The organism is Klebsiella sp. GFKo11, assembly GCF_056490265.1.
On the sequence record NZ_CM151369.1, the window covers coordinates 1152231 to 1209044 of the forward strand.

A 56814-nucleotide genomic window follows, 5' to 3' on the forward strand; every position below is an offset into this window, starting at 1 on the left:
GTGATTCTGGTGATGATCATCTTTGCCAAACGCACGAAGCGCACTTTCTTCCAGGTCTCTGATTTTATTGCGCCGCTGATTCCATTTGGCCTGGGTGCCGGGCGTCTGGGCAACTTTATCAACGGTGAACTGTGGGGACGCGTCGATCCGAGCTTTCACTATTCGATGATTTTCCCCGGCTCCCGTGCAGAAGATCTGGCGCTGCTGCCGTCGCATCCTGAGTGGCAATCGCTGTTCGACACTTACGGCGCGCTGCCGCGTCACGCTTCGCAGCTCTATGAAATGGCGTTGGAAGGCGTGGTGTTGTTCCTGATCCTGAACCTATTTATCCGCAAACCGCGCCCAACCGGTTCGGTCTCTGGCCTGTTCCTGATTGGCTACGGCCTGTTCCGCATCATCGTGGAATTCTTCCGCCAGCCCGACGCGCAGTTCACTGGCGGCTGGGTACAGTACATCAGCATGGGGCAGATTCTTTCCATCCCAATGGTGCTTGCGGGTATCATAATGATGGTCTGGGCGTACCGTTGTCGTCCGCAGCAACAAAACTCTTGAGGAACCATGAAACAGTATCTTGATTTGATGCAGAAAGTGCTCGCTGAGGGCACGCAAAAAAATGACCGCACCGGAACTGGCACCGTCTCTATCTTCGGCCATCAGATGCGTTTTAACCTGCAGGAAGGATTCCCGTTGGTGACGACCAAGCGCTGTCATTTACGCTCCATCATCCATGAACTGCTGTGGTTCCTGCAAGGTGACACTAACGTTGCGTATTTGCGCGAAAACAACGTCACCATCTGGGACGAGTGGGCGGATGAGAATGGCGATCTGGGACCAGTCTACGGCAAACAATGGCGTTCATGGCCTGCGCCGGATGGACGTCATATCGACCAGATCAGCACCGTGATGGAACAGCTGAAAAACGACCCGGATTCGCGCCGCATCATCGTCTCGGCATGGAACGTCGGCGAGTTGAACAAAATGGCGCTGGCACCGTGCCACGCGTTTTTCCAGTTCTATGTGGCGGACGGCAAGCTCTCTTGCCAACTGTATCAGCGCTCTTGCGACGTGTTCCTTGGCCTGCCGTTCAATATCGCCAGCTACGCGCTGCTGGTGCATATGGTCGCACAGCAATGCGACCTCGAAGTAGGCGATTTTGTCTGGACTGGCGGCGACACTCACCTGTACAGCAACCATATGGAGCAGACGCATCTGCAGCTGAGCCGCGAACCGCGCGCGCTGCCGAAGCTGGTCATCAAACGCAAACCGGCGTCGATTTTCGACTACCGTTTTGAAGACTTCGAAATTGAAGGCTATGACCCGCATCCGGGGATTAAAGCGCCTGTGGCGATTTGATCTGGAAGTGACGACGAAAAACCGCTGATACTTGAAGTGAACCCCGAAAGTTGGATATCCAGCAAGTAGGGGTTTGTTGTTTATGGGACACAAAAACTATTCAGTCAGATTCAAGCAATCTGTTGCCCTTTATTTCCTCTCTGGAAAGGATGATACCGGAGGGACATCAAAGCTATTTGGCGCTGGCAACGGCACCGCTCCCCAAAGCTGACTACCCTTTTTTCTCTGCGTCAGTCGGCTGGAAAGACCACACCACGCTGTGAGAGGCCGCTGAGGTGTACCATTCGTTAATGGTGGCGTTTGCCTCGTTGGTCTGTGCGGTCGCGGCAAATTTCTCTTTTGGCTGATGTGTTTTTTTCCGAATACGGATACGGGAAGGTGTCGCGGTATTTATTTGCGCGTTAAAGGTACGAATGTGTGAGTCGAATAAAACAGACTCCAACTGATGCAGACGATCCAGACCGCGTAAAATACCAATAAGCGTACTGAGAGTTACGGACTCGCCTAATTCAACGCGTTTGATGGTTGCAGTGCCGACCTGTGCGCGCTCGGCCAGCTCAATCTGTGACAGCCCAAGCTGTATACGCGTTTCTTTAATTCTGCGGCACAATTCAGAAATAATTTCACTGTCGGGCATCGTACTGAAACGCATTTCAATTCCTCTACTGCGTAATAAATCCTGACAGATTATTTAGCATATTAAATTATAAATAAAGCAGATAATTTCTCTTTTGCGATAGTCACAACATTGTTTTTTCGTTAGCGCCTTTAAATAGTTGGATGTTGTTATATTCTTCAGTTATTTAAGGTACTTCTGCGGCGACGGTTACTGTCCATTGCCCTCGTGGCGATGTTGATGCTGTTTACCGGACTGGCAGAGGCTCAAATTAGGATATTTCCTCAGAAACCTGGCTCGATAACGGCTCATCGGGACGCCGTTGTGGTGTCGCCCGGTGTGGAAACCTGCCACGATTGCTCAGTCTGGCAGCCATCAGCAATCTGACATATTTAAATTGGAGATAATGTTTTTTGATTCTCATGAATTGTATGACAAATATCGTTTGTTATCTCTGGAATTAAAATATATAAATATATGGCTAATTGAAGTGGGTGTCGAAATAATAACGTATTAAAAATGATACTTTAAAAAATATTAAATTTTTGGTGCTATTTTTGATGCGTTAAAAGTCCTCTCTATAAATCAGGTTATGTGATCGCGGTTAGTGAATCAGCTTAGTTGTATTTAATAAAATAGCCAAATAAACACAGCACATTTATTACCTGAATCAGAGTCAAATAAATCTGACACTACTCTATATTACTGAGGCCATACTATGGAAACCGTTCAAAATACCCTCGTTGCTCGCGAGAGCAGCGGCTGGAGAAAAAGTGATACCGTCTGGATGCTGGGTCTGTACGGTACTGCGATTGGCGCAGGGGTACTTTTCCTGCCGATTAACGCCGGGGTAGGGGGCTTAGTGCCGCTGATCATCATGGCCATTATCGCATTCCCTATGACGTTTTTTGCCCACCGTGGTTTAACCCGTTTTGTTCTCTCGGGAAAAAATCCGGGTGAAGATATTACCGAAGTGGTTGAAGAGCATTTCGGCACTGGTGCGGGTAAGCTTATTACGCTGCTCTACTTCTTCGCTATTTATCCTATTCTGCTGGTCTATAGCGTCGCAATTACCAACACGGTTGATAGCTTTATTACTCACCAGCTTGGCCTGGCGTCTCCGCCGCGCGCTATTTTGTCGCTGATTTTGATTATCGGCATGATGGGCATTGTCCGCTTTGGCGAAAAAATGATTGTTAAGGCCATGAGCGTGCTGGTGTTTCCGTTCGTGTTTGCGTTGATGCTGCTGGCGCTGTATTTGATCCCGCAATGGAATGGTGCGGTACTGGATACCCTGTCGCTGAGCAGCGCTTCCGCAACGGGTAATGGTCTGTGGATGACCCTGTGGCTGGCTATCCCGGTAATGGTTTTCTCCTTCAACCATTCGCCGATCATCTCCTCTTTTGCGGTGGCAAAACGTGAAGAATACGGTCAGGACGCTGAGCGTAAGTGTTCCCGTATCCTGGGCTTTGCCCACATCATGATGGTGCTGACCGTTATGTTCTTCGTGTTCAGCTGTGTGCTGAGCCTCTCTCCGGAAAACCTGGCGGAAGCGAAAGCACAGAACATCTCCATCCTCTCTTACCTGGCGAACCATTTTAATGCGCCGGTGATTGCCTGGATGGCACCTGTCATCGCGATGATTGCGATTACCAAATCCTTCCTCGGCCACTACCTCGGTGCGCGTGAAGGTTTCAATGGCATGGTGATTAAGTCCCTGCGCGGTAAAGGGAAAACAATAGAAATCAACAAACTGAACAAGATCACTGCGCTGTTCATGTTGGTGACCACCTGGATTGTAGCGACACTGAACCCGAGTATCCTGGGCATGATTGAAACGCTGGGCGGCCCGGTTATCGCGATGATTCTGTTCCTGATGCCGATGTATGCCATCAATAAAGTGCCGGCCATGCGCAAATACAGCGGTCACATCAGCAACGTGTTTGTGGTTGTGATGGGGTTGATTGCCATCTCCGCCATCTTCTTCTCACTGTTCAGCTAAGTTTTCAGCGCCGCCTGTCGCAGGCGGCACATCCGTTTTGCTTTGTAACCGCATGGGTGCCACATGATTAGCGTTTTCGATATTTTCAAAATCAGCATCGGGCCGTCCAGCTCACATACTGTTGGGCCGATGAAAGCAGGAAAACATTTTGTTGATACCCTGCAGGAAAAAGGCCTGCTGCATAAAGTGACTCGTCTGGTGGTGGATGTGTATGGCTCTCTGTCATTAACGGGTAAAGGCCACCATACCGATATTGCAATTATTCTTGGGCTGTCCGGGTATTTACCGGATACCGTTGATATCGACGCCATTCCCGGCATTATTTGCGATGTAAACACCATGTATCGTCTGTTTATTGAAGAAGGCCAGAGAGAAATTCAGTTCCCGGTGGCAGAATGCATGCGTTTTCACAATGAGTTTCTGCCGCTGCATGAAAATGGCATGAGTATTACCGCGTTTTGCGACGGAAAAATCGTCCATTTTCAGACTTACTATTCCATTGGTGGCGGTTTTATCGTCACGGAGGAAAACTTTGGCAAGAATCAGGACGCGGAGGTCGATATTCCGTTCCCGTTCTATTCTGCCCGCAACCTGCTGGCACACTGCCAGGACAACTGCCTGTCAATTTCTGCGGTGATGATGAAAAACGAGATCGCCCGCCACGGCAGGGATAGCGTTGAGCAAAATATGGCGAAAATCTGGGAGACCATGAGAAACGCTATTAACCGGGGTATGAACACGGAAGGCATTTTGCCTGGACCACTAAAAGTGCCACGTCGTGCTTCTGCGCTGCACCGCGTGCTGGCACCGCAGAGCCAGTCGATTACACCACTGAGTGCGATGGATTGGGTCAATATGTTCGCGATGGCGGTAGGGGAAGAGAACGCGGCGGGCGGGCGAGTCGTTACCGCACCGACCAACGGTGCCTGCGGCATTATCCCGGCGGTACTGGCCTATTACGATCGCTTTATCAAGGCGGTGACGCCGGAAATCTATATGCGCTACTATCTGACCGCGGGTGCGATTGGCATTCTGTACAAGATGAATGCGTCTATTTCCGGGGCAGAGGTTGGTTGCCAGGGGGAAGTGGGGGTGGCCTGCTCGATGGCGTCTGCCGGACTGGCAGAGCTGCTGGGCGGCAGTCCGGATAAGGTATGCATTGCCGCGGAAATCGGCATGGAACATAACCTCGGTCTGACCTGCGATCCGGTGGCCGGACAGGTTCAGGTACCGTGCATTGAGCGTAACGCGATTGCGGCAGTGAAGGCCATTAACTCGGCCAGCATGGCTATGTATCGTACCAGCGATCCAAAAGTCTCACTGGATAAAGTCATCGAAACGATGTTTGAGACAGGCAAAGATATGAATGCCAAATATCGTGAAACAGCACGAGGCGGTCTGGCGATTAAAGTCGCGGTGTGCGAATCCTGAGACCTGGAAAACCGCCTGCAGAATGGAGTTCACTTCATTCTGCAGGCGGTTTTTTTATGCGCCAACCCAGCTAAACGACGGCTATAAACCGTGATCAGAACCCGCTTTTTGCGAGCTGGTTTCCCGCAACTTTGCAACCCATTGCAACGCTTTAAATACTCTCCGACGCGCGACGCAAACCCTCACTTTGCCGTTCGTATCAGTCATCAATGATACGCATACTCGGCCCATGAACAGAGAACATGGCTATACCCTGATTGAAACCCTGATAACGATGATGCTGGTTGTCATTCTTAGCGCCAGTGGGCTATACGGATGGCAGAGCTGGCGACAGCAGCAGCGCCTGTGGCAAACCGCTTGCCAGGTCCGGGACTATCTTGTGCTGTTGCGCGACGACGCCAACTGGCACAACCGCGACCGGATATTAAACGTCGGGCAAAGCGTGGAGGGTTGGTGCCTGAGTGCCACCGGCGCGGCGGCCAACTGTAGCGTAAAGAGCGCTTTCACGTTGCAACCGCTGTGGCCGGACGTTTCGCTCAGTGCGATCACACCAGGTTTTGGGTTTTACGGCCTGCGCAATACCGCCTGGGCCGGGCATATAAGGCTGCAAAGCGCAGCGGGCGGCTGGAATATCATTGTTTCCAACTGGGGGAGAATCCGCCTGTGTCGCGGCGAGGAGACGACATCATGTCAGTAATTCATCGTGGCTTTTCTCTCCCCGAAACGCTGATAGCGATGGCAATTAGCTCCGTTTTATTACTCGGAAGCGCCCGCTTTTTGCCCTCTTTGCAGCGAGCGGTTCTGAACCAGACCCAGCAGCAGTCTCTGGAAAATGAACTCTGGCAGCGTCTCTATACCGTGGCGAAGCATCTGCAACGCGCAGGTTATTGCCGTGGTCTCTGTAGCGGGGAAGCGCTACACATTACAGGCAGCGGCGATTGTGTGCTCCTGCGCTGGGATGGCAACAGTGACGGGATCTGGAATGCCTCTCCGTCGTCGGAATCTGATACAACAGGCTTTCGGCTACGCGACGGCGCGCTGGAAACCTTACGGGGGGCGAGTGACTGTAGCGGCAAAGGATGGGAGAGAATGACCAACCCGGCGGCGATTAAAGTCACCACGTTTCAGATTACCCGGCAGGGCAGGACGGATTATCCCCCTGAGCTATCAATAACGCTGGCGGCGCAATCCGTTGCTGACTCGCGAATTCACGCGCAGGCGGAATACAGCGTAACGGGATATAACCTGTGAATCGCCAGCGCGGTCTCTCTTCGCTGCTGATGGTGCTCCTGCTGTTAGCGCTTGGTAGTCTGCTGCTTCAGGGGTTAAACCAGCAGCAGCGTTCTTTGTTGGCGCAAACGGCCAGCGAAACGCAGGCGCTTCGCGATACTGCTGGTGCGCATTCCGCACTACAGTGGGGAAAGGGGCTCTCCTGGCCGTTGCAGGATGCAGTGAACTGCCAGCAGAATGGCGAATTTGGTTGGCGCGCTTGCATGCGCATTTTCAGCGACGCATCGGTATTGCTGATAGGCGGTAGCGGCACCATGCTGTTGTGGCAGTCTGGCGTGGTAGAGCAAAACCAGCTGCGCTTTTCACCCCACGGCTGGAGCGATTTTTGCCCATTGAAGGAGGCCAACTTATGCCAGATGCCCTAAGGCGACAAAAGGGATTTAGCCTGCCGGAAACTCTACTGGCTTTAGTGCTCCTGATCATGACCGTTACCGCGCTGGCGGGATATCAACGTGGGCTGGCTAATGGTTTTATGCAGCTCAATCAGTATCGTCAGCTGTGGCGTGACGCATGGCGATTCGGGCAGCTTAGCCCTGACGAGATTCCGGCAAACCGACAGGTATCCCGTGTGCAGACATCGGTGCAAAGATGTGTCAGCATCACGGTAACGATCACGATGCCCACCGCAAGGCGGGCGCAGATGACCCGGCTGCATTGCCCGGTCAGTCAGTAGCCAGGAGCGAATATGTTAAGGGTGTACCACTCAAACCGTCTGGATGTGCTTGAAGCGTTGATGGAGTTTATCGTCGAGCGCCAGCGGCTGGATGACCCCTTCATTCCTGAAATGGTGCTGGTGCAGAGTACCGGGATGGCGCAATGGCTACAGATGACGCTGGCGAAGCGATTCGGGATCGCGGCCAATATTGAATTCCCTCTGCCAGCCAGTTTTATCTGGGACATGTTCGTACGGGTGCTGAAAGATATCCCCGGGGAAAGCGCGTTCAGCAAACAGAGCATGAGCTGGAAGCTGATGACCTTGCTGCCTCAGCGTCTTGACGATGAAGCCTTCACGCTGCTGCGCCACTATCTGAGCGACGACAGTGACAAGCGCAAACTGTTTCAACTGGCGACAAGGGTAGCGGATCTCTATGACCAGTATCTGGTTTATCGCCCTGAATGGCTAATACGCTGGGAGGCTGACGGGCGCGTGGACGGCCTTGGCGAGGCACAGGATTGGCAAGCGCCGTTATGGAAAGCGCTGGTGGAGTACACTGCGGAACTGGGTCAGCCGCTGTGGCATCGCGCCAACTTGTATCAACGCTTTATCAGCGCGCTTGAATCCGCTGAAGAGCCTCCTGCCGGGCTGCCGTCGCGGGTATTTATTTGTGGGATTTCGGCGCTGCCGCCGGTGTACCTGCAGGCGCTACAGGCGCTGGGTAAGCATGTTGATGTTTACGTCCTCTTCACTAACCCTTGCCGCTACTACTGGGGTGACATCAAAGATCCAGCATTTTTGGCCAGACTGATGTCCCGCCAGCGTCGCCATCATCGTGAAACGACCCGAGAGCTGCCGCTGTTCCGTGATACTGAACAGGCACCCGGATTATTTAATGATTCCGGGGAGCAGGATGTCGGCAACCCAATGCTGGCCTCCTGGGGCAAGCTGGGGCGTGACTATATTTACTTACTGGCGGGTCTGGAACGCTATGAAGAGCTGGATGCTTTTGTTGATATCGTACCTGACAACCTGCTGCATAATCTTCAGGCTGACATCCTCGATCTGCGCAATGCCGCGGTGGCCGGGCGTAGCGCCGAGGAGTTCGCCAACAGCCGCAGCAAGCGCCCTTTAGCGCTGGACGATCGCAGCCTGATGATTCATGTCTGCCATAGCCCGCAGCGCGAGGTCGAGGTGCTGCACGACAGGCTGCTGGCGATGCTCGAAGAGAACCCCGAACTGACGCCGCGCGATATTATCGTCATGGTCGCGGATATCGATAGCTACAGTCCCTATATCCAGGCCGTCTTCGGCAGTGCCAGCGGCGAACGCTGGCTACCATGGGCGATTTCCGACCGTCGCGCCCGTGAATCGCATCCTGCGCTACAGGCATTTATTACCCTCCTTTCGCTGCCCGATAGCCGTTTTGCCAGCGAAGACGTGCTGGCGCTGCTGGACGTTCCGGTGCTGGCGGCGCGGTTTAATATTGACGAAGAGGGGCTACGCTACCTACGCCAGTGGGTTAACGAATCCGGTGTGCGCTGGGGGATGGATGACGACAACGTTCGTGAGCTGGATCTCCCGGCAACCGGCCAGCACACCTGGCGCTTTGGCCTGACGCGGATGCTGTTGGGCTACGCAATGGACAGCAGCGAGGGGGAGTGGCGCTCGGTTCTGCCATACGATGAGTCGAGCGGGCTTATCGCCGAACTGGTGGGTAACCTGGCATCCTTGCTAATGCAGCTTAATTTCTGGCGGCGCGGGCTGGCTCAGGAGCGCCCTCTGGCGGAGTGGCTGCCGGTATGCCGTGACCTGCTGAACGACTTTTTCCTGCCAGATAGCGAAACAGAGGCGGCTCTGGCGCTTATTGAACAACAGTGGCAGGCGGTGATTGATGGCGGCGTTGAGGCCCTGTACGGCGAAGCGGTGCCGCTATCTTTGCTTCGTGATGAACTCTCCCAGCGCCTCGATCAGCAGCGCATCAGCCAGCGCTTCCTTGCCGGGCCGGTGAACATCTGTACCCTGATGCCCATGCGCTCGATTCCTTTTAAAGTAGTCTGCCTGCTGGGAATGAACGACGGCGTTTATCCGCGTACTCTGGCACCGCTGGGCTTTGACTTAATGAGCCAGAAACCGCAGCGTGGCGACCGTAGCCGTCGTGATGATGACCGTTATCTGTTCCTCGAAGCGCTGATGTCGGCTGAGCAGAAGCTGTATATCAGCTATATTGGTCGCTCTATTCAGGATAATAGCGAGCGCTATCCTTCCGTTCTGGTCCAGGAGCTGGCGGACTATATCGGTCAAAGCCACTGTCTGGCGGGCGATGAGTCGCTGGATTGCGACGCCAGCGAGCGTCGTGTCAAAGAGCACATCACTCATCTGCATACGCGCATGCCTTTTGATGCTGCCAACTTTCAAGACAACGAAGATCAAAGCTATGCCCGGGAATGGCTGGCAGCCGCCAGCCAGCAGGGGGAGGCGCACGGCGATTTTATCCAGCCGCTACCCGCCCCGGAAATTGACCACCTCCCTTTCGAACAGTTGCTGCGTTTCTGGCAGCATCCAGTTCGTGCCTTCTTCCAGCAGCGGCTGCGGGTTAATTTCCGCTCGGAAGAGAGCGAAATCCCCGACGATGAACCTTTCACCCTTGAAGGGCTGAGCCGCTATCAGCTGAACCAGCAACTGCTGAATACGCTGATTGAGCAGCAGGACGCCTCGGTGATGTATCGCCGTTTCCGTGCCGCCGGAGAGTTACCCTATGGCGCTTTCGGCGAACTGGCTTGGGAGACTCAGCGTCAGGAGATGCAAAACCTGGCGGAGCGGGTCATTGCCAGCCGCAAACCGGGGCAGAGTCTGGAAATCGATCTGCAATGTAACGGAGTCAACATTACTGGGTGGTTGCAGCAGGTACAATCCGACGGTTTGCTGCGCTGGCGGCCATCGCTGCTGAGCGTGGCGCAGGGAATGCAACTTTGGCTGGAGCATCTTGTCTATTGTGCAAGTGGCGGTATCGGCGAAAGTCGACTGTTTGTGCGCAAAGACGGGGAGTGGCATTTCCCTCCGCTGGCGCAAGAGCAGGCTCAAGGATACCTGAATGAACTGGTTGACGGTTATCTGCAAGGGATGTCTAAACCGCTACTGCTGCTGCCAGAAAGCGGAGGTGCATGGCTAAAAGTCTGTTACGACGCCGAAAAGGATGTCATGTTAATGGATGAAGAGACGCAGCAGAAAGCGCGCAGTAAATTTCTTCAGGCCTATGAAGGGAACATGGTGGTCAGCGGTGAGGGTACCGATGTTTGGTATCAGCGCCTGTGGCGCACTCTGGAGCCGGAATACTATGAAGAGATTATCGCGCAAACGCAGCGCTATTTGCTGCCGGTATTTCGTTTCCATCAGTCCGAATAAAATTTTAATAGTATAAAAATTGCGCAATACATGGCTGTTCATTTATGATGCGCAACGAATCACGGACTGATGTTTTATTAAGGCTGCATACCGTGCAGCGCCAGGTTTGTTAATGATGAGGTCCGTGAATGCCCCGCAGTTTATGGTTCAAGGTTATTGTAGTTCTGGCCGCCCTTTGGGCACCGTTAAGTCAGGCAGACACCGGATGGCAACCGATTCAGGAAACCATTCGTAAAAGCGAAAAAGATACCCGTCAATATCAGGCGATTCGCCTGGATAATGGCATGGTGGTTCTGCTGGTTTCCGATCCGCAGGCGGTGAAATCGCTGTCGGCGCTGGTCGTCCCTGTGGGTTCACTACAGGATCCCGTGGAGCATCAGGGACTGGCTCACTTCCTGGAGCATATGACGCTGATGGGCTCGCAGAAATATCCGCAGCCTGACAGCCTTGCCGAGTTCCTCAAAATGCACGGCGGCAGCCATAACGCCAGTACCGCGCCGTATCGCACCGCGTTCTATCTTGAAGTGGAAAACGATGCGCTGGACGGCGCTGTTGATCGTCTGGCTGACGCCATTTCCGCGCCGCTGCTGGATAAAAAATATGCCGACCGCGAGCGTAATGCAGTTAACGCCGAGCTAACGATGGCGCGAACCCGTGACGGGATGCGGATGGCGCAGGTTAGCGCTGAAACCATCAACCCGGCGCACCCGGGCTCGCATTTTTCCGGCGGTAACCTCGAAACGCTGAGCGACAAGCCCGGCAAGCCGGTACTCGATGCGCTGCATACCTTCCGCGATAGCTGGTATTCCGCCAACCTGATGAAAGCGGTGATCTACAGCAACAAACCTCTGCCGGAGCTGGCGAGCATCGCCGCGGCTACCTATGGTCGCGTGCCGAACCATAATATCAGCAAGCCGGAAATTACCGTGCCGGTGGTGACCGATGCGCAAAAGGGCATCATCATTCACTATGTCCCGGCGATGCCGCGTAAAGTGCTGCGCGTTGAGTTCCGCATCGATAACAATAGCGACCAGTTCCGCAGTAAAACCGACGAGCTGGTGACCTATATGATCGGCAACCGTAGCCCGGGCACGCTTTCTGACTGGCTGCAAAAGCAAGGACTGGTTGAAGGTATCCGTGCCGATTCCGACCCGGTGGTTAACGGCAACAGCGGGGTGCTGGCTATTTCCGCAACCCTGACGGATAAAGGCCTGGCGCATCGTGATGAAGTCACAGCGGCCATTTTCAGCTACCTCAATCTGCTGCGTAGCCAGGGAATTGATAAACGCTATTTTGATGAACTGTCCCATGTGCTGGCGCTCGATTTCCGCTACCCATCAATTAATCGCGATATGGATTACGTCGAATGGCTGGCTGACACCATGATCCGCGTGCCGGTTGAGCATACTCTGGACGTCGTCAACATTGCCGACCGTTACGACCCGCAGGCGATTAAAGACCGTCTGGCGATGATGACGCCGCAAAACGCCCGCATCTGGTATATCAGTCCGAAGGAACCGCATAACAAGACGGCCTACTTCGTTAACGCGCCTTATCAGGTGGATAAAATCAGCGCGCAGACCTTTGCCGACTGGCAGCAGAAATCCAGCGCCATTGACCTTAAGCTACCGGTGCTGAACCCCTATATTCCTGATGATTTCACCTTAATCAAAAGCGACAAGGCTTATCCGCATCCACAGCTGATCGTTGATGAGCCGACGCTACGTGTGATTTACGCGCCGAGCCAGTACTTCGCCAGTGAACCGAAGGCGGATATTTCGCTGGTCCTGCGTAACCCGCAGGGCATGGACAGCGCCCGTCGTCAGGTGATGTTTGCCCTTAATGATTATCTGGCGGGTATCGCGCTTGACCAGCTTAGCAACCAGGCGGCGGTCGGCGGCATCAGCTTCTCCACCGGTGCTAATAATGGGCTGATGGTTAACGCCAACGGCTACACGCAGCATCTTCCGGAACTCTTTAACGCGCTGCTGGATGGTTACTTCAGCTATACGCCGACCGAAGAACAACTGGAGCAGGCTAAATCCTGGTACGCCCAGATGATGGACTCGGCGGATAAAGGCAAAGCCTACGATCAGGCGATCATGCCGGTTCAGATGGTTTCACAGGTGCCGTATTTCCAGCGCGAAGATCGCCGGGCGCTGCTGCCCTCGATTACGCTTAAAGAGGTGCTGGAGTACCGTGATAATCTCAAAGCCAAAGGGCGTCCGGAGCTGTTGGTAATTGGTAATCTCACTGCCGATCAATCAACCGCTATGGCGCGGCAGATTCAAAAACAGCTGGGGGCAGACGGCAACGAATGGTGTCGTAATAAAGACGTGCTGATAAACAGCAAACAGCTGGCTATTTTTGAAAAAGCGGGCAACAGCACGGACTCCGCGCTGGCCGCCGTCTTCGCGCCGCCGAACGTCGATGAATACACCAGTTCTGCTGCGAGTTCTCTTCTCGGGCAAATCGTGCAGCCGTGGTTTTACAACCAACTGCGCACGGAAGAACAATTGGGCTATGCGGTTTTTGCCTTCTCAATGAACGTTGGCCGCCAGTGGGGAATGGGCTTCCTGCTGCAAAGTAACGACAAGCAGCCTGAATTCCTGTGGCAGCGTTTCCAGGCCTTCTTCCCGACGGCGGAAGCCAAATTGCGGGCGATGAAGCCGGAAGAGTTTGCGCAGATCCAGCAGGCGGTTATCAGCCAGATGCAGCAGGCACCGCAGACCCTGGGCGATGAGGCATCAAAGCTGAGCAAAGATTTCGATCGCGGTAATATGCGTTTTGATTCACGTGATAAAGTAGTGGCTCAGATTAAACTGCTGACGCCGCAAAAACTTGCTGACTTCTTCCATCAGACGGTAGTGGATCCGCAAGGCATGGCGATACTTTCCCAGGTTTCCGGGAGCCAGAACGGCAAGACGGAATACGCACATCCGCAGGATGGCAAAGTCTGGGAAAACGTCAGCGCATTGCAGAAATCCTTACCCCTGATGCGAGAGAATGAATGACCGAAACCGCCGAGTCTCTTGACCCCCTGCGCTTGCCCCTGACGGGCGAGCGCCTGATAGAAGCCTCTGCGGGCACCGGAAAAACCTTTACCATTGCCGCGCTCTATTTGCGGCTGCTGCTGGGGCTGGGCGGTGAATCCGCCTTTCCCCGGCAGGTCAGCGTTGAAGAACTGCTGGTGGTGACCTTTACCGAAGCGGCGACCGAAGAGCTGCGCGGGCGTATTCGTAGCAACATCCACGAGTTGCGCATCGCCTGCCTGCGTGACAGTACCGATAACCCTCTCTACGCCGGACTGCTGGCGGAAATACCTGACAAAAACCTCGCCGCGCAAACGCTGCTGCTGGCGGAACGCCAAATGGACGAAGCGGCGGTATTTACCATTCACGGCTTCTGTCAGCGGATGTTGAGCCTCAACGCTTTTGAATCCGGCATGCTGTTTGAACAGCAGCTTATTGAAGATGAATCCCGCCTGCGCTATCAGGCCTGCGCCGACTTCTGGCGTCGCCACTGCTATCCGCTGCCGCGCGATATCGCCGCAGTTATTCACGACGCGTGGAAAGGCCCCCGTGACCTGCTGAAATCAATCGATCGCTGGCTGCAGGGCGAAGCGCCGCAGCTAAAATCTCCACCACCTGCCGAAGAAACGCTGGCCGAACGCCATCAGCAAATTATCGGGCGTATTAATGCGCTTAAGCAGCAGTGGCTGGAACAGGCAGGCGAAATTGAGGCGGTGCTGGAAAATTCAGGCCTCGACCGGCGCAAGTTCAACCGCGGAAATCAGGGAAAGTGGCTGGAGAAAGTGAATGCCTGGGCACAGGAAGAGACCCTGGGCTATCAGCTTCCGGACGCGCTGGAAAAGTTCTCTCAGGCTTTCTTGCTTGAACGCACCAAAGCGGGCGGTGAATCGCCGGTACATCCGCTGTTTAGCGCGGTAGAGAAGCTGTTGGCTTCACCGTTAACGTTGACCGATCTGGTTATCGCCAGGGCTTTGGTCGAAATCCGTGAAGCAGTGGCCCGGGAGAAACGTCGCCGCGGCGAGCTAGGCTTTGACGATATGCTCAGTCGCCTTGATGATGCTCTTCGTAGTGATAGCGGCGAAGCGTTGGCCTGCGCGATTCGTCAGCGTTTTCCGGTAGCGATGATCGATGAATTCCAGGATACCGACCCGCAGCAGTATCGTATTTTTCGTCGTATCTGGCGACAGCAGACAGACACCGCGCTGCTGTTGATTGGCGACCCGAAGCAGGCGATTTATGCCTTCCGCGGCGCGGACATTTTTACCTACATGAGAGCGCGTGGCGATGTGAGCGCCCACTATACGCTGGATACTAACTGGCGCTCCGCGCCGGGAATGGTTGAAAGCGTCAATCGCCTGTTTAGCCTCAGCGATAACCCCTTTATGTTTCGCGAAATCCCGTTCCTGCCGGTCAAATCGGCGGATAAAAACCAGGGGCTGCGCTTTACTGTTGATGATGCCGTGATCCCCGCAATGAACGTCTGGCTGATGCCGGGCGAGGCCGTTGGCTCGGGGGATTATCAAACATTTATGGCGCAGATTTGCGCCGGGCAAATTCGCGACTGGCTCAGCGCGGGTCAGCAGGGCAAAGCGCTGCTATGGCGTGGTGAAAAATCCTCTCCGGTTCAGGCCTCGGATATCACGGTGCTGGTGCGTAACCGCCAGGAGGCCTCGCTGATCCGCGACGCCCTCCAGCTGTTGTCGATACCTTCCGTCTACCTTTCCAACCGCGATAGCGTGTTTGAAACGCCGGAAGCGCAGGAGCTGCTATGGTTGCTGCAGGCGGTGCTGGCGCCCGAACGCGAGAATACCCTGCGCAGCGCGCTGGCGACCTCAATGTTCGGCCTGAACGCTCGGGATATCGAAAACCTCAATCAGGATGAACGGGCGTGGGATGAACTGGTTGAGGAGTTTAGCGGCTACCGGCAAATCTGGCGTCAGCGTGGGGTCATGCCGATGCTACGCGCGCTGATGACCGCGCGACGTATCGCCGAAAATCTGCTCGCTACAAACGGTGGCGAACGACGCCTGACCGATATTCTGCATATCAGCGAGCTACTTCAGGAAGCGGCCAACCAGCTTGAAAGTGAACATGCGCTGGTACGCTGGCTGGCGCAGTATATCGCCGAGCCGGATAGCAATGCCTCCAGCCAGCAGATGCGCCTGGAAAGCGACAAGCACCTGGTGCAGATTGTCACCATTCACAAATCAAAAGGTCTGGAATATCCGCTGGTCTGGTTGCCGTTTATCGCGCGTTTTCGTAAACAAGATCAGGCGTTTTATCACGACAGAAGTTCCTTTGCGGCGGTCCTCGACCTCGGGCAGGATGACGGCAGTATGGAGCTGGCGGAGGCCGAGCGTCTGGCTGAAGATTTGCGCCTGCTGTACGTGGCGCTGACCCGTGCGGTCTGGCACTGTAGCCTTGGCGTTGCGCCGCTCAGTACCCGCCGTAGCGATAAACCTGGTACCAGCGATTTTCACCACAGTGCGTTGGGCCGCCTGCTCCAGGGCGGGGAGGCGATGGATGCCGCAGGGCTAACGGCTCGTTTACAGACTTTCTGCTGCGATGATATTGCTCTGCAACGTCCTGTGCTTACGGATCCGACACCCTGGCAGGCTCCGCAGACGGAACTGCCGCCGCTTTGCGCGCGTATGCTTGAGCGCACGGTGGTCGACGACTGGCGAGTCACCAGCTATTCCGGTTTACAGCAGCACGGTCACAGCGCGGCGCAGGATCTTCTGCCGCGCCTGGATGTCGATGCCGCAGGCGTTGGCGAAGTAATGGAAGAGCCGCAGCTCACGCCGCACCAGTTCCCGCGCGGCGCATCTCCGGGGACGTTTCTGCATAGCCTGTTTGAAGATATTGATTTCACCCAGCCGGTGCCCGCCGACTGGATGGCAGAGAAACTACAGCTGAGCGGGTTCGAGGAGAAATGGACGCCAGTGCTGACCGAATGGCTCGACGGCGTGCTGCGCACCCGCTTGCCGGGGGCGGAGATCGCCCTGAATCAGCTTAGCGAAACCGATAAACAGGTAGAGATGGCCTTTTATCTACCCATCGAACAGCCTCTGGATCCGCTGCGTCTGGACGCGCTAATCCGTCAGTACGATCCGCTCTCCGTTGATACCCCAACCCTCGATTTCCGTCAGGTACGCGGCATGTTGAAAGGCTTTATCGACCTGGTATTTCGCCATAATGACCGCTATTACCTGCTGGATTACAAATCGAACTGGCTGGGGCAAGATCGCGAGGCCTATACCCAGGACGCCATGATGCAGGCAATGCGCACGCATCGTTATGATTTGCAATATCAGCTCTACAGCCTGGCGCTGCACCGTTATTTACGCCATCGTATTGCGGACTACGACTATGAACACCATTTTGGCGGCGTGATTTATCTCTTTTTACGCGGTATGGACGGACAGGACGGCGGTCAGGGGATCTTTACCACCCGCCCGGCGCTGCCGTTGATTGACGGCCTTGATGCGCTGTTTGCCGGGGAAACGCAGGAGGTGGCGCTATGACTATGGACAAACTGTTGCTGGAGGCCGCTGAGCAGCGCCTGCTGCGCCCGCTGGATGTCCAGTTTGCGCTGATGGTGGCGCAAGAAGCGCATCCGGCGGTGAAACTGGCCGCCGCGATCCTGAGCCGCGATGCGGGTGAAGGGCACGTCTGCTTGCCGATCTCTCGTCTCGAAGATGATGAGCTGTTGAGCGGAAAAGCGGCGGGCCTGCGCGAGCAAATCCTTGAGCTGACAGGCACCCCGGACGACTGGTCAACGCTGCTGCTTGGCTCTGAGGCGGTCAGCCGCGGCGAGCGGCCGACGCCCATCATTCTCTGCGGCGAACGGCTTTATCTCAACCGTATGTGGCGCAATGAACTGACCGTCGCGCGCTTTTTCAACGAAGCCAATCAGGTACTGGATGTTGATGAAGCCCGGTTGGCTTCAACGCTGGATGCGTTGTTTCCGCCAGGGGATGATATTGACTGGCAAAAAGTGGCCGCAGCGGTTGCTCTGACCCGACGGATTTCGGTGATCTCCGGCGGCCCCGGTACCGGAAAAACCACCACCGTCGCCAAACTGTTGGCGGCGCTGATTCAGACGTACGCCAGCCCGCGCTGTCGCATACGCCTGGCGGCGCCAACCGGCAAAGCCGCGGCGCGCCTGACCGAATCCCTTGGCGCTGCGCTGCGCCGTCTGCCGTTAACGGACGAGCAAAAGGCACTGGTGCCGACCGAAGCCAGCACCCTCCATCGCCTGCTCGGCGCTCAGCCGGGGAGCCAGCGGCTGCGCTATCACGCCGGAAACCCGTTGCATCTTGACGTGCTGGTGGTCGATGAAGCCTCAATGATCGACCTGCCGATGATGTCGCGTCTGATTGACGCTCTGCCTGAACATGGACGGGTCATTTTCCTTGGCGACCGCGATCAGCTGGCCTCGGTAGAAGCCGGGGCGGTACTCGGTGATATTTGTGCCTGGGTTAATGCGGGATATACCCCCGAACGCGCGGCCCAGTTGGGGCGATTAACGGGTCAGCCGGTGCCTGCGGGCGAGAGCGAAGCGGCGGGGGCGCTGCGTGACAGCCTGTGCCTGCTGCAAAAAAGCTACCGTTTTGGTCGCCATTCCGGCATTGGAAATCTGGCTTATGCGGTGAACAGCGGCGAACGTAGCGCAGTACGCGCGACGCTGCGCCAACCATTCGACGACATCACTCTGCATCCGCTGAGTACCACCGAAGAGTACGAGGCGATGCTCATCCAGGCGCAGGCGGGCTACGGTCGTTTCCTGCAGTTGCTGCGCGAACGAGCCGAACCCGAAGAGATGATTGCCGCATTCGGTGAGTTCCAGTTGCTGTGCGCGCTGCGCGATGGTCCCTACGGCGTTAGCGGCGTGAATGAACAGCTGGAGCAGATGCTAAACCGCAAGCGGGCAATTACCCTGCCGCGCCATTCACGCTGGTATGAAGGGCGTCCGGTGATGATCTCCCGCAACGATAGCGCGCTGGGGCTGTTTAATGGCGATATCGGCATTGCGCTGGAAAGAGGTGACGGCCTGCGCGTCTGGTTCCCGATGCCCGATGGCAGCATCAAGTCGGTACAACCGAGCCGCTTGCCGGAGCACGATACCGCCTGGGCGATGACGGTGCACAAATCGCAGGGCTCGGAGTTCGATCATGCGGCGCTGATCCTGCCTTCCCGCAGCGTGCCGCTGTTGACGCGTGAACTAGTTTACACCGCCATTACTCGCGCCAAACAGCAGCTATCAATTTATGCCGATGAACAAGTGCTGACTCAGGCGGTTGTCGCACGTACCGAACGTCGCAGCGGGCTGACGGAGATCTTTGCGGGGCAGGGGCATCTCTGAATCTGCCGGGCGCTAATAAGGGGCGACTAAAGGCATTATCCACAGCAGCGATATGGAGTTCATGGCGAAGAAATACTTCGCCGAACCCTTTGCAAGCGGTGGGGTCGAGACGTTGGCCACCACGAGGACAATGGCGGAAATCACCAGGTTAATAACGGAGAGGATCATAAAGATAAAGAAAATAAACAGCCCGGCACCGTAAGCGCTTCCTGACGAGCCTCCGCTCCCCATCATCATCAGCAGAATGAGCAGCCAGGGGTAGAGCGAAATAACGGTGACGATTATTTTTATATTTTTCACAAATCCGTTTTCTGAGTTATTCACCATTAATCTATATTCCTTAATTTGAATTCATAGACAGGATAAACCATAGCTATGTCGTTACCCCTGTGAAACAAGAAGTGAAAGTAACAATACCCAGACGGCAGAAATGGAGTTGATAGCAAAGAAACGCCCTGCGGAGTTTTTTGCTGCTGAGGGGGTAACTATATGAGTAAAGACAATAAAAATGATTGAAATAATCAGATTAATGACAGACAGCGCGAAGGCATAAATAGCTATCCCGGCACCTGCTCTCAGTAACCAGCTTGCTTTACTTGCGCCATTCAGGCTTGCAATTAATAGCAGCAGCCAGGGATATAAAGAGAGCACGATAACAATAATGCTGATATTGCGGGTAAACCAGTTGCCAGAATTATCCATAAATAGCCTGCTTTCCTTTGTAGTCAGGCTAAATTATACATTTAGATTAACGCTGTGTAATTATTTATCAGATATGCCGGAAGCAAGGCTTGGCGCATCGTATTGCCGCCGGGAATATTCCCGGCGGTGGAGCTATAAATCTGGTGCGGAGGCTGTTTTACACCGTGAACCGGGGAAGGACATTAACTCAAGTCCGCCATCAGCACTTTTGAACGGCGCTGATAGTTGTACATCTCTTTCTTGCTCTCCGGCAGCAGGTCGACGTCTACTGGGGTAAAGCCGCGCTCCTGGAACCAGTGAATGCTTCGGGTCGTCAGCACGAACAGCTTACTCAGGCCCATTTGCCTCGCCTGAGCGGCAATGCGCTCGAGCAGAACTTCTCCGCGCGATGAGCTACGGTAATCCGGATGCACCGCCACGCAGGCCATTTCACCGATTTTCTCTTCCGGGAACGGATAGAGCGCGGCGCAGGCAATCGTGGTGTTATCACGCTGAATAATGGTGAATTTATCGATTTCCATCTCCAGCTGTTCGCGCGAACGCCGCACCAGGATGCCCTGTTGCTCCAGTGGGCTAATCAGTTCAAGGATCCCGCCGATATCATTGATGGTGGCGCGACGGATCTGTTCGGCGCTCTCCATCACAATCTGGGTACCGATACCGTCGCGTGAGAACAGTTCCTGCAACAGCGTGCCGTCTTCCTGATAGCTGATCAGGTGACAGCGACGCACGCCGCTACGGCAGGCTTTTACTGCCCCGCGCAGGAAGCGCACCGTGCCGGAATTATAATCTTCGTCTGCTTCCAGCTCCTCAACCCGCGCCTGAGCTTCGTTGGGGAACAGTTCGGGAACGATATCACCATTCTGGTCGTAGACCCCTTGCGACGAGCAGAAGCCGATCATTTTTTCGGCTTTCAGCTTAATCGCCAGCTGAGTGGCAATCTCTTCGGAAGTGAGGTTAAAGCTTTCGCCAGTGACCGACACCGCAACCGGGCCCATCAACACAATCGCGCCGTTATCCAACTGGCGGTGAATGGCTTCTTCATCAATGCGCCGAATGCGTCCGCTGTGGCAATAATCCACGCCGTCATCTACCCCTAACGGCTGCGCGATCAGGAAGTTGCCGCTGACCACGTTGATATGGGCACCCTGCAACGGCGTGTTGTTCAGGCTCATCGACAGGCGAGCGGTAATTTCCAGCTGCAGCATGCCCGCCGCTTGCTTAACCAGCTCAAGCGTTTTGGCGTCAGTCACTCGGGTCTGTTTGTGATAAACCGGCTCGTGACGATGTTCTGCCAGGTTGGCGTCAATCTGCGGGCGTGCACCATAAACCACCACCAGGCGAATACCCAGGCTGTGAAGAAGGCCAATGTCGTTGACTATACTAGAAAAATTATCATGCTCGATGGCTTCTCCGCCCAGCATGATGACAAACGTTTTACCCCGATGGGCATTAATATAGGGGACAGAATGGCGGAATCCCTCTACCAGTTCGGTGCGACGTTCCTTCACCATGACACAACCTCAATGCATGATTATTCGTAATTAGTGTATTTTTATTCTGTTTTGCCGGTAAACGCAAGCGCCAATTTGTTGCTGAGCTGAGAAAGCAGTGTGAGCTAAATCAGGGTGTCAAAGATTGTTTACCCTTTTATAGATGACAGGTTATACGCCTTTCGTTAAAGTTTCTGGTCAATCTGTTTGTTTTAAATACCAATGATTTCTTACTGCTTGGGAGTGGCATGTCGGGATACAAGTCAGAATTAAGCCGCCGCCGTTTTTTACAAGGGGCGGGCGCCATGTGGTTAATGAGTGTGAGTCCGGTTGGGTTGGCTGCCGCGGCGCAGGTTGTTGCCGTGCGAGTCTGGCCATCATCGACCTACACCCGCGTCACCGTGGAGTCCAATCATATTCTGAAGTATCGGCAGTTTGCGCTCAGTAATCCTGAACGACTGGTCGTGGATCTGGAAGGCGTTAACCTCAACTCGGTGTTAAAAGGAATGGGCGGGCAGATTCGCGGCGACGATCCTTATATTCAGTCCGCTCGCGTGGGTCAGTACGATCCGCAAACCGTGCGTATGGTCTTTGAGCTGAAACAGAACGTGAAACCTCAGCTCTTTGCGCTGGCCCCGGTTGCAGGTTTTAAAGAGCGTCTGGTGATGGATCTCTACCCCTCCAATGCCACCGATGTGCAGGATCCGCTGCTGGCGCTGCTTGAGGATTACAATAAAGGCGATCTTCAGCGTCAGGTTCCCCCTGCGGAAAGCGGGCCGAAACCGGGTAAAGCCGGGCGCGATCGGCCGATCGTGATTATGCTCGACCCCGGCCACGGTGGTGAAGATTCTGGCGCGGTGGGGAAATATCGCACTCGCGAAAAAGACGTGGTGCTACAAATTGCCCGACGGCTGCGCGCGCTGATCGAGAAAGAGGGCAATATGAAGGTCTATATGACCCGCAACGAGGATGTCTTTATCCCGCTGAAGGTGCGCGTTGCCAAGGCGCAGAAGCAGCGTGCCGACCTGTTTGTCTCTATTCACGCCGATGCATTTACCAGCCGGCAGCCCAGCGGCTCTTCGGTCTTTGCGCTGTCGACCAAGGGGGCCACCAGTACCGCGGCGAAGTTTCTGGCCCAGACCCAGAACGCCTCGGATCTGATTGGCGGCGTAAGCAAAAGCGGCGATCGCTACGTCGATCACACCATGTTCGACATGGTGCAGTCGCTGACCATCGCCGATAGCCTGAAGTTTGGCAAGGCGGTGTTGGAAAAGATGGGCAATATTAATAACCTGCACAAGAATCGCGTTGAGCAGGCGGGCTTCGCGGTGCTGAAAGCGCCGGATATTCCATCGATTCTGGTGGAAACCGCGTTTATCAGTAACGTCGAAGAAGAGCGTAAATTGAAAACGGCGAAATTCCAGCAGCAGGTTGCAGAGTCGATTCTGGCAGGGATTAAAGCCTACTTCGCTGACGGCGCGACGCTGGCAAGGCGAGGGTAACGCAACGGGAATGTAAATGGCTCTATTGAAGAGCGCGCACGGCGGAAATATCCGCGAGGCCGCCGCGCTATTGGGAATCTCTGCGGAACAACTGCTGGATTTTAGCGCCAATATTAATCCACTGGGGATGCCGGAAAGTGTAAAGCGCGCCATCATCGATAATATGGCCTGCGCTGAACGCTATCCGGACGTTGAGTATCAGCAACTGCACCTCGCGCTGGCGGAACATCACCAGGTTCCCGCTTCGTGGATCCTCGCTGGAAATGGCGAAACGGAAGCGATCTTCACCCTCGTTCAGGGTTTGAAGCCGCGTCAGGCGATGATCGTCACGCCGGGTTTTGCCGAGTATCGCCGGGCGCTGCAATCGGTCGACTGCGCGGTGCGGGAGTTTCTTCTGCATGAAGAGGATGGTTGGCAGCTGACTGGCGCTATCCTTGATGCCCTGACGCCGGATCTGGACTGCTTATTCCTCTGTACACCAAATAATCCGACCGGACTGCTACCCGAACGTCGTCTGCTCGAATTAATTGCGCAGCGTTGTCAATCGTTGGGAATCGCGCTGATTCTTGATGAAGCGTTTATCGATTTTATTCCCGATGAGCGGGGATTTATTCCGCTTTTGCGCGATAATCCACACGTATGGGTATTGCGTTCGCTCACCAAGTTTTATGCCATCCCCGGCCTGCGCCTGGGGTATCTGGTCAATGGTGATGAACGGGCGGTGGCGCGAATGCGCGAGCGACAGATGCCGTGGTCAATTAACGCCTTTGCTGCGCTGGCGGGTGAAATCATTCTTCAGGATAGCGACTATCAGCAGAAAACCTGGCTGTGGCTGGAGGAAGAGGGGCAGCGTTTTTACCATCAACTGCGCCACATTCCCGGCCTGACGGTTTATCCTGGCCGGGCTAACTATTTGTTTTTGCGTTGCGACGTGCCGGACCTTGACCTGCAATATGCCATGCTGCAACAGCATATCCTGATCCGCAGTTGTACCAATTATCCGGGACTGGACGGGCGCTACTTCCGCGTCGCGATCCGCAGCCAGCAGGAAAACACCCAGTTGCTAACGGCTTTCAGGCAGGTATTTACCGGGTAGATGTTCCTGGCGTCTGCGGGCTACGAGTTTACAGTCGTCTGCGGGCCGGTAGCCCGGACAAGGCGCGTCGAGCGCCGCCTCCGGGAAATATGATTGCCGGCGCTAGCGCAATTCGACGCCGCCCTGCACCATGCGCAGCAGGTGCTGCTCGGGCCAGTATTCGCTGAGCCGTGTTTCCACCAGCCGCCGCTGCAAATACTCAATATCGTGACGTTCACGGTCGAGCATCAGGCCAACAACGCTACCGCTGTGCGCCACGTTCAGGCCGTATAAATCACACTCCTCTACCAGCTCCAGCAGCGTATCAAACCCCGGTTTAGGCAGCAGGTGCTGGCTGGCGATGGCGCTGAGCGTTGCCGCTTCTCCCATGCAACGGGGGTCATCCGTCTGACAGGCCTGCTGGATTTTCTCCCAAGCCAGTTGCAGGGCGGCAGAATGAGCGTGCAGCTTTTCAAGTCTGGGAAGGCGGTGATAATCAGTGGTCAGCAGCGTGGCGGGGCTTTCAAGTACCAGCAGATCAAGCTGAGGCTGAGAATGGCAGGCTATTTGCGTTTCGGCGGTGTTGTGATCGAACAACGTGAGTTGGCGAAACAGGGTGCTGTCGGTCGGTTCCAGAGAAACGCACAGTTGGGCGAGGGTGGTTTCATCCAGCGGGTGGCCGAGATGATGCGCGGTAGCTACCGCCGTTGCGGCGATATCCGCAGTGCTGCTGGCCATGCCTTTGGCGACCGGAATGGTGGAGCAAATGTCGATACGAATCTCTTTGCTGAGGTCAGCTGGATAGCGCCAGTAGTTCAGTAGCCTGTCGACCATTGCCCGTGAAAGCGGACGCTCATCCGTGCGAGGTGAACCGTAGTCCACCTCGACGGTGCTGTACCAGTCAACGGGGCAGGAGACCAGCTTCTCGCTGCCGAGGATCCAGCCCTGGATGAGTTCGCCACAGGAGGCGGGGCATTGCGCAACAGCCACGTTTTTCTACCCTTTGCTCAGATTGCCAGGGCGCATAGTGTCATGCCGATCCCGCTATTTCCATGATTCACCGCAACTTGCCGGGCGGCGAACTCAGGCTGAAACGGTTAACGTCTGCGCTTCGGGAAGCGCGAGACGCATAACGTCGCGGGCAATCATCAACTCTTCATTAGTATTAATGACTGCCACTTTGACGACCGCGTTTTCGCTCTGAATAAAGGTGGCGTTATGCTGGTTTTTCTCTTCATCGACCGACAGCCCGAGAAAATTCAGGTTGTGGCAGATAGCACTTCTGGCGCGGGCCGAGTTTTCGCCGATGCCGCCGGTAAAGATCAGTGCGTCCAGGCCGCCCATCTGCATGATATAGCTGCCGATGGTGGCGCGAATGCGCTCGGCAAACAGCGTCAGCGCCAGGGCTGCTCGCTGATTGCCGCCATCCGCTGCCTGTTCGACATCGCGATAATCGTGCGAGACGCCGGAGACGCCAAGCAGGCCCGATTCATTGTTTAACAACAGGTTGAGCTGCTCCGGCGTTTTGCCCTCATGCAGCGCCAGCCACGGTAAAATCGACGGGTCGATATCGCCGCTGCGGGTGCCCATCATCACGCCGGACTGCGGCGTAAAGCCCATCGAAGTGTTCACGGAACGCCCGCCTTTGATGGCGCAAACGCTGCTACCGTTACCAAGATGGCAGCACACTACGCGCAGCGCACTCAGCGGCACGCCCAGCTTTTCTGCCAGCGTCGCGCTGACGTACTTATGGCTGGTGCCGTGGAATCCATAGCGACGAATGCCCAACTCGCTGTAGTAGCGCCAGGGCAGCGGATAAATAAACGCGCGCTCGTCCAGCGTCTGGTGAAAAGCGGTATCAAATACCGCGACCGACGGCGTATCAGGCAGCAGTTGGCGGAACACTTTGATCCCCAACGCATTAACCGGGTTATGCAGCGGGGCCAGTTCAGCCAGACGCTCAATTTCCGCTAAGGTTTCATCGGTGACCGGTGTCGAATCTTTAAAACGTTCCCCGCCGTGCGCCACGCGGTGACCGACGCCGTCGATATCCTGCAGGCTCTGAATAATCTGGTAGCCAAGAAGCTTTTCCAGCAGCAGGGTGACAGCCTCGCGATGATCGGCGATCGGCGCCGACTCCTGCCATTTTTGCGCAGGGGTTTTTATCGTTACCTGAGCGTTGGCCATGCCGATACGTTCAATCAGTCCCTGACAGAGCGTCTCGCCCTGCGGCATTTCCAGCAGCTGGAATTTTAATGATGAGCTGCCGGCGTTAATGGCCATTATTTTGTAAGACATAAAGGTTCCTTCGAATTCAGAAAATCCAGCACGGCGTCGAGACCCGAGTTATTCAACGCGCTGGTAATAAAAATCTGCTCTGCGCCAGCCTGCGTAAGCCACTCCGCAACCAGCGAAATACGCTGCGGGTCGGCCAGATCGGCCTTGGTGACCAGGCCAATCGTCGGTCGGTTCATCGGTGCGGTAAAACCCGGAGAAAAGGGCGACCACTGGGCGTCGGCATTCAGCACCAGCGCGATGACGTCGGCCTCGCAGGCGCTGGTCAGTAGGGCGCTATATAGGCAGCGGTTCTCCAGATATTCGCCCGGCGTGTCGATGGCCATCGGCGACCATTCAATGGCCTGAGTTTTCTTATAATGGAGCGCTTCGCCGCGCAGGCTTTGGGTCAGCGAAGTTTTTCCGCACTGGCTGGGGCCGATAAACATCAAACGCTTCATTGGCTTACGTCCGGGTGATCGAACAGGTGGTGAACTGCATCATTTCGCCCAGCGTGCGCGTCACCTGCTTGAGGGCATATTCGACGGCGGAAACATCGCCGGTCAACACCACAGCGCCGGTAAAGCGATCGAGAAAACCAATCTCCACCGCGCCGGATTTGGTGGCGATATCGCAGGCGATAATCGACGCTTCGCTTGGCGTGATGGTAAGGATGCCAATGGCGGAAACCGCATCCGGCAGGCCCAGTTTCTTGAAGAGATCTTTGCCTGGATTGGCAATCAGGTGCGCGAGGGTGACCTGTTTCCCCGGCACGTATTCCTGAATCATGCGATCCGTTGTCGGTTGTCTTTCCATTATCCCTCCACCATCTGTCGCCACATGGCTTCATGCGGGCGCGGGATCACCGAACGGTAAACCAGCAGCCCTTTTTCGCCCGCGCTTTCGCTGGCAACCGTCACGGCGTTATTGACGTCAGAAACGTCGCCCGCCACCACCATGTAGCACTTACCGCCGATGCCGAAGGCCATATGCACTCTTACCAGGGTGACGTTTGAGGCTTTCACCGCCCGGTCCGCGGCGCTGATGCAGGCCGCTACGCTCCAGGTTTCGACGATGCCGACCGCCTGGCGTTTTTCGACGCTGTTCAGGCCGCTGATAGCCGGGAGAATGCTGGGATGGATGTTCGCCAGCACCATGCTGTCGACGAGCATCTCGCCCGCCAGCGACGTGCCGGTTTCAATGGCCTGCTGGAGCGCGCCGATATCGCCGCCCAGCATCAGTAAAAACTTACCTGGGCAGATGGTCTTGCTGACCAGTAGATCGACGTTGGCGCTTTTCAGCATGGCATCACCAAGTTCCATGCCTTTGGCGATGCTGGTGAGTTCTAAAATTCCTATAGCCTGAGACATGGTTAACCTCTTACAACCGTGATGGCCTGTTCGCTGATGGCCGATACAACGCCGTCGATGCTGGCGTGAATCGGCGCGCCTAATGCACCTGCCGGAACGTCGGCAATGCACTGTCCGCGCGTGACGCGTTCCCCTTGCGCGACATTCGGCACTGCGCTGGCACCAATATGCTGGCGCAGCTGCAAGGTCACTTTTTCCACTGACGGCTCGTCAGCGCAGAGTGGTGCTTCCTGATACCAGAGGCTGAGCCCGAGTTTGGCGATCAGCCTCTTCACCGGCACCAGGCGATATTTCGCCATCTCATCGGCCGGATACAGCGGCCCTTCATAGCGCTGGTTTTGCGCCCGCAGCTCGCGTTTCAGCATCCGGTTGATGCGCATCGGCGAGATCCCCACCGGGCAGGCCACGCTTTCACAAACGTTGCATTCCGAGCAGGTGAGGGCGCTCAGCAGCAGCTGCGGCGTGGCGGCCTGGTGAAAGTTCACTGCCCGAACCAGCAGGTGCGGGGAGAGTTCGTGGCCAATCAGATGCCGCGGGCAGAGATCGGTGCACAGACGGCACTGCTCGCAGACGGTACGCGCGACGGAAAGCACCGTGCGCTCGTCCTGCATTCGCCGCTGGATAAGCGGATGGCTTTTCGGTAGCACCAGCAGACCACCGGTGGTTTTGGTCACCGGGTTATCCAGCGAGGTAATCAGGCCGCCCATCATCGGGCCGCCGTTAATAAAACCGGGGTCGTCAACCGTTGCGCCGCCCGCCAGCGCCAGAACTTCGCGCAGCGACATGCCGATGGGGACGGTAACGGTCAACGGTCTGGCGACTGCGCCGTTCACGGTCAACGTGCGACGAGTGACCGGAAACTGCTGCTCGACCGCCCGGGCAACGTTAAGGACGGTTTGCACATTATTGACGACTACGCCGACGCTGGCTGGTAGCGCCGCCGGAGCGACCCGGCGGCCGGTTGCCATCCAGATGGTCAGCACCTCATCACCCGCCGGATAAACATCCGGCAGGATATGCAGACGGATACCGGCAGGCAGCAGCGGGGTTAATGCTTCAATAGCCCGGTGATACTTCTCTTTAAGGGCAATGACCCCTTCGCGAGCGCCGGTTGCCGTCATCGCATATTGCACGCCGCGTACCAGACGCGCGGCCTGCTGCCACATCAGCTGCTGGTCAACTTTGAGCATCGGTTCACACTCGGCGGCGTTCACCAGGAAAATTTCCACCTGCGCCTGCAGCTTTACGTGAGCGGGAAAGCCTGCACCACCTGCGCCGACGACGCCCGCTGCGCGAACGCGCTCGCGAATTTCATCAGCGCTATGAGACATTTCAACGGCGTTGACGGCGGTACTCATAGCAGTTCCTCCAGCAGTTCCCGAATGGCTTCGGCATTAGCCGGACGCGGGTTGGTGCGTAGGGTGACGTCAGCCAGCGCAGCCTGCACCATCGCTGGAATGCGCGTGGAAAAGTTGGATTTTCCTTCTTTAAGCGCAGCGGCCAGTGAGGGAAGGGCGCAGCGTTGCTTAAGCAGTTCAATTTGCTGAATCAGCGCATTGATTGCCGCGATATCATTAGCTTCTGCCGGGCAAAAACCACAGGTCTTCGCCATCCGCGCGTAGCGTTTGGCGGCGCGCGGGTCACCCGCGTTAAAGCGGATCACTGTCGTGAGCAGCAGCGCATTGGCCAGCCCGTGCGGCAGATGAAACTGTCCGCCGAGCTGGTGAGCTATCGCGTGATTAAGCCCCAAACCCGCCTGACTGAACGCCATCCCCGCCAGCGTTGAAGCATTGTGCATTTTCCCGCGCGTCGCTACGCAGTCACCTTTTTCCACCGCCGTGGGCAGATACTGGAACACCAGTTTGGCGGCTTTTTCCGCCAGCGCGTCGGTAAAGTCGCTGGCGTGCGGTGACACCCAGGCCTCCAGGGCGTGGGTCAGCACGTCCATACCGGTGTTGGCGGTAATCTGCGGCGGAACGCTGACCACCAGCTCCGGGTCGAGGATCGCCATATCCGGATACAGCGCATTGTTGAACAGCGGGTACTTGATACCTTTATCAGGATCGCTGATCACGCAGGCGCTGGTGACTTCCGAACCGGTGCCGCTGGTGGTCGGGATCGCCACGCAGGTTTCGATGTTGATCCCGCTCTGCTGGCTAAACCAGACGATGGCCTTCGCCGCGTCCATTGCCGAGCCGCCGCCAAAACCGATCACCACCTGCGGTTGCAGAGCCTGCATTTGCGCAATGCCCTGCACCACGGTGTGGATGGTGGGGTCCGGCGTTATCTCGCTAAAGACGCTGATGCGGTTATCTGCGGGCAGCGCGTTGCGCAGGGTATCCAGCAGCGGCGAGCGCGCCAGAAACCCATCGCAGATTATCCAGATGTGCTTGTTGGTAAAGCGCTTAAGCACCGCCAGACTGCCCTGGCCGCTGTACAACCGCGTTTGTAGTGAGAAAGTATTCATCGCGACCTCGGTTAGCGGATGGAGAAGCCGTTGGTCAGCACGCAGCGCCGTGAGCGAGCAAAGGTTCGCGCCGACGTGGTCCCTTCACCGGTTGGCGTGGCGATAGTGAAGGTGGTAAACCCTTCACCGCCGACGCCAATCCCGGCATAGGATGGGCCATTTTTAACGAATATTGAGGTTTGCAGGGTGCGCGCTGCGAGGTTCAGGCGCGACACGTTCTGCGAGTGCATGATCGCGGTGTGATGCAGCCCCTCTTCAACCTTCAGCGCCAGCGTCAGCGCGCTATCGAAATCGCTGACTTTCACCACCGGCAGCATCGGCATCAGCTGTTCGCTGGTCACCCACGAATCGTCGGCGTTGACGATGGCAATCAGCAGACGAGGCGCTTTGGCAGGAACGGCGATCCCGGCGGCTTCCAGCATGGCTGATGGGCTCTTGCCGACCAGTTTTTTATTGGCATGGCCTTCTGGCAGACAGGCGGCGCGGAGTTTGTCGGTATCGGCAGGACTTAGCAGCAGCGCACCGAAGGTTTGCATTTGCTGTACCAGTCGGTCGGCGACGCTCTCCACTACGATCAGGCTCTTCTCGGCAATACAGGGCAGGTTGTAATCGAACGAAGCGCCGTTGATGATATCTTCCGCTGCCTTCACCAGATCGGCCGTTTCATCGACGATACAAGGCGGGTTGCCCGCACCTGCGCCAATCACCTTCTTACCGCTCTTCATACCCATCGCCACAATGCCCGGTCCGCCGGTAATCGCCAGTACCGCAATGCGCGGGTGGGCCATCATCTGCTGGGTGGCTTCGAAAGTTGGCTCTGCGACGGTAACCACCAGGTTGCGGATGCCGCAGCAGCGGAAAGCAATCTCTTCAATCAGGCTGATAAGCTTGAGAGAGACCTTTTTCGCTCCCGGATGCGGGCTAAAGTAGACGCTGTTGCCCGCCGCCAGCATGCTGATGCTGTTGTTGATGATGGTTTCCGTCGGGTTGGTACTTGGGGCGACCGAACCGATGACGCCAAACGGTGAGTATTCAAATAACACCATGCCGCCATCGCCGGTTAGCGCGGTGGTGGTGAGGTCTTCTACGCCCGGCGTGTTGTCCAGAGCGGCCTTGTTTTTCAGAAATTTATCTTCTTTATTGCCCATGCCCGTTTCATTGGCGCTCTCTTCCGCCAGCGAGGCGAGAAGCGGTGTCAGCTCCTGACGCATTGCGCTGATGATGGCGCTGCGCGTTTTCAGCGGGCACTGCTGGTAACGTAAGAACGCCTGGTGCGCGGCATCGATTGCCTCGCTGACGGACTGGAAGATCCCTTTGCCCTGAGGCTGGCTCGGCGTTTGCTCCGGGGTCAGTTGCTCGCTGAGAATGGTGCGAATGAGGGTTTCGAGTTCAGAAGTATTCATTGATGAGTTCCCACGTTAATGGCCGCAATAGCAGCCAGTGCTATATCCATGTCCTGCTCAACGCTGCCGCCGCTGATGCCCAGACCCCCAATCAACAGACCGTCACGCCACAGAGCGTAACCGCCGCCAAAGGTAACGACTTTTCCCTGTAAATGACTTTCCAGGCCATAAAGCGCGGCGCCCGGCTGAACGACATCGCTCAGTTCATGGGTTGCCGTTTTCATAGCGACTGCGGTCCAGGCTTTTTTCGGTGCCAGTTCGCTGCTGACCAGCAGGGCGTCCGGCATCCGCCAGGTGACGGTTTCCGTACCATGCGCGTCAACAATGCTGACCACCACCGGCACCTGTAGCTGCTGGGCGCGCTCTACGGCGGAGCGAGTCAACTGGTGGAGGTCGTGAAACGAGAGAGCCATAGGCGTCGTCTCCTTGAGGCGTGGGGGCTGGCTGGCGGCCAGATAGCGTTTGCTGATTTCACGGATGATATCGTTCTGGTGCGCATCGCTATCTTCGGCGCGAGCCAGGGCGTACAGGCAGTCTGATAAGCGGTTGATGTAACGCATCAGCACCTGGCGCACGTTGATTTCTGCGGCCAGCTCAACCAGGCGGCGTTCGGCCCGGCGAGCCAGCGTACGGGCAAAATGTAGGCGGCTCGCGGCTTCGCAGCGACCGGGTAAAATAAAACTGTGCAGCGGCTCGACGCGGGCCATCGCCCGATCGATAGCGGCTTCCAGAGCCGAAATCTCTTCGCTGCTGATGTAGCGCTGTTTGGGTGACGGCTGCTCGCTGTCGCTGGCCAATTCGGCGCTAAACCAGAAAATTTGCTGCTGGATGGCCTCGAGTAAGATGCGATGGCTTTCATCCGCAGCGGCGCAGGCGCACAGGCTCAGCGCGGCGTTCAGCTCATCCAGCGTGCCGTAGGCTTCGACGCGCGGGTGGGTTTTGCTCACCCGCTGGCCGGTAAATAACGATGTGGTGCCGGCGTCACCTGTTCGGGTATAAATCGCCATAATCGCCCCTTAACGCGAAAGCGTATCTACAATGCCGACAACGGCGAGGTCAATGGCCTCATTGGGCCCGGAAAAGACATGTCTGGCGCTGGAGCCGCCGCTAAGCAGCACCAGTTCGCCGACGCCTGCGCCGACGGAGTCAACGGCAACTTCATCGCCTGACGTTGGTGATGCGGGAAGTTCGCCATCGGCGCTGACCCGACGTACCAGCAGCAGCTTTTTCCCTACCAGGGAGGGCGATTTTTGCGTGGAGACAACCGCGCCCGTGACTCGTGCCAGATGCATGATTTACTCCTGCTTAATTAATTGAATATTCCGCGCGCTTGCCGCTTCATGCGCCAGTGCGGTCACGATGCATTTGCGATGGAGAACCAAGCGTCCTTTGCCCTGGCTTGCGACATCGCGATAGCTCAGCAGCGAACCGGCGTGCAGAGTCAGCGCCAGCCCGTGCTCGTCGGTGAACATCACCGGTAGACGAGCCAGTTTTTTTACCGGGATAACCGGCAGTAGCTGGCTATGCACGCAGAGCTGTACGCGGATGCCGAAAGCCAGGGCGTCGTGAATTTTCCCGGCGACGGGGTCGTCGGTTTCCGCTTCAGCAAGCTGGCCCAGCAGCGGCAGGTCGATGAGCAGAATGCGCAACGACGCGTGCTGACAGAACAGGCTTCGGCTGTCCGCTTCACGCAACTGCGCAACGCTCAGCGTCGCCGTGCTGTGGGCGCGACGCTGCAGCCGGGAGACAATCTCCTCAACAATGCGCTGCAGAATTTCGCCGTTCATCGTGGGGCCACCAGCCGGGCAAAGGCCTGCGGGTTATCGGCACCAGCAGCGTTGGCTTCATCGGTATCGATATGCATTTCGAGGCGCATGTCCGGTGAAACGCGAATCGCCACGTTGTTGAAAATCAGCCCGCGCTCGTCGCCTTCGATTGCCACGGAGACCTTATCACCGTGGGAGACCCGCAGGATCAGGGCATCCAGCGGCGACATATGAATATGCCGCTGGGCGACAATAACCCCAGAAGATAATTCCAGTTCGGCAAAGGGGCTGACCAGACGGATGCCCGGCGTCCCTTTCAGGTTGCCGGACATTCTCAGCGGTGCTGCCACTCCCAGCGTCCTTGCGTCGGTGCGCGATATTTCCACCTGGCTTGTTGAGCGCAGTGGACCAAGCAGGCGTACGTTTTTGAGCTGCCCTTTTGGCCCCACCAGGGTGACAGTTTGTTCCGCAGCATATTGCCCCGGCTGCAGCAGCGCTTTTTTCTCGCTGATGGGATGGCCGGGAAAAAGCTGCGCGTAATCCTGCGCAGACAGATGGATATGACGATTCGAGACGCCCAGCGGAATCGGGCGCTCGCGCATCTCATCAAGAACTTTGCTGACCGTTGATTCCAGAAGCTGTTTATCCATTACGCTTCACCTCGCTTGCCTGAATGAAGGCAAAGAGAACGAGGATCGCCTTTCTGGCGCTGGCATTTCGGGTCCAGGCACAGGTTGCAGCTGACCAGTCCGGCTTCCTGTGGTACTTCATCTGCTGGCTCTTCAGAAACGACATCGGCCATGATTGGCTCTTCAGGTTCAGGTGCCATGACGGAGGGCGGGGGAGTTTCTGCGGGCATTATCCCTTCTCCGGGCCTGGCGATGACCTTGTGGGCCACCAGGCCATTTCGCTGTTCGGCAAAATGTGCGCCGGTGGTGATCGCCGCCTGCACGGAGGCGACATCACCGGTCACTTTAATAACCGTCCAGCCTGAACCATTGGTCTTTTCGAGGGCGACCAGCGTGATAGAAGCGGATTTCGCCATGATATCGGCGCAGCTGATAGCCAGTGCCAGACCACAAACTTCAAGTAATCCAAGAGATTGCTTCACGCGGTGCTCCTTATTCGCCATCGATCAAGCTTTCGGTAAAATGGCCTCAACGTCGCTGTGCGGACGCGGGATAACGTGGCAGGATTTCACTTCACCCACTACGCTTGCCGCCGCGCTGCCTGCGTCTACGGCCGCTTTAACCGCGCCAACATCGCCGCGAACCATCACGGTAATCAGACCAGAGCCAATTTTTTCGTAGCCCACCAGCTGCACGTTGGCGGATTTCACCATCGCATCGGCGGCTTCAATGGCGCCGACCAGCCCTTTTGTTTCAACCAGTCCCAGTGCGTTATTCATACTGCCGTTCTCCTGTGTTTAAGCATGGAGATCCCGAAAAGGGATCCCTTTGACGAGCCGTGCCGCGTTGTTACCTGTATTGCGTTGGGCTTGACTGTCCTGATGATGCATCAGCGTAAAAAGCGGCGCGGATGCGGGTAAATTTTTGTAGTGCACGACCAGCGTGCGCCGATCGCAGGCAATGCCGACCAGCAGCGGCGAACTGCGCGCCGCCTGCCAGGCGCTGTCTACGACTTCTCCAACTGGGTGATGTTGAATCAGGAAAGGGATGCCTTCCTCTTCGATACCCAGCAACACTTCGCCCCAGAGGCTGGCGCAGTCGTCGATAGCGGTAATGACAATTGCCGGAGTGGTGTGGTTACTGTCCATGAGCAAACTCCTTATACCAGGAGAGAATCAGGCCAGTTGCCACCGCGTTTCTTGGGCCTTCGCTGCCGCGAATATTTCCTCGCCCGGCAACAAGGCGGTAGTGCGCCAGCGCATCGGTGACCAGCTGCGGAACTTCGAAATCCAGCGACGAGCCGCCGACCAGCACCACGAACGGAATATCGCGAATGTTGCCGGTCGGGCTGACCTGACGCAGCGCGCGCAGGGCGTTGGTGACGAAGACGCGTTCTTTAGCGCTGCGGCGAATGGCGCGCACCTTCTCCAGCGCTAAATCGCCGGGAAGCGGCACCAGTCCATCGGGTTTCACCACGCAGACGCGGGCGAATACGGCGGGAGGCAGCGGCGTCGGAAAGAACTGGACGCTGCCGTCCTCGTGGCGTAAATGGAACAGGCTTTCGACCTTGGCCAGCGGGTATTTCTTGATCTCTTCCGCCAGATAGCGGTCTTCCAGCCCCAGCTCGCGGGCAATGATCATCGTGACCATATCGCCTGCGCCGGCGAGGTGGGTGGCGATAATTTCGCCTTTGGGGTTGATAATCGACGCATCTGTAGAACCTGCGCCGAGATCGAGGATCGCCAGCGGTCGAGTAGTGCCCGGTGTGGTCAATGCGCCTAAAATGGCGGCTTCAGCCTCAGCGCCGCCGATTTGCACGTCGATATTGAGCTTTTGCTCGATTTCACGGGCAATCATCGCCATTTGCAGACGGTCTGATTTCACCATCGAAGCGATGCCGACGGCCTGCTCCAGCGAGAACTCCCCGGCAAGACCACCGGTGACGCTGACGGGTACAGAAGTATCAACGGCCAGCAGATCCTGAATAAAAATCTCGCTGCTGGGCTTGTTGGTCAGTTCGGCCATGGTCTGGCGCACGTGTTCCAGCATGCCGCCGATGTTGGTCCCGGCCTCGCCGGTCACGTTATCGAGTTTGTTGCAACCATCGACCGCTTTCATGATGGCTTCGGCACCGGCGGCAACATCGACGCGCACGGTACGTCCTTGAGCCAGCAGTTCCAGATTACCGGCCGGTATGGCGCGCGCTTTGACGTCGCCAGAGGGCGTTTTGACCACCACCGCAGAGCGGTTGCCGATCAGCGCACGCGCCATCGGCACGATATTTTTCGTCTCATCGGCGGTGAGGTTAAATACGGTGGCGATGCCGTAAGGGTTGGAGAGGGTTTCGATAACCTTCCCCGGAACGGCGACTTCAATCGCCGCCAGCATCCCCAGCGGAATGCGGTCGATGTACAGAACTTCATCAACAATCGGCAGCGGTTTTTCCAGCCGATTGCTGACCAGTACGCCATCATCGCGCTGCAAAATGACGCCGGTAATCTGGTATCCGGCGCGCATAGAGGCGTTGATGACGTTGGCGATGTCGGCAAAATCGAATGCCGATGACACCACCAGAATATAGGACGAGTCCGCCGGGCGGGTTAACAGCTCCTCCGGCGTAATCGTGATACCCACACCAAGGCCTACTCCGCCCGGCGTTTTCGGGTTATGGCCGATCATTGTCGATTCGGTGATGATGGTTTCGGTAATCGTCTCCATCGCCACATCGCCAATGACCGGCGTGGCTTCGTTAATGCGAATGAGCGAAATATCGCTGACATTGATCCCCGCGCGTTTAGCAACGAGGGAAAGTGCTTCCTGAATCCCGAACACGTTACGTAACGTGCCTTTGATTCCGGTGGTTTCCGCCAGCGCACTGTGCGTAATCGTCAGTGCGTCTGCCCCATCAAGCGTCGCCAGCGCGATTTCCGTTGATGAGTTGCCGATGTCAATGCCAGCTATATATCGCATACGCAATCCTTAATCGTCGCCTTTGAGTTTTTTACGCTCGACGTACAGCACTGCCGCTTCACGAACAAAAGCTGCGCAAATTTTTGCCTGATAGCGGCTTTCGAGATCGTCAGCCATTGCTATCAGCTCTTCTTTGGTGGAACGATACGGACGAAGAGCGTTGTAGATTTCAAGAATGCGATCGTCCGGTACTGCGGTCAGTTCGGCGGCGCGTTCAAAGTTCATCGCCAGCCTGTCGCGACCCGCATCTTTGGCGATAGACGCCTGTAAACGCAGGGTTTCCGGGGTAATACGCATATCCTGAGCGGTGACTTTATTGCTCAGCACGTTTTCCAGCGTGAAGTCATCCAGCGTTTTGTTGGTGGCGGTTTTCACCCACTCCGGATGTTTGTTCGCCAGCGGATAATCGCTAACTTTTGCGCTACGGGTCGCGTCACTAGCGGCAGGAGCCGCCGCTGGCGCATCGCCCTGCAGGCTGTTCATGCGGCTCAATACGTCCCGAACCATCGATTCAATTGCGTCGGTATTCATGGAGTTATCCTTTATCAAAGCGCCACGCGCAGTTCCTGCGGGTTTTTGCCCGTCACGACGTATTTGGTCTCTTTAATGTGCAAAATGGCCGACTTCGCTTGGTATTTCGGGCGTGCCATCTGGTCATTAAGCGTAGGAACCGGCTGCGGTGATTCGCGCTTCGCATAGCGGGCGGCGTTTTTACCAATCTGCCGATAGGTTTCCAGCGTCAGCAGCGGTGCCTGCGGGAACAGCTCCAGGTTGGAGAGCGGCGGCAGTCCCTGTTGATGGATAACCGTGGTGCCTTTCGACTGGATGCCGATGGAGATACCCGAGCCGCTCAGACGATTGCCTTCAACGGCGACAAACGCCACGTCGGAGGATTTAAAGCAGCGAATCACGCGCGCTTTGACGCCTTCTTCTTCGATACCGGCAATGACTTCGCGCAAAATGCTCTTATGCGGTAAGCCGACGATATTGACGGTCTGCGCCAGGCCAAATGCCGGGCCGACGGCGATAATCACTTCGTCCTGCTGAGTGCCCTGGCGAGCTTCGCCCACTTCGGTCAGAAAGCCGTCGCCCGCAGGCGCAGCGGTCTGTGGTGCAGTGGATGCCGCAGGCGCATTAAACGAGACGGGTTTATCGCTGCCCTTCATATCGCGGAGCACGTCTTCAATTATCTGGCGCAGCAATTTTTCATTAATTTCCATTTCTCACCCCTTAATCAATCTCGTTGGGATCAAGAGCGCCAGGGATGTTTTTAATCTCTTCCCAGCGTTCTCCCTGCAGGCGATAACCCGTTGCCGGACCGGCATAGTCATTGACGTCATTAACCGCAGAGAGCACCTGTCCGTCGCCGACGATAATGGCGGAGGTGTGCAAATAGTCCCCGGTCAGCTTGGCTTTCTGGATGTTGAGCATGTCTTGCGCAACATCGGTAAACCCGCCCTGAGCCAGCGCTTTCACCACTTCCAGGCCGTTACGGTTTTTGCTGATGATTTCCTGTGCGAACTTGATATCTTCAACGATGTTACGTTCCGGCATATCTTTCGAACCGTGGGCGTAGGTCGCGGCTTCGACTTCTTCGTCGGTAATTGGCGGCAGACCCATTCCGGCAAACACGGCCTGCAGGGCGCGAGCAGCTTTGTTACGAATAGCGATAACGTCTTCTTCGCGAACCGGACGCAGACCGCCGTCCACTTTCAGGTCGCGCTGGATAACGTTGTAGTCGTCAAAGTCTTCCGCATCTTCGTTGGAGCCGGCGAACATGTTGTCGTAGTTCGGCACCGCGGAATAACCGGAGGAGATAAAGTCGGTACCCGGCAGGAACTGCATCAGCAGGCGTGCGGTACGACGCATATCGGAGTGGGTGAAGGTCTGGTCATTACTGGAGGCGCATTCCAGATCCAGCGATGAGCAAATCAGGTTTTCCGCCAGCACCGCACGAATGCCTGATGGCACGGCAGACGGCACGCCGATACAGCTTACGGAGCCATTTTGCAGACCCTGAACGCCAGCGGCTTTGGTGATATAGATGCAGCGCGCTTCCAGATAAAGCATCGATTTACCTTCGGCGTAGCCCATCTGTACTTCAGAGCCAGAACCGGAGGTGAAGCGCATTTTCAGGCCGCGAGAGGCGTAGGACGAGGCCAGGAAGCCCTTCGACCACGGAGTATCGTCACCGTCGGTAAACACCGGTTCAGTACCGTATACGGAAATAGTTTCCGCATAGCAGGTGTGGCCTAACATACCGAGCTTCAGCTCGGTGGCTTCTTCCAGGGAGCACTGAGTCAGCACGCCCGGACGACCTACCTGCGAACCTACCAGCAGCGCGATGGCGTTGAACGGGGCATAACGCGCTACCGCAACCGTCGTCTCTTGCTCGTCAAACCCGCGCCATGCGCCTTCGGCGGCGTCGGCGGCAATTTGCACCGGATTATCTTTGACGTTGGTGACGTGCGCCTGTTGAGAAGGGGTGCGGCGTGCGCGCATTTTCTGCATCGACATCATCATCTCGACGACGTTCATATGCGAAACCACTTCGACAATTTTCGCCGGGGTCATGGCGGTGGTCAGGGGGACGATGTCGCTGCGTTTTACATTAGGATCGCACAGCATGTTCGCCAGCTTGACCGAATCCATCGCCATGACTTCTTCTGCACGATTCAGGTTAATACCGTAGCGGGCAATAAAGTGGTCGATCAGGTCGAATTCGCTAACCGGTTTCCCGTCCAGCTCGGTCACCGCGCCGTTTACGATTTTAATCGACGGTTTCGGGTCGTTCGGGCTTTCCATCGCGATAAAGCCTTCTTCGATCCACTCTTTAACGAAGCCGTCCTGATTCACAGGGCGTTTCGCGAGTGCTTCAAATCTTTTCGATCTCATGAATCAGCCTCGTGGGGTTTAGATGTAGGACGGGCGATCGTTTTTCGGTTCAGAACCGAGGGTCGCAAGGACGGTTTTGCCAATTTCACGGGCGGAGGTGACCGCCTGACGGACTGCGCCGGAGTCGCCAGAAATCACCAAAATAGCTTCGTTACTGAAGCTAGTGCCGTGCGCCGGAGAGCTGTAAGCGACCACTTCAACGTTGGCTGATTTCAGAGCGGTATCGGCCATTAACACACCGACGGAAGCCGGAGCGCCGACGATGATGCCGCAGGCACGACCAATTGGCGCACCGAACGCTTTTTCAAGGGCGTAGCTGGCGCGGGCGGTGTATTGCAGCTCGATATGCCCGGCTTCGTTGCCGTAAACATCGCCGAAGGTGCGATCGAGCTCTTTCAGCGCGACTTCGATACCGCGCTTGACGTCAGAAACGTCGTTGCCGCCTAAAATAATCAGCGAACCGTGACCTGCTCCGCCTTTGGTATCGCGGGGAAGTTCGATGCTGACCACTTCGGTGTTAGTGGCTTTCACCGCTTCGTCCGCCGCCATAATGTGCGGACCTGCGCCGGTACGTGCGCCAAGAATGCCGATGGAGCGATAGCGCTTTTCAAGCTTCATCGCGTCCAGCAGGGCGGTATCAACGTTAGCGATAACCAGACCCAGGGTGTCGCCAATGGCGGTCCCGACAAATTCCGTTAAACTGCAGCTTTTTTCTGCCATAGCCGTCTCTCGTATAGGGTGGGGGTGAGTAGGGGTGGCCTGCTGTTCCGGCGTTGCCACTCGGGCAATCACCTGCGCCATGATCTGTTCAACCAGCTCATTGCTGCTCATTGGCTAATTCCCTTCGGTAAGATTTTTTCTACATCGGAGTGAGGACGTGGGATGACGTGTACGGCTTTCACTTCACCTACGTTGCGTGCGGCGGCGGAACCTGCATCGGTTGCCGCTTTAACCGCACCGACATCACCGCGGACGATGACGGTTACCAGCCCGGAGCCAATCTTTTCATAGCCCACTAACATCACATTGGCCGATTTAACCATTGCATCAGCGGCCTCTATGGCTGCGGTTAAGCCTTTGGTTTCTACCATTCCTAGTGCTTCTTGTTGCATAAAGACCTCGCATGGAGTGTTCCGATAGTTGGGACTATAAGAAGATGCGAGGAAAAAGAATGGCTGACTTGAATTTGATGATAAAAAAATAGTGAGCTATCAATAATATAAAATTGCCATTTAATAATTTAATTTATTGATTTTTATGGTTTTGTTTATTTATTGTGATGTGATTATTTTGTTTTGTGTATTCCATATTTACAAATTTGTTTATGACGATTTTAATTTTATCTGCTATGCGAAAAAAACGATTTGTGATGCTTGTTGGAAAACAGCGAGTTGGTTATAGCAATATTTTTGCATGCCTGGTGGGGTGATTAATTGCGAAAGCCGCGTGTGTGCTATGCCGCCAGCAATTATTTAATGGCAATAATTTGTTATCCATACCCGAATTTTCCGGGGTGGCCGTCAGCAGGTTGCCAACAATTTGCAGACAGGAATTCATATAGTGGTGCCCGCTGTACTCTACTGCCAGCAGGATGTTGGCTGGTCAGGACACGAACTCTGCTAAGAAGGTGTCACAATGAATGATTCGCTAAAAGCGCAATGTACCGCCGAGTTTTTGGGCACCGGGCTGTTTTTGTTTTTCGGCATCGGTTGCCTGAGCGCGGTGAAGGTGGCGGGAGCAAGCCTCGGGTTGTGGGAGATTTGCATCATATGGGGATTGGGGATCTCTCTCGCTGTCTATCTGACCTCAGGAATATCTGGTGGCCATCTCAATCCTGCTGTTACCGTCGCGTTGTGGTTATTTGCTTGTTTTCCGGGACGAAAAGTTTTTCCTTACATCATTGCACAGGTCGCAGGCGCCTTTGGCGGAGCTGTGCTGGCCTACGTGCTTTACAGCACAATGTTTACCGAGTTTGAAGCCACACACCATATCGTGCGCGGTAGCGTAGAGAGCCTGCAGCTGGCAAGCATCTTTAGTACCTATCCGGCGGCATCGCTGAGCATCTGGCATGCGGCGCTGGTCGAAGTGGTGATTACCTCCATGCTGATGGGGATGATTATGGCACTGACTGACGACGGTAACGGTGTGCCAAAAGGGCCGCTGGCTCCGCTGCTGATTGGTTTACTGGTCGCGGTTATTGGCGCATCCACCGGGCCGCTTACCGGGTTTGCGATGAATCCGGCGCGTGATTTTGGACCGAAGCTGTTTACGTGGATGGCGGGCTGGGGTGATATCGCGATGACTGGCGGACGGGATATTCCGTACTTTATTGTGCCGATTGTTGCACCGTTAATCGGGGCCTGTCTGGGGGCGGCTATCTATCGTTATCTGATTGGTAATAACTTACCCTGTAATACCTGTAAATTAGAGGATTGATGTATCCGCTGAAATAACTAAAAATTTTCATGAACCGGTATCACGAAGTCGCCCAAAATGTCTCCCACGGATGGGAGACTTTTGCTATCGTACTATTCTTTTATCGTTGCAGGTGAATGATGATGAAAGGACGTAAATATTAATAAAATGTTTTATTTATAACAAAAAATTAACTGAGAGGTTTTATCATGATTTCTGCGAGTACACTGAACTCGGAACTCATCAATAAAATCGCACAGGATTTTGCACAGGCCACCAGTCTGGCCGTTGTGGTAGTCAATATTCACGGTGATGAAATTTCTGAGCTGTTTAATTTCACTCCTTTCTGCCAGCTTATGCGTCAACACCCCCAGCACAGCACCCGCTGTCGGATGAGCGACCGCTGCGGTGGCCTGGAAGCTTCAAAAACCGATCAGCTCTGTATCTACCGCTGCCACGCCGGGTTAACCGATTTTTCCATCCCTTTAGTTATTGCCGGGCACCTGGTGGGCTTTGTGCTATGCGGGCAGGTGCGCTTAAGTAATGATGTTGAACTGGTCGACATTTTGAACGTCGATGACCGCTGGCAGACCGATCCTGAGCTGGTCAAAGCGTTCCGCGACGTACCGGAGATGGACTACTCGCGCGTCATTGCTTCCGCCGATTTACTCAAGCTAATAGTAGAAAATTGTCTTAAAAAACAGCTCAATTTTGTCGTGATTAAAGACAATCCGCAGCAGCCTGAACCCGCGCGCGCCAGCCGGGCCGTTAGCCCCCATGACAGTAAAATGAAGAAGGCGTTGCGCTATATCGATGCCCATTTGTCTGATGAGCTTCGCCTGGAAGACGTTGCCGCCCATGTTTATCTCAGCCCGTACTACTTCAGTAAGCTGTTCAAAAAATATCAGGGAATTGGCTTTAACGCGTGGGTTAACCATCAGCGTATGGTGAGCGCCAAAGAGCTGCTGTGTCACAGCGACTGGAGTATTGCCAGCATTGCGCGGAATTTAGGATTTTCTCAAACCAGCTATTTTTGCAAAGTTTTTCGCCAGGCCTATCAGGTGACTCCGCAGGCTTATCGCCAACAAATTAATGCCAGATCACAAACTGAACCATTTTAAATGACAATATTTTGTTATTGCCGATTTTTGATATGCCCCCGTATCTGCCTCATTATAAAATGAAAAACTCTCATCCAGAGCAATAAATTGTCATAGCGCAACAAATTAATAATGAGAGAGCGCTAAGCTGCACCAGTTTTTATTTATTTGATGGGATAGAGTGTTATCAGAAATTGCTTTCAGGTCGCCGCAGGCGTAATGAAAAGATTTTGCAATTAGATATTAGAGACGACGGAAGCCATCCAGCCTCCGTAAGATGTTCCAGAAATTATTCGAGTGAGGACTCATCCCGCTCGAGAAAACCGACAGGTGCCAGGGAAGGGGGTGTAAATCCCCCGCAGCCCCCGCTGCTGTGATGCTGACGAACCCATATTTGACCACTGATCGCGAGATTGGGAAGGATGGGAGAGGACGACGCTAAGCCAGAAGACCTGCCTGTCGGTGACTACCAACAACTTCGGTGGGAAGTGGGTTGCTCAGATGCGTACAGTCGAAAGACTGGGTTTACGCGCACCTCTACAGCCCTACCACCCTGAACAGGATCAGGGTATGGCAGCCAGGCAGCATGCATTTATTCTCGCAGGGACCGGCAGCGGTTGTGGCAAAACCACCGTTACGCTCGGTCTGCTCAGCCTGCTGAAACAGCGCGGCATGCGGGTTCAGCCCTGTAAAGTCGGCCCGGATTATCTCGATACCGGCTGGCATACCGCCGTCAGCGGCGTTGCTTCCCGTAACCTCGACAGCTTCATGCTCCCGGAACCGGTTCTCAATGCGCTGTTTTGTGAACAGATGCAGCAGGCAGACATCGCGGTTATTGAAGGCGTCATGGGTCTTTATGACGGCTACGGCACCGACCCGAATTATTGCAGCACCGCCGCGATGGCCAAACAGCTCGGCTGCCCGGTGATTTTACTGGTCGATGGCAAAGCGGTATCTACCTCCATTGCCGCTACGGTGATGGGATTTCAGCACTTCGATCCCAGTCTGAATATCGCTGGCGTTATCGTCAATCGCGTTAACAGCGAATCCCACTATCAGCTACTGAAAAGCGCGATTGAACGCTACTGCGCGCTGCCGGTTCTCGGCTACGTGCCGCGAGTGGAAGGCGTGGCCTTGCCCGAACGCCATCTGGGGCTGGTGACCGCCCGCGAATCGCTGGTCAACCAGCAGCCGTGGCGTGATTTTGCCCACACGCTGGCGCAAACTCTGGATATTGAACAACTTCTTACCCTCAGTCAGCTTACTGCTTTACCCACCGGGGAGTGGCCTGCGCTACCGTCGCCTGATGCCGGAGCAGGTTTGACTCTGGCGCTGGCAGACGACGAAGCCTTCAACTTTTACTACCCGGATAACCTCACCCTGCTTGAACGTTGCGGAGTGAATGTTGTGCGCTTCAGCCCGCTGCATGATAGCGAACTCCCGCCGTGCCAGATGATCTGGCTTGGCGGTGGTTATCCGGAAATTCATGCCACCGCGCTGGCGGCCAATACCGCCATGCTGGCGCAGTTGCGGGATGCGCATCGGCGCGGGGTGGCTATCTACGCCGAATGCGGCGGGCTGATGTATCTCGGCAGCACCCTTGAAGACGCCGGCGGTGAAGTTTACCCGATGGCCAATCTTATTCCCGGCCACAGCAAGATGGGCAAACGGCTCACCCGCTTTGGCTACTGCGAAGCGAGGGCGATGCGGCAAACGCTGCTGGCAGCACCCGGCGAAACCCTACGCGGGCACGAGTTTCACTACTCAGATTTCATCCCGGAAAACCCGGCGGTGCTGGCCTGCCGTAAAGTGCGCGACGGCCTGACGCTTCAGCAGTGGTCGGGGGGCTGGCAGGTAGGCAACACTTTTGCCAGCTACCTGCATCTGCATTTTGCCCAGCGTCCGGCGATGCTCAACCACTGGCTGGCTGCCGCAAGGAGCGCCCAATGACGCTGCTGGCCTGGGGCGTGGCCTGGATCCTCGATTTTATCATTGGCGACCCGCAGAGCTGGCCGCATCCGGTGCGCTGGATAGGCAACCTGATCGCCGCCGTTCAGCGCAGCGTGCGCCGCTACTGCCACAGCGACTTTGCTTTACGCATCGGCGGCGGGGTGATGTGGGTCATCGTGGTCGGCCTCACGTGGGGTATCTCCTGGGGCGTGCTGACGCTGACGCAGATGATTCATCCGTGGCTTGGCTGGGTGGTTGAGGTGTGGATGATCTTCACCGTACTGGCCGGGCGCTGTCTGGCGCAGTCGGCAAGGGACGTTGAGCGTCCGCTACGCGCGGGCGATCTGGCGGAAAGCCGCGTCAAGCTGTCGTGGATTGTCGGGCGCGACACCTCGCAACTTGAGCCGCAGCAGATTAACCGTGCGGTGGTGGAAACGGTGGCGGAAAACGCCGTTGACGGCATTATCGCGCCGCTCTTCTTTCTGCTGCTGGGCGGTGCGCCGCTGGCGATGGCCTATAAAGCGGTCAACACCCTCGACTCGATGGTTGGCTACAAACATGAAAAATACCGCGCCATCGGTATGGTCAGCGCCCGCCTTGATGATGTTGCCAACTTTATTCCTGCTCGCCTGAGCTGGCTGCTTATCAGCCTGGCCGCTTTCCTCTGCCGTGAAGCGGGCGACCGCGCGCTGCGTATTGGCTGGCGCGATCGCTACAACCACAGCAGCCCGAACTGCGCCTGGTCAGAAGCGGCGGTTGCCGGGGCGCTCGGCATTCAGCTTGGCGGCCCCAATGATTACTTTGGTCAGCGCGTGGAGAAGCCGTGGATTGGCGACGCGACGCGCGACATTGCCGTAGACGATATTTCCCGAACTATTCGACTGATGTGGGTAGCCTCGACCCTGGCACTGGCGCTGTTTATGGCGACGCGGTACTGGCTGGTTGGCGTGGCCTGAGGACAAATAAATGCACTATATCCAGCAACCACAGGCGATTGAGGCGAAAAGCTTCGACATTATTGGCGACATTATTGCAGAAACTCGCCCGGACTACCGCTTTGCCAGCCCGCTGCATGAAGCCATTATCAAACGGGTGATCCACACCACCGCCGATTTTGACTGGCTGGATATTCTGTGGTTTTCACCCGATGTTCTTGAGCGCCTCAGCGCAGCCCTGAGCCAGCCCTGCACCCTGTATACCGATACCACCATGGCGCTCTCCGGGATTAATAAAACCCTGCTGGCTAAATCCGGTGGCGAGTGTCGCTGCTATATCAGCGATCCGCGCGTGGTGGCGGAGGCGAAAGCGCAGGGGATGACCCGCTCGATGGCGGCGGTTGACATCGCGGTGGCCGAAGAGGGCGAGAAGGTGTTTGTGTTTGGCAATGCGCCAACCGCGCTGTTTCGTCTGCTTGAGCATGATGTCGCGGTGAACGGCGTGATTGGCGTGCCGGTTGGTTTCGTCGGCGCGGCGGAATCGAAAGAGGCCCTGACGCAAAGCAACCTGCCAGCCATTGCAGCCCTGGGTCGCAAAGGCGGTAGCAACGTCGCCGCGGCTATCGTCAACGCCATTCTGTATCACCAGCAGGGGGCGCGATGAGCGAGCAATCCTTTGATGACCCGGTGTGGCACAACGGCAAGGCATTGCGTAAAGGCTATACCACCGGCTCCTGCGCGACGGCGGCGGCAAAAGTCGCGGCGCTGATGGTGATGCGCCAGCATCTGATTCATCAGGTCTCGATTATTACCCCGTCCGGCGTGACGCTGTGTCTTAACGTCGAGTCGCCGCACGTCGAAGGACAGCAGGCGATTGCCGCGATTCGTAAAGACGGCGGCGACGATGTTGATGCCACCCACGGGATGATGATTTTTGCTCGTGTGACCCTTGATGACTCCGGCGACATCACTCTGCGCGGCGGTGAAGGCGTCGGCACCGTGACGCGCAAAGGGATTGGCCTGCCCATCGGCAGTCCGGCAATTAACCGTACTCCGCGCCACACCATTGAGTCAGCGGTGCGCGAAGCGATTGGCCCATCGCGCGGGGCGGCGGTAGAAATTTTCGCACCGGAAGGCGAAGAGCGGGCGCAGAAAACCTACAACTCACGGCTCGGTATTTTAGGCGGCATCTCGATTATCGGTACCACCGGGATCGTCACGCCGATGTCGGAGGAGAGCTGGAAGCGTTCGCTGTCGCTGGAGCTGGAGATCAAACGCGCGGCGGGGTTGGATCGCGTGGTGCTGGTGCCGGGCAACCACGGAGAGCGCTTTGTTCGCGAGCAGATGGGGATTGATTCTCAGGTGGTGGTCACCATGAGCAACTTTGTCGGCTACATGATTGAAGAGGCCGTGCGCCTTGGTTTCCGCCAGATTGTGCTGATCGGCCATCCCGGCAAGCTGATTAAAATTGCCGCCGGTATTTTCCACACCCACAGCCATATTGCCGATGCGCGCATGGAAACGCTCGTCGCGCACCTGGCGCTGCTCGGCGCGCCGCTGGAGCTGCTGCGGCTGGTCAGCGAATGCGATACCACCGAAGCGGCGATGGAACATATTGACGCGTACGGTTTTCAGCATATCTACGACCATCTTGCCGAGCGCATCTGCCTGCGGGTGATGCAGATGCTGCGCTTTACCAAAACGCCGCCCACCTGCGACGCCATCATGTTCTCCTTTGATAACAAGGTTCTCGGCAGCAATCGCCCGGTCGAAGAGATCGCTCGGGAGATGTCATGTTAACGGTTGTCGGCATGGGGCCGTCGGGTCTGCATCTGATGACGCCCGCGGCGCGTGAGGCGGTGGCGACGGCAGACGCTTTGGTCGGCGGCAAGCGGCATCTATTGCAGTTCCCTGAATTTCACGGCGAGCAGTTTGCGCTGGGCGCCAATATTGCCGAGCTGCTGGAATGGCTCGAAGAGCGTGAAGCGCAGCAAGTGGTGGTGCTGGCCTCCGGCGACCCGCTGTTTTACGGCATCGGCACGCGGCTGATTGCCCATTTTGGCATCGAACGCGTGCGTATTATCCCCGGTATCAGCGCGGTGCAATACCTGTGCGCCCGCGCCGGAATCGATATGAACGATATCTGGCTGACCAGCAGCCACGGGCGAGAGGTCTCTTTCGACGAGCTGGCTCGCCACAGCAAAGTGGCGATGGTGACCGACGGGCGCTGCGGGCCGCGTGAAATCGCCGCCCAACTGGTAGCGCGGGGAAAAGGGTATCGCTGGATGGTGATTGGCGAAAATCTGGCGATGGAAAATGAGCGCATTCACTGGCTGCCGGTTAGTGAGGTCGACGCTGAATATGAAATTAACGCGGTGGTGATCCTCGATGAAAGATGAGCTTTTTCTGCGCGGCGAGAAAGTGCCGATGACCAAAGAAGCGGTTCGCGCGCTGGCGCTGGCCAAACTTGAACTGCACCGGGCAAGCCACCTGATTGATATCGGCGCCGGTACCGGCAGCGTGTCGATTGAGGCGGCGTTGCAATATCCCTCGCTACAGGTGACGGCGGTCGAACGCAATCCCGCAGCCCTGCAGCTGCTTGATGAAAATCGCCAGCACTTCGCCTGCGGCAACATTGAGATCCTGCCCGGCGAAGCGCCGATGGTGATTACCGAACGGGCCGATGCCATTTTTATGGGCGGCAGCGGCGGCCATCTTGGGGAACTGATTGACTGGTCCTGGCAGCAGCTCTATCCCGGCGGTCGTCTGGTGATGACCTTTATTCTGCAAGAGAACCTGAACGCCGCCCTCGACTACCTGCAACAACGGGGGATCGAACAGGTCGATTGCCTCCAGCTTAACGTTTCGTCGCTGACCCGGCTTGGCAGCGGCCACTATTTCAAACCGAATAATCCCGTTTTTGTTATCGCCTGTCAGAAGGAAGAAAACCATGGCTGAGACATTTGACCCCCGTAGTGTGTGGTTCGTTGGCGCAGGGCCGGGCGACCGTGAGCTGATTACCCTCAAGGGTTACCGCTTGTTGCAGCAGGCCCAGGTGGTGATCTACGCCGGTTCGCTGATAAATACCGAATTACTGGAGTATTGCCCCGCAGGGGCAGAGCGCCACGACAGCGCCGAACTGCATCTGGAACAGATCCTCGACCTGATGGAAGCAGGCGTAAAAGCCGGGAAAACGGTGGTGCGTTTACAGACCGGGGACGTCTCGCTGTACGGTTCGGTACGCGAGCAGGGTGAAGAGCTGACTAAACGCGGTATCGACTGGCAGGTGGTGCCGGGCGTCAGCGCGTTTTTGGGCGCGGCAGCGGAGCTGGGCGTTGAGTACACCGTGCCGGAAGTCTCTCAGAGCCTGATTATTACCCGTCTTGAAGGACGCACGCCGGTGCCAGAGCGCGAACAGCTTGAAGCGTTTGCCAGCCACCAGACCTCGATGGCGATTTATCTCTCGGTACAGCGTATTCACCGGGTGGCGGAGCGCCTGATTGAAGGTGGCTACCCGGCGACGACGCCAGTGGCGGTCATCTACAAGGCGACCTGGCCGGAAAGCCAGACCGTGCGCGGTACGTTGGCCGATATCGGCGATAAGGTCCGCGATGCAGGGATCCGTAAAACGGCGCTCATTCTGGTCGGGAATTTCCTTGGGGACGAGTATCACTACTCAAAACTCTACGCGGCGGACTTTAGCCATGAATACCGTAAAGCCTGAATCTATCGCTCTTTTCTGCCTGACCCCAGGCGGTGTCTTGCTGGCGAAAAGGTTGGCGGCAATGCTGCCGTTAACCTGCTTTACCAGCGAGAAGCTGCTGGAGGAGGGGTTTCTACCCTTTGAAAACGGCTTCGCCAACGCCGCGCGCGAGGCCTTCAGCAGCTACTCGGCGCTGATTTTCATCGGCGCGACCGGTATCGCGGTGCGCGTGCTGGCGCCGCTGGTTAATGACAAGTTCAGCGATCCAGCGGTGGTGGTGATCGATGAACGCGGGCAGCACGTCATCAGCCTGCTCTCAGGTCACGCGGGCGGGGCTAATGCTCTGAGCCGCTATCTGGCGGGAATGCTGGGTGCAGACCCGGTGATCACCACCGCCACCGACGTTAACGATATGGCGGCCCTCGATACCCTGGCATTCCAGCTTAACGCGCGGATGACCGACTTCCGCGCGGCGGTGAAAATCATTAACCAGATGCTAGTCAGCCATCAGCGCGTCGGCCTGTGGTGGGATGAAGAGCTGGATGAAGATGTCAATCACTGCGACCGGCGTGGGTTTATTACCGTTTCTGACCTGAATCAGCTTCCTGAACTGGATGCGCTTATTTGCATCTCTCTGCGCAACGAGCTGCCGGAGATCGCCGTGCCGCACTGGAAGCTGGTGCCGCAGCGCGTCGTTGCGGGCATCGGCTGTCGTCGCGATACGCCGTTCCCGCTGTTAGCGGCGCTGCTGGCACGTCAACTTGAAGCGCAGCGGCTCGATCCTCTGGCGCTGAAAGCCATCGGCAGCGTCACGCTGAAGAAACACGAGCAGGGGCTTATCCAACTGGCCTCCTGCTGTCGCGTGCCGTTTGAAACCTTTACCGCTGACGCGCTGCGTGAGCATGAACACCACTTCCCTGCGTCCTCGTTTGTTCGCCAAACGGTGGGGGTTGGGAGCGTATCGGGTCCAGCGGCGTGGCTGCTGAGCCATGGGCAACTGTTGGGCGAAACCCTGCGTGAACAGGGCGTCACTATTACTTTGGGAGTTTCACACTGATGTTAAGCGTAATCGGGATTGGCCCTGGCTCACAGTCAATGATGACTATGGAAGCGATTGAGGCGTTACAGGCGGCGGAAATCGTCGTGGGTTATAAAACCTACACCCACTTGGTGAAAGCCTTTACCGGCGATAAGCAGGTGATTAAAACCGGGATGTGCAAAGAGATTGAACGCTGCCAGGCGGCGATTGAGCTGGCGCAGGCCGGGCATAACGTGGCGCTGATTAGCAGCGGCGACGCCGGTATTTACGGCATGGCGGGACTGGTGCTGGAGCTGGTGAGCAAACAGAAGCTCGACGTAGAAGTCCGCCTTATTCCAGGGATGACCGCCAGCATCGCCGCCGCCTCGCTACTGGGCGCGCCGCTGATGCACGACTTCTGTCATATCAGCCTCAGCGACTTGCTGACGCCGTGGCCGGTGATTGAAAAACGCATCGTTGCCGCAGGCGAAGCCGATTTTGTTATCTGTTTTTACAACCCACGCAGCCGCGGTCGCGAAGGGCATCTGGCCCGAGCCTTCGAACTACTCTCTGCCAGCAAAAGCGCACAAACGCCGGTGGGCATCGTGAAGTCCGCCGGACGTAAGAAACAGGAAAAATGGCTGACCACCCTGGGGGAGATGGATTTTGAACCGGTCGATATGACCAGCCTGGTGATCGTAGGCAATAAAGCGACCTATATACAGGATGGCCTGATGATCACTCCGCGAGGCTATGTGCTGTGAGCTACGGCGAGGTGCTGGTCATGGGCGGAACCAGCGACGCGCGGGCGCTATGCCAACAGCTGGACGCGGCGCAGGTCAAATACACCCTGTCGGTGGCAACGCCGACCGGCCAGCAGCTGGCGGGCGATATTCAGGGACAGGTTCGCTGCGGGCGACTTGAGCTGGAGGAGATGATTGCCTGGCTAAAGGCCAACCGTACCCGCTGGGTGATTGATGCGTCGCATCCCTACGCCGAAGTGGTGAGCCGCAACATCATCCGCGCCTGTGAAACCGCTGGCGTGTTGCTCAGCCGCTATCAGCGCCCGGAACAGCTTAGCGACCTGACGCATCCACAGCTTTATACCGTGCAGAGCATCGAAGAAGCCTGCGATGTGGCACGGCGCTTTGGTCAGCGCGTGCTGCTCACCACGGGAAGCAAAGATCTGGCGCGCTGGCGGGCAGGATTAGGTGAAAAAACGCTACTGGCTCGCGTACTGCCCGTTCCCGATGTTATCGCGCAGTGCGCTGAGCTTGGCTTTGGCGTCGGCGAGATCTTCGCGCTATGCGGGCCGTTCAGCGCCGAGTTTAACGCCGCTTTTTACCGCCAGTGCCGCGCCGATGTGGTGATCACCAAGGCCTCCGGTGCGGAAGGCGGTTATCAGGAAAAAGTACAACCCTGTCTCGATGCTGGTATCCCCTGCATCGTGATTACACGCCCGGCACCGCTGGTGACGGGTGAAGAGTTACTGGAAAGTCAGGCTGCCTTTGCCCAACGCTTAGCGCGCTGGCTGGCCGCTGCTTAAGGAGTCAGAAATGAAAAAAGCGCTTCTGGTGATCAGTTTTGGCACCAGCTATCCCGACACCTGTGAAAAGAACATTGTCGCCTGCGAGCGTGAGCTGGCGGCCAGCTGTCCTGACCGCGACACGTTTCGCGCCTTTACCTCCGGGATGATTATTCGCAAGCTCAAGCAGCGTGATGGTATCGAGATTGATACACCGTTGCAGGCTTTGCAGAAGCTCGCCGAACAGGGCTATCAGGATGTGGCGATTCAGTCGCTGCACATCATTAACGGCGATGAATACGAAAAGATCGTTCGCGAAGTGCAAAGCATGCGCCCGCTATTCGCCCGCTTGACGCTGGGCGCGCCGCTGCTGAGCAGCCATGACGATTATGTTCAACTGATGCACGCACTGCGTCAGCAGATGCCGCCGCTTGCTGAGAAAGAAACGGTGGTCTTTATGGGGCACGGTGCCAGTCATCACGCCTTCGCCGCCTACGCCTGTCTGGACCATATGATGACCGCCCAGCGCTTTCCGGCGCGGGTTGGGGCAGTCGAAAGTTATCCAGAAGTCGACATTCTTATCGACAGCCTGCGCCAGCAGGAGGTTACCGGCGTTCACCTGATGCCGTTGATGCTGGTGGCGGGCGATCATGCCATCAACGATATGGCCTCCGATGAAGAGGACTCCTGGAAAACGTTGTTCAACGCCGCGGGTATTCCGGCGACGCCGTGGCTTAGCGGGCTGGGCGAAAATCCGGCGGTGCGTGCGATGTTCGTCGCCCATCTACAACAGGCGCTGAATCTGGCAATGGAGGAAGCAGCATGAGCGGCAAACTGTATGCCCTGAGCACCGGACCGGGCGCATCCGACCTGATTACCGTTCGTGCGGCGCGCATTCTTGGCAAACTGGATATTCTCTACGCCCCCGCTGGACGTAAAGGCGGCGACAGCCTGGCGCTCTCCATCGTGCGCGAATATATCGGCGAACAGACCGAAGTACGCTGCTGCCATTTTCCGATGAGCGCCGACAGTGCGGAAAAAGAGGCGGTCTGGGACGAAGTTGCCGCCGCGCTGGTGCATGAAGTAGAGGCGGGTAAACAGGTCGGGTTTATTACCCTCGGCGACGCCATGCTGTTCAGCACCTGGGTGTTCTTACTCCAGCGTATCGGCTGTGCGGACTGGCTGGAAATTGTTCCTGGCGTCACCTCTTTCGCCGCCATCGCCGCGCGTTCGAAAACGCCGCTGGCCATGGAGCAACAGTCGCTGGCGGTGGTCTCATGCACCGCGCCGGAAGAAGAAATTGAACAGGCACTACGCCAGCATGAAAGCCTGGTGCTGATGAAGGTCTACGGCCGCTTTGCGCGTATCAAAGCCCTGCTGGCCAAAAACGGCCTGCTCGATGCCGCGCTGATGATGTCCGAGGCCACGCTGCCCGGCGAACAGTGCTGGCGTCATCTGAATGATGTCAGCGACGAACAGCCGCTGCCCTATTTTTCGACCATCCTGGTGAATAAACAGTGGGAGTATGCAGAATGAAACTTGAACAACAGCTAAAACAGCTGTCTTTCAGCGGGTTAGCTGCGGCGCTATTGCTGATAGTGGTTCCCGAAAAGGCCTTCGCGATGCACATCATGGAGGGATTTTTACCCCCGATGTGGGCCCTGGCATGGTGGCTGCTGTTTCTGCCTTGCCTGTGGTACGGGCTGGTGCGCCTGCGCCGTATTGTGCAGGAAGATAACAATCAGAAGGTACTGCTGGCGCTGTGCGGAGCGTTTATTTTTGTGCTCTCGGCGCTGAAAATTCCTTCCGTTACCGGCAGCTGTTCGCACCCGACCGGCGTCGGCCTGGCGGTCATCCTGTTCGGGCCGGGCGTAGTGGCGATCCTTGGCGCTATCGTGCTGCTGTTCCAGGCGCTGCTGCTGGCGCATGGCGGGCTGACAACGCTCGGCGCTAACGGCATGTCGATGGCGGTGATTGGGCCGGTGGTCGGCTATATGGTGTGGAAAATGGCCTGCCGCGCGGGGATTCGCCGCGACGTCGGGGTATTTCTCTGCGCGATGCTGGCGGATCTGGTGACCTACTTTGTCACCTCCGTGCAGCTTGGCGTGGCCTTCCCGGATCCGACGGCGGGCGCAACCGGCTCGATCGTCAAATTCATGGGGATCTTCTGCCTGACGCAGATCCCGATCGCCATCGCTGAAGGGTTGTTAACCGTCATGATCTACGACCAGTTGACCAAACGTCAGCTGATCACCGCACAGACCGCACAGGGGCATTAACATGAAAAAGATGCTGATATTGTTAGCGATGGTGGTGGCGCTGGTGATCCTGCCGTTCTTTATTAATCACGGCGGGGAATATGGCGGTTCGGACGGCGAGGCGGAGAGCCAGATTCAGGTGGTTGCACCGCACTATGAGCCATGGTTCCAGCCGCTGTACGAACCGGCGAGCGGGGAGATTGAAAGTCTGCTGTTTACCCTCCAGGGCTCTCTTGGCGCGGCGGTGATTTTCTATATTTTGGGCTACAGCAAAGGCAGACAACGCCGTGATGACCGGGTTTGACCGACTAAGCTATCAAAGCCGCTGGTTTCACGTCGCGCCAGAGCGCAAGTTTCTGTTCTGGCTGCTGCTGATGGTGCTGGCCTTTACCCTGCCCCCGTTGGGGCAGGGGATTGAAATGGTGCTGATTGCCGCCTTGACCTGCTGGCTGCTGCGGGTTTCGCTGTGGCGCTGGTGCCGCTGGATGGCGCTACCGTTCGGCTTCCTGCTGATAGGCGTGCTGACCATTCTGTTTAGCATCAGTCGCGATCCGCACGCTCTGCTGGTGAGCGTTCCGCTGGGAAGCTACTGGCTGGGCATCACGTCAGCGGGGCTGAACACCGCTAATGAGACCTTCTGGCGCAGCCTGGCGGCGCTGGCGTCCACCTTCTGGCTAGTGCTGAACCTGCCGTTCCCGCAGCTGATTTTGCTGCTTAAGCGCGGTCGGGTACCGCGACTGTTGACCGAGCAAATCCTGCTGACCTGGCGCTTTATTTTTATTCTCTTAGACGAAGCGCTGGCGATTCACCGTGCGCAAACTTTGCGTTTTGGCTACCGTAGCGTGCCGAAAGGCTATCGTTCGCTGGCGATGCTGGTGGGGTTGCTGTTTACCCGCGTGATGATCCGCTACCAACAAATGAGCACCACGCTGGATATCAAACTGTACCAGGGTGATTTTCACCTCTAAGGATAAGTATGCTTGCCACGACCGATCTCTGGTTTCGCTATCAGGATGAGCCGGTGCTGAAGGGGCTGACGCTGGATTTTTCTCACCACTCCGTGACCGGGTTGGTGGGGGCAAACGGCTGCGGAAAATCCACGCTTTTTATGAACCTGAGCGGCCTGCTGCGCCCGCAAAAAGGGGCGGTGTTGTGGCAAGGGAAGCCGCTGGATTACGGCAAGCGCGGCCTGCTGGCGCTGCGTCAACAGGTGGCGACCGTATTTCAGGATCCGGATCAGCAGATCTTTTATACCGATATCGACAGCGATATCGCCTTTAGCCTGCGCAACCTGGGCGTCGCGGAAGATGAAATCGCCCGCCGGGTGGACGATGCGCTGACCCTGGTTGATGCGCAGTCTTTTCGCCAGCAGCCGATTCAGTGCCTGAGCCATGGGCAGAAAAAACGCGTGGCGATTGCCGGAGCGCTGGTGCTGCAGGCACGCTATTTACTGCTTGATGAACCCACGGCGGGCCTCGATCCCTCCGGGCGCGCGCAGATGATCGACATCATTAAGCGCATTGTCGATCAAGGCAACCACGTGGTGATCTCCAGCCACGATATCGATCTGATTTATGAAGTCAGCGATGCGGTTTACGTTTTGCGCCGTGGCGAAGTGCTGGCGCACGGTGAACCCGGCGAGGTATTTTCCCGCAGCGAGTTAATGACGCAAGCTGGACTCACCCAACCGTGGCTGGTGAAGCTGCATGCGCAGCTGGGGCTGCCGTTGTGCAAAACCGAAGACGAGTTTTTTGAGCGGATGCGAAATCATGCAATGAAGGAGGCGTCATGACGCTGGCAATTATGTTACAGGGCACCGCTTCTGACGTCGGTAAAAGCGTGCTGGTGGCGGGGCTGTGCCGTATTTTTTATCAGGACGGGCAGCGTACCGCGCCGTTTAAATCGCAGAATATGGCGCTCAATTCCGGTATCACGCCGGATGGCAAAGAGATGGGGCGCGCACAGATTTTCCAGGCTGAAGCGGCGGGCATTGCCCCGGATGTGCGTATGAACCCGGTGCTGCTCAAGCCGACCAGCGACCGCAAAGCCCAGGTGGTGCTGATGGGCAAGGTGGCGACCGATATGGACGCGGTGAGCTATCACGAATACAAGCCGCGACTGCGCGAGCAGATCCTTTCGGTCTATAACAGCCTGGCAGCCGAGCATGATGTGCTGGTGCTGGAAGGGGCGGGCAGCCCGGCGGAGATCAATCTGC

At 56.5% G+C, this 56814-nt stretch carries 58 protein-coding genes, 1 pseudogene and 1 riboswitch (2 of these 60 running past the window's edge); of the genes and pseudogenes, 34 read left to right on the forward strand and 25 right to left on the reverse strand.

What is annotated here, in order from left to right; translation table 11 throughout:
- Together lgt and thyA are read left to right on the forward strand one after the other, a co-directional pair.
- Positions 1 to 552: the 3' portion of a prolipoprotein diacylglyceryl transferase gene (gene lgt, locus AC07P6_RS05525; RefSeq protein WP_110276449.1), read on the forward strand. Its footprint begins 324 nt before the window's first position; the window shows 552 of its 876 coding nt (coding positions 325-876); its start codon lies beyond the left edge, outside the window; it ends in the stop codon at positions 550 to 552.
- A 6-nt stretch (positions 553 to 558) separates the two neighbouring features.
- A complete protein-coding gene (gene thyA, locus AC07P6_RS05530; RefSeq protein WP_182234691.1) occupies positions 559 to 1353 on the forward strand; it encodes a thymidylate synthase in 795 nt (264 codons plus the stop codon).
- 211 nt (positions 1354 to 1564) lie between these two features.
- Here the strand turns inward: thyA and AC07P6_RS05535 are convergent, their stop codons facing one another.
- Positions 1565 to 2005 (reverse strand): helix-turn-helix domain-containing protein, encoded by a 441-nt coding sequence (locus AC07P6_RS05535; RefSeq protein WP_478315792.1) that lies wholly within the window; start codon positions 2003 to 2005, stop codon positions 1565 to 1567.
- Positions 2006 to 2199: 194 nt separating this feature from the next.
- On the opposite strand from AC07P6_RS05535, the pseudogene AC07P6_RS05540 reads away from it, so the two are divergent.
- The 11 genes and pseudogenes from AC07P6_RS05540 to recD all read left to right on the forward strand — a co-directional run.
- A pseudogene (locus AC07P6_RS05540) lies at positions 2200 to 2244 on the forward strand (hypothetical protein); the annotation flags it as partial.
- Between the two features lie 443 nt (positions 2245 to 2687).
- Positions 2688 to 3971 carry an HAAAP family serine/threonine permease gene (locus tag AC07P6_RS05545; RefSeq protein WP_478315793.1) on the forward strand — a complete coding sequence of 428 codons (1284 nt, stop codon included), beginning with the start codon at positions 2688 to 2690 and terminating at the stop codon, positions 3969 to 3971.
- A 63-nt stretch (positions 3972 to 4034) separates the two neighbouring features.
- Entirely contained in the window at positions 4035 to 5402 is a 1368-nt protein-coding gene (locus tag AC07P6_RS05550) for an L-serine ammonia-lyase (RefSeq protein ID WP_478315794.1), read from the forward strand.
- A 229-nt stretch (positions 5403 to 5631) separates the two neighbouring features.
- Entirely contained in the window at positions 5632 to 6099 is a 468-nt protein-coding gene (locus tag AC07P6_RS05555; RefSeq protein WP_478315795.1) for a prepilin peptidase-dependent protein, read from the forward strand.
- Positions 6090 to 6653, forward strand: coding sequence for a prepilin peptidase-dependent protein (locus tag AC07P6_RS05560; RefSeq protein ID WP_304253366.1), 564 nt, complete (start codon positions 6090 to 6092; stop codon positions 6651 to 6653). Before AC07P6_RS05555 ends, AC07P6_RS05560 begins: the two co-directional genes overlap by 10 nt.
- Positions 6650 to 7057, forward strand: a complete 408-nt coding sequence (locus AC07P6_RS05565) for a DUF2509 family protein (RefSeq protein WP_478315796.1) — start codon at positions 6650 to 6652, stop codon at positions 7055 to 7057. Before AC07P6_RS05560 ends, AC07P6_RS05565 begins: the two co-directional genes overlap by 4 nt.
- Entirely contained in the window at positions 7042 to 7365 is a 324-nt protein-coding gene (locus tag AC07P6_RS05570) for a prepilin-type N-terminal cleavage/methylation domain-containing protein (protein ID WP_478315797.1), read from the forward strand. Before AC07P6_RS05565 ends, AC07P6_RS05570 begins: the two co-directional genes overlap by 16 nt.
- Before the next feature lie 12 nt (positions 7366 to 7377).
- Positions 7378 to 10752 carry an exodeoxyribonuclease V subunit gamma gene (gene recC, locus AC07P6_RS05575; RefSeq protein WP_478315798.1) on the forward strand — a complete coding sequence of 1125 codons (3375 nt, stop codon included), beginning with the start codon at positions 7378 to 7380 and terminating at the stop codon, positions 10750 to 10752.
- A 128-nt stretch (positions 10753 to 10880) separates the two neighbouring features.
- On the forward strand, positions 10881 to 13766 hold the full coding sequence (ptrA, locus tag AC07P6_RS05580; RefSeq protein ID WP_478315799.1) for a pitrilysin: 2886 nt from the start codon (positions 10881 to 10883) through the stop codon (positions 13764 to 13766).
- Entirely contained in the window at positions 13763 to 17308 is a 3546-nt protein-coding gene (recB, locus tag AC07P6_RS05585) for an exodeoxyribonuclease V subunit beta (protein ID WP_478315800.1), read from the forward strand. The genes ptrA and recB overlap by 4 nt, the downstream gene beginning before the upstream one ends.
- A complete protein-coding gene (gene recD / locus AC07P6_RS05590; RefSeq protein ID WP_478315801.1) occupies positions 17305 to 19149 on the forward strand; it encodes an exodeoxyribonuclease V subunit alpha in 1845 nt (614 codons plus the stop codon). The genes recB and recD overlap by 4 nt, the downstream gene beginning before the upstream one ends.
- Before the next feature lie 12 nt (positions 19150 to 19161).
- On the opposite strand, the gene AC07P6_RS05595 is transcribed toward recD, so the two are convergent.
- The 3 genes from AC07P6_RS05595 to argA form a co-directional block, all read right to left on the reverse strand.
- Positions 19162 to 19476 carry a hypothetical protein gene (locus AC07P6_RS05595; RefSeq protein ID WP_434661692.1) on the reverse strand — a complete coding sequence of 105 codons (315 nt, stop codon included), beginning with the start codon at positions 19474 to 19476 and terminating at the stop codon, positions 19162 to 19164.
- Between the two features lie 54 nt (positions 19477 to 19530).
- Complete coding sequence (locus tag AC07P6_RS05600) at positions 19531 to 19851, reverse strand: hypothetical protein (protein ID WP_182234666.1); 321 nt, start codon at positions 19849 to 19851, stop codon at positions 19531 to 19533.
- Between the two features lie 182 nt (positions 19852 to 20033).
- Positions 20034 to 21365, reverse strand: a complete 1332-nt coding sequence (gene argA, locus AC07P6_RS05605) for an amino-acid N-acetyltransferase (RefSeq protein WP_110276460.1) — start codon at positions 21363 to 21365, stop codon at positions 20034 to 20036.
- Positions 21366 to 21592: 227 nt separating this feature from the next.
- On the opposite strand from argA, the gene amiC reads away from it, so the two are divergent.
- Together amiC and cobD are read left to right on the forward strand one after the other, a co-directional pair.
- Positions 21593 to 22846, forward strand: a complete 1254-nt coding sequence (amiC, locus tag AC07P6_RS05610; protein ID WP_478315802.1) for an N-acetylmuramoyl-L-alanine amidase AmiC — start codon at positions 21593 to 21595, stop codon at positions 22844 to 22846.
- 16 nt (positions 22847 to 22862) lie between these two features.
- Positions 22863 to 23942 (forward strand): threonine-phosphate decarboxylase CobD, encoded by a 1080-nt coding sequence (cobD, locus tag AC07P6_RS05615; RefSeq protein WP_478315803.1) that lies wholly within the window; start codon positions 22863 to 22865, stop codon positions 23940 to 23942.
- 102 nt (positions 23943 to 24044) lie between these two features.
- Here the strand turns inward: cobD and AC07P6_RS05620 are convergent, their stop codons facing one another.
- The 21 genes from AC07P6_RS05620 to pduA form a co-directional block, all read right to left on the reverse strand.
- Complete coding sequence (locus tag AC07P6_RS05620) at positions 24045 to 24911, reverse strand: L-threonine kinase (protein WP_478315804.1); 867 nt, start codon at positions 24909 to 24911, stop codon at positions 24045 to 24047.
- Between the two features lie 93 nt (positions 24912 to 25004).
- A complete protein-coding gene (locus AC07P6_RS05625; RefSeq protein WP_434661699.1) occupies positions 25005 to 26219 on the reverse strand; it encodes an acetate/propionate family kinase in 1215 nt (404 codons plus the stop codon).
- Complete coding sequence (gene pduV / locus AC07P6_RS05630) at positions 26204 to 26656, reverse strand: propanediol utilization protein PduV (RefSeq protein WP_304253346.1); 453 nt, start codon at positions 26654 to 26656, stop codon at positions 26204 to 26206. The genes AC07P6_RS05625 and pduV overlap by 16 nt, the downstream gene beginning before the upstream one ends.
- 4 nt (positions 26657 to 26660) lie before the next feature.
- Positions 26661 to 27011, reverse strand: a complete 351-nt coding sequence (gene pduU, locus AC07P6_RS05635; protein WP_000441100.1) for a propanediol utilization microcompartment protein PduU — start codon at positions 27009 to 27011, stop codon at positions 26661 to 26663.
- Positions 27011 to 27565 (reverse strand): propanediol utilization microcompartment protein PduT, encoded by a 555-nt coding sequence (gene pduT / locus AC07P6_RS05640; protein WP_110276466.1) that lies wholly within the window; start codon positions 27563 to 27565, stop codon positions 27011 to 27013. The genes pduU and pduT overlap by 1 nt, the downstream gene beginning before the upstream one ends.
- 2 nt (positions 27566 to 27567) lie before the next feature.
- Complete coding sequence (pduS, locus tag AC07P6_RS05645) at positions 27568 to 28923, reverse strand: cobalamin reductase PduS (protein ID WP_478315805.1); 1356 nt, start codon at positions 28921 to 28923, stop codon at positions 27568 to 27570.
- A complete protein-coding gene (gene pduQ / locus AC07P6_RS05650; RefSeq protein ID WP_478315806.1) occupies positions 28920 to 30032 on the reverse strand; it encodes a 1-propanol dehydrogenase PduQ in 1113 nt (370 codons plus the stop codon). The genes pduS and pduQ overlap by 4 nt, the downstream gene beginning before the upstream one ends.
- A gap of 11 nt (positions 30033 to 30043) precedes the next feature.
- Entirely contained in the window at positions 30044 to 31435 is a 1392-nt protein-coding gene (pduP, locus tag AC07P6_RS05655) for a CoA-acylating propionaldehyde dehydrogenase PduP (protein WP_478315807.1), read from the reverse strand.
- Positions 31432 to 32442 (reverse strand): two-domain cob(I)yrinic acid a,c-diamide adenosyltransferase PduO, encoded by a 1011-nt coding sequence (gene pduO / locus AC07P6_RS05660; RefSeq protein WP_112213939.1) that lies wholly within the window; start codon positions 32440 to 32442, stop codon positions 31432 to 31434. Before pduO ends, pduP begins: the two co-directional genes overlap by 4 nt.
- A gap of 9 nt (positions 32443 to 32451) precedes the next feature.
- Complete coding sequence (pduN, locus tag AC07P6_RS05665) at positions 32452 to 32727, reverse strand: propanediol utilization microcompartment protein PduN (RefSeq protein WP_004133641.1); 276 nt, start codon at positions 32725 to 32727, stop codon at positions 32452 to 32454.
- Positions 32728 to 32730: 3 nt separating this feature from the next.
- Positions 32731 to 33222, reverse strand: a complete 492-nt coding sequence (pduM, locus tag AC07P6_RS05670) for a microcompartment protein PduM (protein ID WP_478315808.1) — start codon at positions 33220 to 33222, stop codon at positions 32731 to 32733.
- Entirely contained in the window at positions 33219 to 33851 is a 633-nt protein-coding gene (locus tag AC07P6_RS05675; protein WP_112213937.1) for a phosphate propanoyltransferase, read from the reverse strand. The genes pduM and AC07P6_RS05675 overlap by 4 nt, the downstream gene beginning before the upstream one ends.
- Positions 33851 to 34333, reverse strand: a complete 483-nt coding sequence (locus AC07P6_RS05680) for a BMC domain-containing protein (RefSeq protein WP_110276473.1) — start codon at positions 34331 to 34333, stop codon at positions 33851 to 33853. Before AC07P6_RS05680 ends, AC07P6_RS05675 begins: the two co-directional genes overlap by 1 nt.
- A gap of 3 nt (positions 34334 to 34336) precedes the next feature.
- Positions 34337 to 34609 carry a propanediol utilization microcompartment protein PduJ gene (gene pduJ, locus AC07P6_RS05685; protein ID WP_110276474.1) on the reverse strand — a complete coding sequence of 91 codons (273 nt, stop codon included), beginning with the start codon at positions 34607 to 34609 and terminating at the stop codon, positions 34337 to 34339.
- Positions 34610 to 34627: 18 nt separating this feature from the next.
- A complete protein-coding gene (pduH, locus tag AC07P6_RS05690) occupies positions 34628 to 34978 on the reverse strand; it encodes a propanediol dehydratase reactivase beta subunit PduH (RefSeq protein WP_304253335.1) in 351 nt (116 codons plus the stop codon).
- Positions 34968 to 36800 carry a propanediol dehydratase reactivase alpha subunit PduG gene (gene pduG / locus AC07P6_RS05695; RefSeq protein WP_434661712.1) on the reverse strand — a complete coding sequence of 611 codons (1833 nt, stop codon included), beginning with the start codon at positions 36798 to 36800 and terminating at the stop codon, positions 34968 to 34970. Before pduG ends, pduH begins: the two co-directional genes overlap by 11 nt.
- A 9-nt stretch (positions 36801 to 36809) precedes the next feature.
- Positions 36810 to 37331, reverse strand: a complete 522-nt coding sequence (gene pduE / locus AC07P6_RS05700; RefSeq protein ID WP_478315809.1) for a propanediol dehydratase small subunit PduE — start codon at positions 37329 to 37331, stop codon at positions 36810 to 36812.
- Positions 37332 to 37345: 14 nt separating this feature from the next.
- Complete coding sequence (gene pduD / locus AC07P6_RS05705; protein ID WP_112213932.1) at positions 37346 to 38020, reverse strand: propanediol dehydratase medium subunit PduD; 675 nt, start codon at positions 38018 to 38020, stop codon at positions 37346 to 37348.
- 10 nt (positions 38021 to 38030) lie between these two features.
- A complete protein-coding gene (gene pduC / locus AC07P6_RS05710) occupies positions 38031 to 39695 on the reverse strand; it encodes a propanediol dehydratase large subunit PduC (protein WP_112213931.1) in 1665 nt (554 codons plus the stop codon).
- An 18-nt stretch (positions 39696 to 39713) separates the two neighbouring features.
- On the reverse strand, positions 39714 to 40526 hold the full coding sequence (gene pduB / locus AC07P6_RS05715) for a propanediol utilization microcompartment protein PduB (protein WP_110276480.1): 813 nt from the start codon (positions 40524 to 40526) through the stop codon (positions 39714 to 39716).
- Positions 40523 to 40807: a propanediol utilization microcompartment protein PduA gene (gene pduA / locus AC07P6_RS05720; RefSeq protein ID WP_110276481.1), complete on the reverse strand. Its 285-nt coding sequence runs from the start codon at positions 40805 to 40807 to the stop codon at positions 40523 to 40525. Before pduA ends, pduB begins: the two co-directional genes overlap by 4 nt.
- Positions 40808 to 41330: 523 nt before the next feature.
- On the opposite strand from pduA, the gene pduF reads away from it, so the two are divergent.
- The 19 genes from pduF to AC07P6_RS05815 all read left to right on the forward strand — a co-directional run.
- A complete protein-coding gene (pduF, locus tag AC07P6_RS05725) occupies positions 41331 to 42131 on the forward strand; it encodes a propanediol diffusion facilitator PduF (RefSeq protein WP_434661715.1) in 801 nt (266 codons plus the stop codon).
- Positions 42132 to 42319: 188 nt separating this feature from the next.
- Positions 42320 to 43231, forward strand: a complete 912-nt coding sequence (pocR, locus tag AC07P6_RS05730) for a transcriptional regulator PocR (protein WP_182234640.1) — start codon at positions 42320 to 42322, stop codon at positions 43229 to 43231.
- A gap of 290 nt (positions 43232 to 43521) precedes the next feature.
- A riboswitch (cobalamin riboswitch) is annotated at positions 43522 to 43684 on the forward strand.
- A 96-nt stretch (positions 43685 to 43780) separates the two neighbouring features.
- Positions 43781 to 45160, forward strand: a complete 1380-nt coding sequence (locus tag AC07P6_RS05735; protein ID WP_478315810.1) for a cobyrinate a,c-diamide synthase — start codon at positions 43781 to 43783, stop codon at positions 45158 to 45160.
- On the forward strand, positions 45157 to 46116 hold the full coding sequence (cbiB, locus tag AC07P6_RS05740; RefSeq protein ID WP_478315811.1) for an adenosylcobinamide-phosphate synthase CbiB: 960 nt from the start codon (positions 45157 to 45159) through the stop codon (positions 46114 to 46116). The genes AC07P6_RS05735 and cbiB overlap by 4 nt, the downstream gene beginning before the upstream one ends.
- A 10-nt stretch (positions 46117 to 46126) precedes the next feature.
- A complete protein-coding gene (locus AC07P6_RS05745) occupies positions 46127 to 46759 on the forward strand; it encodes a cobalt-precorrin-8 methylmutase (RefSeq protein WP_304253324.1) in 633 nt (210 codons plus the stop codon).
- Positions 46756 to 47895, forward strand: coding sequence for a cobalt-precorrin-5B (C(1))-methyltransferase CbiD (cbiD, locus tag AC07P6_RS05750; RefSeq protein WP_478315812.1), 1140 nt, complete (start codon positions 46756 to 46758; stop codon positions 47893 to 47895). The genes AC07P6_RS05745 and cbiD overlap by 4 nt, the downstream gene beginning before the upstream one ends.
- A complete protein-coding gene (locus AC07P6_RS05755) occupies positions 47889 to 48494 on the forward strand; it encodes a cobalt-precorrin-7 (C(5))-methyltransferase (RefSeq protein ID WP_478315813.1) in 606 nt (201 codons plus the stop codon). Before cbiD ends, AC07P6_RS05755 begins: the two co-directional genes overlap by 7 nt.
- Positions 48484 to 49053, forward strand: a complete 570-nt coding sequence (locus AC07P6_RS05760) for a decarboxylating cobalt-precorrin-6B (C(15))-methyltransferase (protein ID WP_139540130.1) — start codon at positions 48484 to 48486, stop codon at positions 49051 to 49053. Before AC07P6_RS05755 ends, AC07P6_RS05760 begins: the two co-directional genes overlap by 11 nt.
- A complete protein-coding gene (locus tag AC07P6_RS05765) occupies positions 49046 to 49819 on the forward strand; it encodes a cobalt-precorrin-4 methyltransferase (protein WP_478315814.1) in 774 nt (257 codons plus the stop codon). The genes AC07P6_RS05760 and AC07P6_RS05765 overlap by 8 nt, the downstream gene beginning before the upstream one ends.
- Positions 49800 to 50855, forward strand: a complete 1056-nt coding sequence (gene cbiG / locus AC07P6_RS05770) for a cobalt-precorrin 5A hydrolase (protein WP_304253318.1) — start codon at positions 49800 to 49802, stop codon at positions 50853 to 50855. The genes AC07P6_RS05765 and cbiG overlap by 20 nt, the downstream gene beginning before the upstream one ends.
- A complete protein-coding gene (locus AC07P6_RS05775; RefSeq protein WP_110275916.1) occupies positions 50855 to 51580 on the forward strand; it encodes a precorrin-3B C(17)-methyltransferase in 726 nt (241 codons plus the stop codon). The genes cbiG and AC07P6_RS05775 overlap by 1 nt, the downstream gene beginning before the upstream one ends.
- Positions 51577 to 52362, forward strand: a complete 786-nt coding sequence (locus AC07P6_RS05780; protein ID WP_478315816.1) for a cobalt-precorrin-6A reductase — start codon at positions 51577 to 51579, stop codon at positions 52360 to 52362. The genes AC07P6_RS05775 and AC07P6_RS05780 overlap by 4 nt, the downstream gene beginning before the upstream one ends.
- A gap of 10 nt (positions 52363 to 52372) precedes the next feature.
- A complete protein-coding gene (gene cbiK, locus AC07P6_RS05785) occupies positions 52373 to 53167 on the forward strand; it encodes a sirohydrochlorin cobaltochelatase (protein ID WP_182234618.1) in 795 nt (264 codons plus the stop codon).
- Positions 53164 to 53877, forward strand: coding sequence for a cobalt-factor II C(20)-methyltransferase (locus tag AC07P6_RS05790; protein WP_142463328.1), 714 nt, complete (start codon positions 53164 to 53166; stop codon positions 53875 to 53877). Before cbiK ends, AC07P6_RS05790 begins: the two co-directional genes overlap by 4 nt.
- Complete coding sequence (gene cbiM / locus AC07P6_RS05795) at positions 53874 to 54620, forward strand: cobalt ECF transporter S component CbiM (protein WP_110275912.1); 747 nt, start codon at positions 53874 to 53876, stop codon at positions 54618 to 54620. Before AC07P6_RS05790 ends, cbiM begins: the two co-directional genes overlap by 4 nt.
- A gap of 1 nt (position 54621) precedes the next feature.
- The gene (locus tag AC07P6_RS05800) at positions 54622 to 54903 is read left to right on the forward strand and encodes an energy-coupling factor ABC transporter substrate-binding protein (protein WP_478315817.1); all 282 of its coding nucleotides are present in this window, start codon (positions 54622 to 54624) and stop codon (positions 54901 to 54903) included.
- Positions 54890 to 55567, forward strand: coding sequence for an energy-coupling factor ABC transporter transmembrane protein (locus AC07P6_RS05805; protein WP_142982688.1), 678 nt, complete (start codon positions 54890 to 54892; stop codon positions 55565 to 55567). The genes AC07P6_RS05800 and AC07P6_RS05805 overlap by 14 nt, the downstream gene beginning before the upstream one ends.
- An 8-nt stretch (positions 55568 to 55575) precedes the next feature.
- The gene (locus AC07P6_RS05810; protein ID WP_478315818.1) at positions 55576 to 56391 is read left to right on the forward strand and encodes an energy-coupling factor ABC transporter ATP-binding protein; all 816 of its coding nucleotides are present in this window, start codon (positions 55576 to 55578) and stop codon (positions 56389 to 56391) included.
- Positions 56388 to 56814 carry the start of a cobyric acid synthase gene (locus AC07P6_RS05815; RefSeq protein ID WP_478315820.1) on the forward strand. It continues 1097 nt past the right edge of the window, so 427 of the gene's 1524 nt are visible here — the first part of the coding sequence; the start codon lies at positions 56388 to 56390; its stop codon lies beyond the right edge, outside the window. Before AC07P6_RS05810 ends, AC07P6_RS05815 begins: the two co-directional genes overlap by 4 nt.

Bases quoted from the DNA above. Each gene is read 5' to 3' on its own strand.
- AC07P6_RS05545 (WP_478315793.1), top strand. From the start codon at position 2,688: ATGGAAACCGTTCAAAATACCCTCGTTGCTCGCGAGAGCAGCGGCTGG.
- AC07P6_RS05810 (WP_478315818.1), top strand. From the start codon at position 55,576: ATGCTTGCCACGACCGATCTCTGGTTTCGCTATCAGGATGAGCCGGTG.
- AC07P6_RS05800 (WP_478315817.1), top strand. From the start codon at position 54,622: ATGAAAAAGATGCTGATATTGTTAGCGATGGTGGTGGCGCTGGTGATC.
- AC07P6_RS05625 (WP_434661699.1), bottom strand. From the start codon at position 26,219: ATGTCTTACAAAATAATGGCCATTAACGCCGGCAGCTCATCATTAAAA.
- AC07P6_RS05805 (WP_142982688.1), top strand. From the start codon at position 54,890: ATGACCGGGTTTGACCGACTAAGCTATCAAAGCCGCTGGTTTCACGTC.
- pduE (WP_478315809.1), bottom strand. From the start codon at position 37,331: ATGAATACCGACGCAATTGAATCGATGGTTCGGGACGTATTGAGCCGC.
- AC07P6_RS05760 (WP_139540130.1), top strand. From the start codon at position 48,484: ATGAAAGATGAGCTTTTTCTGCGCGGCGAGAAAGTGCCGATGACCAAA.
- pduU (WP_000441100.1), bottom strand. From the start codon at position 27,011: ATGGAAAGACAACCGACAACGGATCGCATGATTCAGGAATACGTGCCG.
- AC07P6_RS05765 (WP_478315814.1), top strand. From the start codon at position 49,046: ATGGCTGAGACATTTGACCCCCGTAGTGTGTGGTTCGTTGGCGCAGGG.
- AC07P6_RS05755 (WP_478315813.1), top strand. From the start codon at position 47,889: ATGTTAACGGTTGTCGGCATGGGGCCGTCGGGTCTGCATCTGATGACG.
- cbiG (WP_304253318.1), top strand. From the start codon at position 49,800: ATGAATACCGTAAAGCCTGAATCTATCGCTCTTTTCTGCCTGACCCCA.
- pduF (WP_434661715.1), top strand. From the start codon at position 41,331: ATGAATGATTCGCTAAAAGCGCAATGTACCGCCGAGTTTTTGGGCACC.
- pduN (WP_004133641.1), bottom strand. From the start codon at position 32,727: ATGCATCTGGCACGAGTCACGGGCGCGGTTGTCTCCACGCAAAAATCG.
- pduO (WP_112213939.1), bottom strand. From the start codon at position 32,442: ATGGCGATTTATACCCGAACAGGTGACGCCGGCACCACATCGTTATTT.
- AC07P6_RS05555 (WP_478315795.1), top strand. From the start codon at position 5,632: ATGAACAGAGAACATGGCTATACCCTGATTGAAACCCTGATAACGATG.
- pduJ (WP_110276474.1), bottom strand. From the start codon at position 34,609: ATGAATAACGCACTGGGACTGGTTGAAACAAAAGGGCTGGTCGGCGCC.
- cbiB (WP_478315811.1), top strand. From the start codon at position 45,157: ATGACGCTGCTGGCCTGGGGCGTGGCCTGGATCCTCGATTTTATCATT.
- pduH (WP_304253335.1), bottom strand. From the start codon at position 34,978: ATGGACAGTAACCACACCACTCCGGCAATTGTCATTACCGCTATCGAC.
- pduT (WP_110276466.1), bottom strand. From the start codon at position 27,565: ATGTCTCAGGCTATAGGAATTTTAGAACTCACCAGCATCGCCAAAGGC.
- AC07P6_RS05675 (WP_112213937.1), bottom strand. From the start codon at position 33,851: ATGGATAAACAGCTTCTGGAATCAACGGTCAGCAAAGTTCTTGATGAG.
- pduB (WP_110276480.1), bottom strand. From the start codon at position 40,526: ATGAGCAGCAATGAGCTGGTTGAACAGATCATGGCGCAGGTGATTGCC.
- cbiD (WP_478315812.1), top strand. From the start codon at position 46,756: ATGAGCGAGCAATCCTTTGATGACCCGGTGTGGCACAACGGCAAGGCA.
- recC (WP_478315798.1), top strand. From the start codon at position 7,378: ATGTTAAGGGTGTACCACTCAAACCGTCTGGATGTGCTTGAAGCGTTG.
- ptrA (WP_478315799.1), top strand. From the start codon at position 10,881: ATGCCCCGCAGTTTATGGTTCAAGGTTATTGTAGTTCTGGCCGCCCTT.
- cbiM (WP_110275912.1), top strand. From the start codon at position 53,874: ATGAAACTTGAACAACAGCTAAAACAGCTGTCTTTCAGCGGGTTAGCT.
- pduQ (WP_478315806.1), bottom strand. From the start codon at position 30,032: ATGAATACTTTCTCACTACAAACGCGGTTGTACAGCGGCCAGGGCAGT.
- AC07P6_RS05570 (WP_478315797.1), top strand. From the start codon at position 7,042: ATGCCAGATGCCCTAAGGCGACAAAAGGGATTTAGCCTGCCGGAAACT.
- argA (WP_110276460.1), bottom strand. From the start codon at position 21,365: ATGGTGAAGGAACGTCGCACCGAACTGGTAGAGGGATTCCGCCATTCT.
- AC07P6_RS05745 (WP_304253324.1), top strand. From the start codon at position 46,127: ATGCACTATATCCAGCAACCACAGGCGATTGAGGCGAAAAGCTTCGAC.
- AC07P6_RS05680 (WP_110276473.1), bottom strand. From the start codon at position 34,333: ATGGCGAATAAGGAGCACCGCGTGAAGCAATCTCTTGGATTACTTGAA.
- AC07P6_RS05790 (WP_142463328.1), top strand. From the start codon at position 53,164: ATGAGCGGCAAACTGTATGCCCTGAGCACCGGACCGGGCGCATCCGAC.
- AC07P6_RS05600 (WP_182234666.1), bottom strand. From the start codon at position 19,851: ATGGATAATTCTGGCAACTGGTTTACCCGCAATATCAGCATTATTGTT.
- pduM (WP_478315808.1), bottom strand. From the start codon at position 33,222: ATGAACGGCGAAATTCTGCAGCGCATTGTTGAGGAGATTGTCTCCCGG.
- recD (WP_478315801.1), top strand. From the start codon at position 17,305: ATGACTATGGACAAACTGTTGCTGGAGGCCGCTGAGCAGCGCCTGCTG.
- pduC (WP_112213931.1), bottom strand. From the start codon at position 39,695: ATGAGATCGAAAAGATTTGAAGCACTCGCGAAACGCCCTGTGAATCAG.
- pduD (WP_112213932.1), bottom strand. From the start codon at position 38,020: ATGGAAATTAATGAAAAATTGCTGCGCCAGATAATTGAAGACGTGCTC.
- AC07P6_RS05595 (WP_434661692.1), bottom strand. From the start codon at position 19,476: ATGGTGAATAACTCAGAAAACGGATTTGTGAAAAATATAAAAATAATC.
- recB (WP_478315800.1), top strand. From the start codon at position 13,763: ATGACCGAAACCGCCGAGTCTCTTGACCCCCTGCGCTTGCCCCTGACG.
- AC07P6_RS05735 (WP_478315810.1), top strand. From the start codon at position 43,781: ATGGCAGCCAGGCAGCATGCATTTATTCTCGCAGGGACCGGCAGCGGT.
- AC07P6_RS05535 (WP_478315792.1), bottom strand. From the start codon at position 2,005: ATGCGTTTCAGTACGATGCCCGACAGTGAAATTATTTCTGAATTGTGC.
- pduG (WP_434661712.1), bottom strand. From the start codon at position 36,800: ATGCGATATATAGCTGGCATTGACATCGGCAACTCATCAACGGAAATC.
- amiC (WP_478315802.1), top strand. From the start codon at position 21,593: ATGTCGGGATACAAGTCAGAATTAAGCCGCCGCCGTTTTTTACAAGGG.
- pduP (WP_478315807.1), bottom strand. From the start codon at position 31,435: ATGAATACTTCTGAACTCGAAACCCTCATTCGCACCATTCTCAGCGAG.
- pduV (WP_304253346.1), bottom strand. From the start codon at position 26,656: ATGAAGCGTTTGATGTTTATCGGCCCCAGCCAGTGCGGAAAAACTTCG.
- AC07P6_RS05560 (WP_304253366.1), top strand. From the start codon at position 6,090: ATGTCAGTAATTCATCGTGGCTTTTCTCTCCCCGAAACGCTGATAGCG.
- pocR (WP_182234640.1), top strand. From the start codon at position 42,320: ATGATTTCTGCGAGTACACTGAACTCGGAACTCATCAATAAAATCGCA.
- cbiK (WP_182234618.1), top strand. From the start codon at position 52,373: ATGAAAAAAGCGCTTCTGGTGATCAGTTTTGGCACCAGCTATCCCGAC.
- cobD (WP_478315803.1), top strand. From the start codon at position 22,863: ATGGCTCTATTGAAGAGCGCGCACGGCGGAAATATCCGCGAGGCCGCC.
- pduA (WP_110276481.1), bottom strand. From the start codon at position 40,807: ATGCAACAAGAAGCACTAGGAATGGTAGAAACCAAAGGCTTAACCGCA.
- pduS (WP_478315805.1), bottom strand. From the start codon at position 28,923: ATGAGTACCGCCGTCAACGCCGTTGAAATGTCTCATAGCGCTGATGAA.
- AC07P6_RS05775 (WP_110275916.1), top strand. From the start codon at position 50,855: ATGTTAAGCGTAATCGGGATTGGCCCTGGCTCACAGTCAATGATGACT.
- thyA (WP_182234691.1), top strand. From the start codon at position 559: ATGAAACAGTATCTTGATTTGATGCAGAAAGTGCTCGCTGAGGGCACG.
- AC07P6_RS05550 (WP_478315794.1), top strand. From the start codon at position 4,035: ATGATTAGCGTTTTCGATATTTTCAAAATCAGCATCGGGCCGTCCAGC.